Annotated in this window: 36 protein-coding genes, 1 tRNA gene and 1 pseudogene; 22 read left to right on the forward strand and 16 right to left on the reverse strand. The window is 37.7% G+C overall.

Translation table 11 applies throughout. The annotated features are described in order from the left end of the window. Positions 1-213, forward strand: a pseudogene (locus B5440_RS15920) (transposase); the annotation flags it as partial. 153 nt (positions 214-366) lie between these two features. On the opposite strand, the gene B5440_RS14405 reads toward B5440_RS15920, so the two are convergent. Beyond that, complete coding sequence (locus B5440_RS14405; protein WP_070054647.1) at positions 367-1,053, reverse strand: zinc metallopeptidase; 687 nt, start codon at positions 1,051-1,053, stop codon at positions 367-369. A gap of 308 nt (positions 1,054-1,361) precedes the next feature. On the opposite strand from B5440_RS14405, the gene pyrH reads away from it, so the two are divergent. From pyrH to B5440_RS14445, 8 genes are all read left to right on the forward strand, one after another. Next, a complete protein-coding gene (gene pyrH / locus B5440_RS14410) occupies positions 1,362-2,069 on the forward strand; it encodes a UMP kinase (protein WP_057482579.1) in 708 nt (235 codons plus the stop codon). A 31-nt stretch (positions 2,070-2,100) separates the two neighbouring features. Next, on the forward strand, positions 2,101-2,655 hold the full coding sequence (frr, locus tag B5440_RS14415) for a ribosome recycling factor (protein ID WP_070054648.1): 555 nt from the start codon (positions 2,101-2,103) through the stop codon (positions 2,653-2,655). A gap of 36 nt (positions 2,656-2,691) precedes the next feature. Beyond that, positions 2,692-5,304, forward strand: coding sequence for a DUF5686 family protein (locus B5440_RS14420; RefSeq protein WP_232756024.1), 2,613 nt, complete (start codon positions 2,692-2,694; stop codon positions 5,302-5,304). A 78-nt stretch (positions 5,305-5,382) separates the two neighbouring features. Further along, positions 5,383-7,797 (forward strand): efflux RND transporter permease subunit, encoded by a 2,415-nt coding sequence (locus tag B5440_RS14425; protein WP_070054649.1) that lies wholly within the window; start codon positions 5,383-5,385, stop codon positions 7,795-7,797. Positions 7,798-7,863: 66 nt separating this feature from the next. Beyond that, positions 7,864-9,306 carry an asparagine--tRNA ligase gene (gene asnS / locus B5440_RS14430; RefSeq protein ID WP_070054650.1) on the forward strand — a complete coding sequence of 481 codons (1,443 nt, stop codon included), beginning with the start codon at positions 7,864-7,866 and terminating at the stop codon, positions 9,304-9,306. A gap of 209 nt (positions 9,307-9,515) precedes the next feature. Then, entirely contained in the window at positions 9,516-10,385 is an 870-nt protein-coding gene (locus B5440_RS14435; protein ID WP_070054651.1) for an RluA family pseudouridine synthase, read from the forward strand. A 172-nt stretch (positions 10,386-10,557) separates the two neighbouring features. Further along, positions 10,558-12,024 carry an RNA polymerase factor sigma-54 gene (gene rpoN / locus B5440_RS14440; RefSeq protein WP_070054652.1) on the forward strand — a complete coding sequence of 489 codons (1,467 nt, stop codon included), beginning with the start codon at positions 10,558-10,560 and terminating at the stop codon, positions 12,022-12,024. Then, complete coding sequence (locus B5440_RS14445; protein WP_070054653.1) at positions 12,024-12,629, forward strand: hypothetical protein; 606 nt, start codon at positions 12,024-12,026, stop codon at positions 12,627-12,629. Before rpoN ends, B5440_RS14445 begins: the two co-directional genes overlap by 1 nt. Here the strand turns inward: B5440_RS14445 and B5440_RS14450 are convergent. The 9 genes from B5440_RS14450 to B5440_RS14490 all read right to left on the reverse strand — a co-directional run bounded on the left by B5440_RS14450 (position 12,624) and on the right by B5440_RS14490 (position 19,058). Continuing rightward, positions 12,624-13,352: a porin family protein gene (locus B5440_RS14450; protein ID WP_070054654.1), complete on the reverse strand. Its 729-nt coding sequence runs from the start codon at positions 13,350-13,352 to the stop codon at positions 12,624-12,626. The genes B5440_RS14445 and B5440_RS14450 overlap by 6 nt on opposite strands. 105 nt (positions 13,353-13,457) lie before the next feature. Continuing rightward, entirely contained in the window at positions 13,458-13,940 is a 483-nt protein-coding gene (locus B5440_RS14455; protein WP_070054655.1) for an ExbD/TolR family protein, read from the reverse strand. A gap of 35 nt (positions 13,941-13,975) precedes the next feature. Then, positions 13,976-14,587: an ExbD/TolR family protein gene (locus B5440_RS14460; protein ID WP_070054656.1), complete on the reverse strand. Its 612-nt coding sequence runs from the start codon at positions 14,585-14,587 to the stop codon at positions 13,976-13,978. A 4-nt stretch (positions 14,588-14,591) separates the two neighbouring features. Continuing rightward, positions 14,592-15,029 (reverse strand): hypothetical protein, encoded by a 438-nt coding sequence (locus tag B5440_RS14465; protein WP_070054657.1) that lies wholly within the window; start codon positions 15,027-15,029, stop codon positions 14,592-14,594. A gap of 14 nt (positions 15,030-15,043) precedes the next feature. Then, complete coding sequence (locus B5440_RS14470) at positions 15,044-15,847, reverse strand: MotA/TolQ/ExbB proton channel family protein (protein WP_070054658.1); 804 nt, start codon at positions 15,845-15,847, stop codon at positions 15,044-15,046. 78 nt (positions 15,848-15,925) lie between these two features. Beyond that, positions 15,926-16,013, reverse strand: a tRNA-Ser gene (locus B5440_RS14475). 72 nt (positions 16,014-16,085) lie between these two features. Then, positions 16,086-17,114 (reverse strand): asparaginase, encoded by a 1,029-nt coding sequence (locus B5440_RS14480; RefSeq protein WP_070054659.1) that lies wholly within the window; start codon positions 17,112-17,114, stop codon positions 16,086-16,088. After that, positions 17,098-18,240: a 1-acyl-sn-glycerol-3-phosphate acyltransferase gene (locus B5440_RS14485; RefSeq protein ID WP_070054660.1), complete on the reverse strand. Its 1,143-nt coding sequence runs from the start codon at positions 18,238-18,240 to the stop codon at positions 17,098-17,100. Before B5440_RS14485 ends, B5440_RS14480 begins: the two co-directional genes overlap by 17 nt. A 50-nt stretch (positions 18,241-18,290) precedes the next feature. Beyond that, positions 18,291-19,058, reverse strand: coding sequence for a TatD family hydrolase (locus B5440_RS14490; RefSeq protein WP_070054661.1), 768 nt, complete (start codon positions 19,056-19,058; stop codon positions 18,291-18,293). Between the two features lie 52 nt (positions 19,059-19,110). On the opposite strand from B5440_RS14490, the gene B5440_RS14495 reads away from it, so the two are divergent. Continuing rightward, positions 19,111-19,548: a retropepsin-like aspartic protease gene (locus B5440_RS14495; RefSeq protein WP_070054662.1), complete on the forward strand. Its 438-nt coding sequence runs from the start codon at positions 19,111-19,113 to the stop codon at positions 19,546-19,548. A 350-nt stretch (positions 19,549-19,898) separates the two neighbouring features. Here the strand turns inward: B5440_RS14495 and odhB are convergent, their stop codons facing one another. The 3 genes from odhB to B5440_RS14510 form a co-directional block, all read right to left on the reverse strand. Beyond that, positions 19,899-21,188 carry a 2-oxoglutarate dehydrogenase complex dihydrolipoyllysine-residue succinyltransferase gene (odhB, locus tag B5440_RS14500; protein ID WP_070054663.1) on the reverse strand — a complete coding sequence of 430 codons (1,290 nt, stop codon included), beginning with the start codon at positions 21,186-21,188 and terminating at the stop codon, positions 19,899-19,901. A gap of 63 nt (positions 21,189-21,251) precedes the next feature. Beyond that, positions 21,252-24,020, reverse strand: coding sequence for a 2-oxoglutarate dehydrogenase E1 component (locus B5440_RS14505; protein WP_070054664.1), 2,769 nt, complete (start codon positions 24,018-24,020; stop codon positions 21,252-21,254). A 216-nt stretch (positions 24,021-24,236) separates the two neighbouring features. Continuing rightward, positions 24,237-25,211, reverse strand: a complete 975-nt coding sequence (locus B5440_RS14510; RefSeq protein ID WP_070054678.1) for a polyprenyl synthetase family protein — start codon at positions 25,209-25,211, stop codon at positions 24,237-24,239. Positions 25,212-25,354: 143 nt separating this feature from the next. Between B5440_RS14510 and B5440_RS14515 the strand changes: the two genes are divergently transcribed. The 5 genes from B5440_RS14515 to B5440_RS14535 all read left to right on the forward strand — a co-directional run bounded on the left by B5440_RS14515 (position 25,355) and on the right by B5440_RS14535 (position 32,654). After that, a complete protein-coding gene (locus B5440_RS14515) occupies positions 25,355-25,972 on the forward strand; it encodes a TetR/AcrR family transcriptional regulator (RefSeq protein WP_070054665.1) in 618 nt (205 codons plus the stop codon). Then, the gene (locus tag B5440_RS14520) at positions 25,962-27,317 is read left to right on the forward strand and encodes a TolC family protein (protein ID WP_070054666.1); all 1,356 of its coding nucleotides are present in this window, start codon (positions 25,962-25,964) and stop codon (positions 27,315-27,317) included. Before B5440_RS14515 ends, B5440_RS14520 begins: the two co-directional genes overlap by 11 nt. A 22-nt stretch (positions 27,318-27,339) precedes the next feature. Next, on the forward strand, positions 27,340-28,515 hold the full coding sequence (locus B5440_RS14525; RefSeq protein ID WP_070054679.1) for an efflux RND transporter periplasmic adaptor subunit: 1,176 nt from the start codon (positions 27,340-27,342) through the stop codon (positions 28,513-28,515). A gap of 6 nt (positions 28,516-28,521) precedes the next feature. Further along, positions 28,522-31,995 carry an efflux RND transporter permease subunit gene (locus B5440_RS14530; protein WP_070054667.1) on the forward strand — a complete coding sequence of 1,158 codons (3,474 nt, stop codon included), beginning with the start codon at positions 28,522-28,524 and terminating at the stop codon, positions 31,993-31,995. 194 nt (positions 31,996-32,189) lie between these two features. Then, positions 32,190-32,654 carry a cupin domain-containing protein gene (locus B5440_RS14535; protein ID WP_070054668.1) on the forward strand — a complete coding sequence of 155 codons (465 nt, stop codon included), beginning with the start codon at positions 32,190-32,192 and terminating at the stop codon, positions 32,652-32,654. Between the two features lie 70 nt (positions 32,655-32,724). Here B5440_RS14535 and B5440_RS14540 read toward each other — a convergent pair whose 3' ends face one another. Further along, positions 32,725-33,084: a toxin-antitoxin system YwqK family antitoxin gene (locus tag B5440_RS14540; protein ID WP_070054669.1), complete on the reverse strand. Its 360-nt coding sequence runs from the start codon at positions 33,082-33,084 to the stop codon at positions 32,725-32,727. Between the two features lie 309 nt (positions 33,085-33,393). Between B5440_RS14540 and aspS the strand changes: the two genes are divergently transcribed. From aspS to B5440_RS14560, 4 genes are all read left to right on the forward strand, one after another. Then, a complete protein-coding gene (gene aspS, locus B5440_RS14545) occupies positions 33,394-35,139 on the forward strand; it encodes an aspartate--tRNA ligase (RefSeq protein ID WP_070054670.1) in 1,746 nt (581 codons plus the stop codon). Between the two features lie 148 nt (positions 35,140-35,287). After that, positions 35,288-37,078, forward strand: coding sequence for a chloride channel protein (locus B5440_RS14550; RefSeq protein WP_070054671.1), 1,791 nt, complete (start codon positions 35,288-35,290; stop codon positions 37,076-37,078). Positions 37,079-37,082: 4 nt separating this feature from the next. Beyond that, positions 37,083-37,322 (forward strand): hypothetical protein, encoded by a 240-nt coding sequence (locus B5440_RS14555; RefSeq protein WP_070054672.1) that lies wholly within the window; start codon positions 37,083-37,085, stop codon positions 37,320-37,322. Between the two features lie 105 nt (positions 37,323-37,427). Then, positions 37,428-37,622 carry a cold-shock protein gene (locus B5440_RS14560; RefSeq protein ID WP_037318850.1) on the forward strand — a complete coding sequence of 65 codons (195 nt, stop codon included), beginning with the start codon at positions 37,428-37,430 and terminating at the stop codon, positions 37,620-37,622. Between the two features lie 222 nt (positions 37,623-37,844). Here the strand turns inward: B5440_RS14560 and B5440_RS14565 are convergent, their stop codons facing one another. Further along, the gene (locus B5440_RS14565; protein ID WP_070054673.1) at positions 37,845-38,804 is read right to left on the reverse strand and encodes an NAD-dependent epimerase/dehydratase family protein; all 960 of its coding nucleotides are present in this window, start codon (positions 38,802-38,804) and stop codon (positions 37,845-37,847) included. Between the two features lie 166 nt (positions 38,805-38,970). Here B5440_RS14565 and B5440_RS14570 point away from each other — a divergent pair, with 166 nt between their 5' ends. The 3 genes from B5440_RS14570 (at position 38,971) to B5440_RS14580 (ending at position 42,297) form a co-directional block, all read left to right on the forward strand. Beyond that, positions 38,971-39,534 (forward strand): hypothetical protein, encoded by a 564-nt coding sequence (locus B5440_RS14570; RefSeq protein ID WP_070054674.1) that lies wholly within the window; start codon positions 38,971-38,973, stop codon positions 39,532-39,534. 63 nt (positions 39,535-39,597) lie between these two features. Continuing rightward, entirely contained in the window at positions 39,598-40,080 is a 483-nt protein-coding gene (locus B5440_RS14575; RefSeq protein WP_070054675.1) for a nuclear transport factor 2 family protein, read from the forward strand. A 147-nt stretch (positions 40,081-40,227) separates the two neighbouring features. Continuing rightward, complete coding sequence (locus tag B5440_RS14580; protein ID WP_070054676.1) at positions 40,228-42,297, forward strand: M13 family metallopeptidase; 2,070 nt, start codon at positions 40,228-40,230, stop codon at positions 42,295-42,297. A gap of 139 nt (positions 42,298-42,436) precedes the next feature. On the opposite strand, the gene B5440_RS14585 is transcribed toward B5440_RS14580, so the two are convergent. Continuing rightward, positions 42,437-42,660 (reverse strand): transposase (locus B5440_RS14585; RefSeq protein ID WP_143533306.1); only part of this gene is annotated, 224 nt, incomplete at its 5' end.

A 42,660-nucleotide genomic window follows, 5' to 3' on the forward strand; every position in this document is an offset into this window, starting at 1 on the left:
ATCCGTCTCAAAGAAAAAGCTAGGAACCTACTATTAAGTGAAGCGGGAATAGCACATCGTAAACGTCGGTGCTGAGATGTGGAAGCCGTTTTTGGGAATATCAAGCAAAACATGGGCTTCAAGCGATTTATGCTTCGGGGAATGGAGAAAGTAACTACTGAAATAGGGTTAATCGCTATGGCGCACAACTTAAGAAAATTCAGTATAGCATAGGAAGGGGGCTTCCTTCCTTTTTTATCATTAAGAATATCTACAAAAGAAGAAGCGCTTCTCTCACAAAAACTTTTATCAATAAAAAAGGCCATCTAAATACTTTTTAGACGGCCTCTTTCTTTTATAAAATTTTCCGAAGAAATATTTTCAATATTAATCTCTTCCCATATAAATACTAAGAAAGTAAAGCAAAGTTGCTAAAGAACCAACTGCGGCAACCACATAAGTTCTTGCGGCCCATTTTAAGGAGTCTTCGGCAGCTTCGTGTTCCTGGCCCGAAACCATATTTTCGTTTTCTAACCAGGCCAAAGCGCGTTTACTGGCATCGTATTCTACAGGTAATGTTATAAAACTAAACAAAGTTCCCATCCCGAACATAATAATTCCTAATAGCAACACGGTGCTTCCAATAGCAGTTGTAGCCATAAGGATCAATCCACCAAAGATCACCCATTGGGAAAATCTTGAAGCTACGCTTACTACCGGCACTAACTGGCTTCTCATAGTTAACCAGCTATAGGCATTCGCATGCTGAATAGCGTGACCGGTTTCGTGGGTTGCTACAGCTGCAGCAGCCGCGTTTCTTTGACTATAAACACCTTCGGAAAGGTTAATGGTCTTTTTTTGCGGGTTATAATGGTCGGTCAACTTTCCGGGAGTAGAAATAACTTTTACATCATTAATATTGTTATCGCGCAACATTTTTTCGGCAAGTTCCTTTCCACTCATTCCATTTTGCAAATGCACTTTAGAGTATTTTTTAAACTTACTCTTCAGTTTATTGCTCACATACATACTCACTATAAAAATGAGCCCGGCAATTATATAATATCCTAACATAGTTTATCAATTTTTATTAATTCAAATGTAGCAAAAACCTCGCCATTTCAATTCATAAACTCTGGCTGACATTCTGAAAAAATCCTCACATAATTTTAACTGAATTCAAACTTTTTCTTTATTAAATTACCTTGTGGCAAATCCATTAGTCATTAAATGGATTTTTTTGATTTCGAGGCAAGCCTCCGAGCATTTAAATCTCGATTATCGAGTAAAAAAATTAGTAATTAGCGGAAGATTGATTGTGAATATGTTATTTTTCAATTTAAGATATTACCTATATTTGCACCAATCACTACAAAAAGACTATGCAGTACAAAAGAATACTTTTAAAATTATCGGGAGAAGCATTAATGGGACAGCGCCAATATGGCATAGATCCCGATCGGTTGGCAGAATATGCCGAAGAGATTAAACAAGTAACCGATAAAGGAATAGAAGTAGCCATAGTTATTGGTGGCGGAAACATCTTTAGAGGTGTTGCCGGGGCCAGCAAAGGAATGGATCGCGTGCAGGGCGACCATATGGGAATGCTTGCAACGGTTATTAACGGACTGGCTTTACAAAGCGCCCTGGAAGATGCCGATGTACAAACCAGGTTACAATCTGCCGTAAAAATAAATGAAGTAGCCGAACCTTTTATTAGAAGAAAAGCTATTCGCCATTTAGAAAAAGGCCGCGTGGTGATCTTTGGAGGTGGAACCGGAAATCCTTATTTCACAACAGATTCTGCTGCGGTTTTAAGAGCTATTGAAATTCACGCCGATGTTATCTTAAAAGGAACCCGCGTAGATGGAATTTACAATGCCGATCCTGAAAAAGACAAGCAAGCGACAAAGTTCGATTTTATTTCTTTTGACGATGTGATTAGAAAAGGTCTAAAAGTAATGGATACCACTGCTTTTACCCTAAGCCAGGAAAACGAGCTGCCAATTATTGTTTTTGATATGAATACCCCCGGAAACCTTCTAAAAGTAGTTACCGGCGAAAGAATAGGAACAAAAGTTAATTTATAAAGTTTTATTACGCTCAACTAATATTTTAAAAATGGAAGACGAAATTGAATTTATTATAGACACCGCCAAAGAAAATATGGAAAAGGCGATTGATCACTTAAAGAAACAATTGCAAAACATTAGGGCGGGTAAAGCCAACCCGGCAATGCTTGGTAGTGTAATGGTAGAATATTATGGAGCTCAAACTCCGCTTCAACAGGTTGCCAATGTGAATACACCAGATGCCCGAACTATTTCTATTCAGCCCTTTGAGAAAAGCCTGATTAAAGATATTGAAAAAGGAATTATGCTGGCAAACCTTGGTTTTAATCCAATGAACAACGGTGAGAGTGTAATTATAAACGTACCACCTCTAACTGAAGAGCGCCGTAAACAACTTACAAAACAAGCAAAAGCCGAAGCGGAAGATGCTAAAATTGGAGTAAGAAATGATCGAAAATCAGCCAACAACGAATTGAAGAAACTTGATATTTCTGAAGATTTACTTAGAGATGCTGAAAATGAGGTTCAGGAATTAACCGATGCTCATATTACCCGCATTGACGCTATCCTTGAAAACAAGGAAAAAGAAATTATGACTATATAATAGAAAGTCATTTTCTCTTGTTATTTTAGAGGCTGTTTGAAGAATTTTAAAATCGTCATCCTGAACTGGTTTCAGGAGCTAAACTGGAAACTGAATACTCCCGAAATGTCGGGACAGCTTGACGACAATAAGTTTTTCAAACAGCCTCCTTTATTTAAAGGCTTCATCAAAATTGTTCAAAATCCAGAAAAACCTATGCGTTATCCGTTCTTGCTTCTTTTTCTGCTTTTTTCAGGCATTAGCTTTGCCCAGCAAGAACTTCAAGGAAGGATTATCAATGAACAAACCGGCGAGCCCCTCGCCTACGCGAAAATAGAATACGAAGATGAAGAAACACTAAGTAAAATAGACGGTAGTTTTTCTCTCACCCTCACAAAAGACAAAACTGAACTTACTTTTTCCTATATAGGTTTTGAACCTCAAAATTTCACAGTTTCAAAAGAGGTAGAATACATAAGGGTTAAATTAACGCCAAAGATTGAAGCGCTTAAGCCTGTAACTATTTCTTCTGAAAAAAATAAAGCCGAAGGCATTATTAAAAAAGCCATTGCGCTTAAACCGCAAAACGATCCTGAAAAAAGATTAAAAAATTTCAACTTTAAAAACTATAATAAGTTTATAATAGATAACGAAGCCAGTAGGCTCGAAATGCAGAGTGACAGTACTAATTTTGAATTAAGCACTGTTATTAATTCTGGAGCCAGCTATTTTTCTGAAAAAATATCCAAGTTTTATTTTTCTCAAAAACAAGGTTTAAAAGAAGAGGTTCTGGCTTTAAAAAATGCGGGATTTGAAAAACCCGTTTATGAGATCCTTTCGCTTTCTGTGAATCCGTTTTCACTTTATCACAAAGATTTTCGCATTTTCGAAACCGATTATGCCGGGCCGCTCCAAAAATCGGCTTTTAAAAATTACGATTTTAAAATTCTAGATACCACTTCTACTTCCCGACCGGCTTATGTGATCTACTTTAAACCCAAAAGGCAACGCGCAGTCGCAGGTTTAGAAGGAATACTTTATTTAGACATCCAATCTTACGCAATTCAGCAGGCAAAAGCACAACTTTTAGGGGCGGTAAAACTGGAAATAGACCAGGAATATCAATACTTCCCCGAAGAAAAATTATGGTTCCCCAAAACGCAAAAAACAACAATCCGCCCGGGAAATGGCGGCAAATCTATTTCAGTCTTTGGAGGAATGATCTCTTCCGGAACGCTACAAAAGAAAGAATCAATTCTTAATAATATTCTCGCTCCGGGAAAGACAGATCCTAATTTATATTTAACCACCACGAGCACCAACTTTGATATTCAACTGAATTCTGAGGAGAGCTTGAATACTTCTGCCGAAATTGTGGTAATACCCGAAGCAAATTCTCGTTTGGAAGATTTTTGGCAGAAAAATAGAACCGAAGCCTTAAGCAATCAAAATAAAATTACCCAGGAGCGAGCCGAGCGGCTTATAAAAGAAAAAGAAATTGAAGAGCAAATCAACTTTAAAAATTCCATTTCTTCTGGATATTATCCTGTTGGTTTTTGGGATTTTTCACTGGGAAAATTCTTTAAATTCAATAATTACGAAGGGATTAGGTTAGGCTTTGGCGGGAAGACCAATAAGCAAATTTCAGATGATTTCAGTATAAATGGATATTTGGTGTATGGTACAAAAGATGAAGTTTTTAAATACAATTTAGGCACTTCAATTTATCTTAATAAAGCTACCGAAACCGATCTTAAATTCAATTATACCCGGGATATTGTTGAAACCGGAAGCTTCCATTATTTACAGGGGAAAAACGAATTTTCTATTGTAGAACCACGCTTTGTAAATATTAATTTCTTTTATGAACATCGCACCATAAGTAGTGGCTTAACGCATAGATTTGGTTCAGATTTTAAAACTGAGCTTCGGTTTTCTAAAAGTGATATTAGTCAAACCCGGGATTATAGTTTTCTTTTAAACGGCCAGGAATTTTCTGAATACACCCTTTCAGAAGCTACATTTTCTTTTTTATGGCGACCATTTGCCAAATTTTTAAAGACACCAAATGCTACCAAATTAATCGAAAAAGGTTATCCCAAGTTTACCGGACAGGTCACGAAAGGGATTTCCGGAGTGTTTGGTGGTGATTTTGATTACACCAAATTTGGACTTTTGGTAGAACACGAAATAAAACGACTTAACCAATCCAGAACCGAAATCATTTTGGAAGGCAATTATGCTACAGGCGAAGTTCCGCTTACGCATTTATTTCATTCTCTACCCAACAGTCCCGGTCGGGATGGTATTCTCAGCAGGTTTTCCGTAGCAGGAAGACGCAGTTTTGAAACCATGTATTACAATGAATTTTTTAGTGATAAGCAAGCGATATTACATATTAAGCATCAATTAAGACCTATAAACATTCACCGGTTAGTTCAGCCCGAACTGGTTTTTATCTCGCGTCACGTCATTGGAGACATCAGTAATCCTGAACAGCATAGTATTCCTTTTAAAAGTTTAATAGAAGGTTATCACGAATTCGGAATAGAATTACAAAAGATAATTTTAGGTTTTGGTCTGGGAGCTGCCTATCGCTACGGACCTTACAGTTTGCCTACCTTTGATGAAAATTTCGCCTTGAAATTTACTTTTCATTTAGATATTTAAACCAGCGCTACTTTAATCGCTTAAAGCCTGATAAATAGGCTTCCTTTTTATACCTTTGCGCTCGCTTAAACCCTTCCCATGGCCAAGATTTTTAGTTTCGGATTCTGGAACTCGATTGCGCGATTAATTTTGCGTAATAGGATAATTATACTTCTACTTATTGTTGCCACTACTGTGTTTTTTTCTACCCAGTGGAAAAATATGCGCTTTTCTTATACAGAAGCTAACCTGTTACCAGACGATCACGAAGATAATATTGCCTATAACGAGTTTTTAGACAAATTTGGAGAAGAGGGAAATGTTGTGCTTCTGGGAGTTAAAGACTCCACGCTTTTTCAACCTGAAAACTTCCAGGCCTGGAAAGAACTTACCAAAAAACTAGAGGCATATCCTGCAGTAGAGTATGCAATTTCTGTTAGTAACCTTCAACAGCTAAAAAAGTTTGAAGATCCCAGCCGGTTTGAAATGGTTCCTTTTATTTCTGAAGAAAATCCTACTAAAGAAGAACTTCAGCAATATCAAGACGAGCTTTATAACCAATTACCTTTTTACGAAAACCTGGTTTATAGTTCTCATTCTAATACGGTACAGTCGGCGATCTATATGAATAAGGAAATTGTAAACTCTAAAGCACGTAAAACCTTTGTTTTAGAAGAGTTACAGCCACTAATCGTCAATTTTGAAGAAAAAACAGGCATAGATGTAAAAGTTTCCGGGATGCCTTATATAAGAACATTAAATGCCCAAAATATTATTGACGAAATTGGGCTTTTTATTCTTGCAGCACTTGCGGTTACCTCACTCATTTTCTTTTTCTTTTTTAGATCTATTCGAGCAACTATTATTTCAATGATCACGGTTTGCATTGGCGTGATGTGGGCCTTTGGAGTAATTGGTTTACTGCATTACGAGATTACAGTGCTTACGGCCCTTATTCCGCCGCTTATCATTGTAATAGGAATTCCCAATTGTATTTTCCTGATAAATAAATACCAACAGGAAATAAAAAAACACGGCAACCAGGCAAAATCCTTACAACGGGTTATCACTAAAGTGGGAAATGCCACCTTAATGACTAATATTACTACGGCTTCCGGTTTTGCAACATTTATACTTACCGAGAGTACTCTATTAAAGGAATTTGGTATTGTGGCTTCCATTAATATCGTCGCCATATTTATTCTAAGCTTATTGATAATTCCTATTATCTATAGCTATATGAATTTACCTAAACACAAACACCTTAAACACCTTAATAAGCGCTGGATAGGTGGTTTTGTGAACTGGATGGAACAAATGGTAAGGCATCATCGCATTAGCATTTATATAATTTCAATTATGCTCCTGGTAGCGAGTATAATTGGAATTTATACCATAAAAATATCAGGAAGCTTACTGGAAGATATGCCAGAAAAAGCAGAGTTTTTTCAGGATATAAAATTCTTTGAAGAAGAGTTTGACGGCGTGATGCCTTTAGAAATTCTGGTAGATACAAAACGGAAAAACGGCGTACTAAAATCGGCTACGCTTAAGCGAATGGAAGAATTGCAAAACCATCTTGCCGAAATCCCGGAGTTCTCTCAACCTATTTCGGTAACACGACTTGTAAAATATTCTAAACAGGCTTTCTATAACGGCGAGGCTAAATATTATCAATTACCAAGTTCCCAGGAACAAAATTTCATTATGCCTTACGCTAAAGGCTTTTCTTCAAACGAAAACTTATTGAGCTCTTATGTAGATAGTACCGGGAGATACGCCCGGATCACCACCTATATGAAAGATGTGGGAACCGACAAAATGGAGGACTTAGAAGAAGACCTTTGGCCAAAGATCAATAAAATCTTTCCTGAAGAACGCTACGAGGTTTCCATGACTGGAAAGGCTCTTATTTTCCAGAAAGGAACTAACTATTTGGTAAAGAATCTTGTGATCTCCCTTTCCCTGGCCATTTTATTAATAGCTCTGCTTATGGCCTGGATGTTTAGATCTTTCAGGATGATAATTGTATCTCTTGTTCCCAATTTATTGCCCCTGTTAGTAACAGCGGGAATGATGGGCTTTTTAGGGGTTCCAATAAAACCTTCTACGATCCTTGTGTTTAGTATCGCTTTCGGAATTTCGGTAGATGATACGATTCACTTTTTAGCGAAATACAGGCAGGAACTAAAAGCCAATAATTGGAAAATTAAACGTTCGGTTTATGCGGCTTTACGAGAAACCGGCGTGAGCATGTTCTATACCTCAATCGTGCTGTTTTTCGGGTTTTCAGTATTTATGATCAGTAGTTTTGGCGGAACTGTAGCTCTTGGCGGACTCGTTTCGGCAACCTTACTTTTCGCAATGCTTGCTAATTTATTATTGTTACCATCTTTATTGCTTTCCCTGGAAAAGAATATTGCTAATAAGGAAACTTTAAAGGAGCCGGCAATGAAAATTATAGATACCGATGAGGATGAAGCTGAAATTGAAAAAGAAGAATCTAAAAATTAATAAAACCGGCTTGCTTTGCAGGCTGAAGCGGAAAAATTATATTTGTTTTTTTAAAATCTTACATAAATGATACAAGCAAAAATTGCTATAATATTAGACAGCAATCAATTCCTACAGGAATTTGAGGTGAACGGCTGGGTACGTTCTTTTAGGAGCAATCGCTTTATTGCCTTAAACGATGGTTCAACCATCAACAACCTGCAATGTGTAATAGATTTTGAAAATTTTGACCAGGACGAACTAAAACGAATCACCGTTGGCTCGGCGATTTCGGTAAAAGGTACGCTGGTTGAAAGCCAGGGGAATCAACAACGAGTTGAAATTGAAGTAAAAGAATTTAAAATTCTTGGAGATGCGAATCCGGAAGAGGTAAAACTTACCATTCTTTCACCAAAACGCCATAGTCTTGAAAAGCTTAGAGAGCAGGCTCATTTAAGAGTACGCACCAATACTTTTGGCGCCATAATGCGTGTACGTTCTAAACTGTCTTTTGCTGTGCACAGTTATTTTCAGCAAAATAACTTCCACTATGTAAACACTCCAATTATTACCGGAAGTGATGCCGAAGGAGCTGGCGAAATGTTTAGGGTGAGTGCTTTAGATATGGAAAACCCACCAAAGAAGGAAGATGGCAGCATCGATTTTAGTCAAGATTTCTTCGGAAAAGAAACCAATTTAACCGTTTCAGGACAATTGGAAGGAGAAGCCTACGCTATGGGACTTGGGCAGATCTATACCTTCGGACCAACTTTTAGAGCTGAAAATTCCAATACTTCGCGTCATTTAGCTGAATTCTGGATGATAGAGCCAGAAGTTGCTTTCTGCGACCTTGATGGCAACATGGATTTAGCCGAAGATTTTATAAAATATGTATTGAAATATATTCTAGAAAACTGCAAGGACGACCTTGAATTTTTAGACAAGCGTTTCAAAACTGAGGAGGAAGCCAAGCCAAAAGCAGACCGCAGTGTTATGGGCTTAATGGAAAAACTTCACTTCGTAATAGATAACAATTTTAAGCGAGTAAGTTATACCGAGGCTATCGAGATTCTTAAAAATTGTAAACCGAACAAGAAGAAAAAATTCAATTATATCATTGAAGAATGGGGTGCCGATCTGCAAAGCGAACACGAACGCTTTTTAGTTGAAAAACACTTTAAATGCCCGGTAATTTTATTCGATTATCCAGCAAATATCAAGGCTTTCTATATGCGTCTTAATGAAGATGGCAACACCGTAAGAGCTATGGACATTCTTTTCCCGGGAATTGGGGAAATTGTGGGTGGCTCGCAACGAGAAGAGCGCTTAGATGTACTTAAAAGCAAAATGAAGGAGTTAGATATAGACGAAAAAGAATTGTGGTGGTACCTTGACACCCGTAAGTTTGGAACCTGTGTTCACAGTGGTTTCGGACTTGGGTTTGAAAGACTGGTACAATTCGTAACCGGAATGGGAAATATACGAGACGTAATTCCTTTCCCAAGAACTCCACAAAACGCCGAGTTTTAAGATATTTTAAAACCTCACAAGCTTTCAAAACTTGTGAGGTTTTTTATTCCTGTCTACGTCATCCTGAATTTATTTCAGGGTTTGCTCCGAAATTTATTCGGAGATCAAATTTGATTAAAAATTTATACCATGTTAGAAGCTGAAACAAGTTCAGCTTGACGAAACCTAGAATCTTAGAAAGCTTTTAGTTTATAATAACCACCTGACCATTGAAAATCAAAGAAACCCATATTGTTCCCGCTATCCCAGAAAAGATCAGGTTGCAGGAATATGCGGTTGCCATCTTTGTTTCTCTTCCCACCAAAAGTTCGCTTAAAAAAGCTTTAAAAAAAGAGCTTATTCTTTTAGATGGTCAACCGGCAAAAACTTCAGACTGGATTAAAGAAGGCCAAACAATAGAACTTCTTGAACCTGAAAAACCGAACAAGAAAGTTTTCACCTTAAAACTGGAGATTATTTTTGAAGATGATTATCTCGCACTTATTTATAAACCCGCAGGGATTCCTACCAGCGGCAATTACTTTAAAACTATAACCAACGCGCTTCCATTTAATTTAAAACCATCCAATCAAAAAGATGCATTACCTGCTCCTTTGCCTGTACATAGATTAGATAATCCAACTTCAGGAATACTATTAATTGCAAAAAGTAAAGCTGCCCAGGTGGCTTTAAATAGACTTTTTGAAGAAAAGAAGATCATAAAAAGTTATCACGCTTTAGTTTTCGGAACTATCCTGGATTCCTTTATTTCATATAACCCGATTGAAGAAAAATATGCAGAAACACAGATTGAAGTTATAGAACATTTTCAGTTTAAAAATGAGAAATTAAGCCTGGTAAAAGCATTTCCCAGAACAGGCAGAACGCATCAAATTAGAATTCATTTAGCTGAAAATGGGAATCCAATTGTAGGTGATAAACTATACGGCAAAACTTCAGAAAACATAAAAAAAGGCGGCCTGTTTTTAGCGGCTACGGGTCTGGAATTCATTCATCCTGAGACTAAAGAGATTATGAATTTTGAGCTGGAGCTTCCTAAGAAATTTAGAGAAATTAAGAATTCAGCTAAGGATACTTAACAAAATTTTACCACAATCATTTACTGTGCCAAAGGCTGCATAGCTTTGTTTTGCCTATTTTTGTAGTAAACCATCCCGATATTTTTCGGGAGTACTAAATGAGACAACAAAGCTTTCAACCCAGCGTTGAATAAACTAAATCTCACTTAGTAAGTAAAGCAAAATAAGTTTTATGCTTAAACAGCAACTAAATCTCAAATTATCCCAGAAGCTTTCTCCGCAGCAAATACAGCTGATGAAGCTTATACAACTTCCTACGCAAGCTTTTGAGCAGCGTATAAAACAGGAGCTAGAGGAAAATCCGGCGCTGGAAGATGGTAAGTTGGAGACCAAGGATGAATATGAAGAATATGAAGACGATTATAATGAAAGAGATCGGGAAGACGAAGGAACTGAATCTATTGAAGCCGAAATTGATGTTGATGAATATTTAAGTGACGACGAGGTGCCTAATTACAGGTTACAAGCCAATAATTATAGCCCAGACGATGATGAAAAAAGTGTTCCTTATGCTGCAGGAACTTCATTTACCCAATATTTAACCACACAATTAAGCACTCTTAGGTTTGATGAAACCGAAGAAAAAATAGCTGCATTCCTTGTGGGAAGTGTAGATGAGAGTGGTTACCTGAGAAGGGAATTGCAAGATGTTGTAGATGACCTGGCTTTCACTCAAAATATTTATACCGATGAAGATTCGGTAGAGAAAGTATTAAAAAAGGTTCAGGAACTGGATCCGGCGGGTGTAGGAGCAAGATCTCTTCAGGAATGCCTACTTATTCAATTAAGACGAAAAGAGCCCACAAAGGCTGTAGAATTAGCCGAGGATATCCTGGATCGCTCTTTTGACCAATTCAGCAAAAAGCATTACACCAAAATAATTTCCAGGCACGATATTTCTGAGGATGAACTTCGGGAAGCCATAGATGTCATTGAACATCTAAACCCAAAACCAGGTGGTTCTTATTCAGGAAATACAAGAATGGTAGAGCACGTCATTCCAGATTTTACCATAAAAATTGTAGATGGAGATTTAGAATTAAGCCTAAACGGAAGAAACGCTCCGCAAATGCACGTTTCCCGTGATTATAGCGATATGCTAAAAGGTTATAAGGAATCTAAAGAAAAAACGAAAGCCCAGAAAGATGCGGTTATGTTTATAAAACAGAAACTGGATGCCGCAAAATGGTTTATAGAAGCCATACAACAAAGGCAGCAAACCTTGATGGTGACCATGAGTTCTATTATGAACTACCAGAAAGAATATTTTCTTACCGGGGACGAGCGCTATCTTAGACCAATGATCTTAAAGGATATTGCAGATGAAATAGAAATGGACGTTTCTACGGTTTCCCGTGTAGCGAACAGTAAATATGTGGACACGCCTTACGGAACCAAACTCATTAAAGAATTCTTCTCTGAATCTATGAAAAACGATCAGGGTGAAGATGTTTCTACACGTGAGATAAAAAAGATCCTGGAAATGTCTATAGAGGAAGAAGACAAGCGAAAACCTCTTACCGATGAGAAACTCGCAAAAGTTTTAAAAGACAAAGGTTACCCTATTGCGCGCCGAACAGTGGCAAAATATAGAGAGCAATTAGACATTTCGGTTGCCAGGCTTCGAAAAGAGATTTAATGAGATTCCTTTTAAAAAGCGCTTCATTTATTTTTCATCCGCTATGGCTACCGCTGGCGGGTAGTTTTTTGTATTTTATTTTTACACCTAGATTCTTTCCCGAAGGTGTTGTGCAAGCAAAATTACTGGCTATTGCCATACTTACTATCTTTATTCCTGTAGTCTTTTATTTTTTACTGAAAAACCTCGGAAAAGCACAATCTGTCTTTTTAGTTGACGTAAAAGAACGAAAATGGCCGCTGATCTTTTATACTATTTTAATCACCATGGTGTTAAACCAGATTTTAAATGCCTACAATTATGCCGCCCTCTATTACTATTTTACCGGAATTCTTTTCGCTACAATAGTGGCCTTTGTGCTGGTGGTATTTAAACTCAAAGCCAGTTTACATATGATGGGCTTAGGTGGTCTTTTGGTGTTTCTAATCGGGATAAGTCTCAATTTTAAAATTGATCTTACCTATACGATTAGCTTCTTGATCCTCGCGCTTGGTTTAACCGCTTCTTCGAGGATCTATTATAAAGCTCATAGCATTAACGAACTGGTACTTGGTCTTGCCTGTGGAATGATAACTCAAGTTCTGGTTTTAAACCTTTGGCTATAAAATATAGAACATAAGCCCCGCTCTAAATACAGAAACATCTATGGTCTCGCCATTTAACTGAGCATCTGGAAATAGGGAATTTAAACTATAATAGAGATGGAAGTTGAAAGTATTAAAGCCGAATGTAAAGGTTGCCCCCATCCGGAAACGATCTAATTCGGGAACCTCGGTTTGAACAACCTGATTACCGGGCTGTACAAAATTACTTTTAAAATGATAGATATAACCAAATCTTAATCCGGTATAAATTCTCCAGAACTTATAAGTTTCAGCCGTAGAAGTTCGCCAGCGGAATTCTAAAGGCGCCTCAATCAGTTGTGTAGAAAACCTGTTGGTACTATAATCTATATCATTAGTTAATTCCCTAAAAATGCTTTCTCCGGCTTCATCTTCGCCAATAAAAAGATTTTGGCTATAGCTATTTAAAGACCAGCCTAAACCAACTGCTATAGCAATATTTCGACGTTTATTAAGCGGGAAATCTCTCGTAAATCCTGCGTGAAGACCTCCCGAGAAACCTGATTGTGAAATAGCATCGGGTTTATTGCTTATCAGGTTAAAAGTTAAACCCACATAAAACTGATCTTCGCGATACAAACTATCAATTACCGAAGGCACAGAGTCGGGAATGCTTTGAAGCCCGACCTCTTCTTCAGTCTGGGCGCAAAGAGGAAGACTAAAAATAACAAATAAGCAAATAAAGATTTTAAGTAATTTATTCATTTTAAACCACAGGTATATTGAGTTTAAAGATAAAAAAACATCCTGCCAAATATTTAAATTCAGACAGGATGTTTATACAGTTTTGAAAAAATGACCTATTGGTCCTTATTGCATATTTTGTAATGCATCACCTTCTTTGGTTGTATAGTTGATTTTAAGAGCTTCAGCTTTTCTCAATTCTTGTTTGATATCTGAAACTAATCCCATATTTGTTTCTTCATCTACCTTAAGGGCAGTTGTAAGATATGGAATCAACTCTTCTCGCTTAGTTTCTCTTTCAGAAAAGATAAACTGTTGTACTTCACCAACACTGGCAAATTTATCGTTCAGCTGAATCCTTGCTTCCTTACCAAAAGTTTGTTGGTATCTTGGGCTAGGTTTTCCAGCATAGATATACATAACGAGATCTTTTTTATCCAGTTTTTCAACCTGATCGGCGTATGGTAGTTTATTTTGTACCATTAACGTATTTTGGCGCATAACGGTAACAACCATAAAGAAGAACAATAACATAAATACAATATCTGGTAAAGATGCTGTACTAATAGCTGGTTGCCCTTCGCTTTTTTTCTTTTTGAATTTAGACATAATTGAGTCTTAAATTTAAGTTTTAGATTAGGTTATTAACTCGTTGGTTCGGCTTCAGAAAGCTTTTGAGGAATCATATCTTTAATCAATTCAATTCTCTCCTTCAGCGTTTCTTTAGCACCTTCACTTGTACGCGAGTCGTTATACTTAGCTTCCATCGCTGTAAAGCTTGTACCGAACAAACGTTGCGCTTCTCTATCTCTAAGTTGGTTATAAGCCGCTACAAGTTCATTTTGCACCGCGATATAAGTTCCATACTCAGTTCCCCGGTTATTTACCAAAGAGATAATAGCTTTTTGTGGGTTTACAGAAGAATTAGCATCTCCTGGTCCCTGGCAGAAATCACAAGCTTCATCGCCTGTTCCCCCACCATTATCGATAAATTCTACTGCGGCTTGTCGCAATTCCTCTATCTCCATCTCCTCATCTTCTACAAGTAACTGGTTATTACTGTTAACCAATACCTGGAAGATATTTCTTTCTTTAATTACCGGTGGATCCTGCTCTTCTGGCTGCCATGGGGGTAGTTTCCTACTAATCCCACTATCTGTCTCAATGGTTGTGGTTACCAAAAAGAAGATTAGTAGCAAGAAAGCAATATCGGCCATCGAACCGGCATTAACTTCTGGTGCTTCTCTTCTTGCCATAATTTTACTTCGTTAATTTTTTAACTCCGGAAATAACCATTGCTAAAATTGCAATTCCTGCAAGAATGTAAAAAGTTACCAAACCTGCACTTATCCAATGCGCTGCACTAGCCGAAAGTATGTCTCCGTCCTTAAGCGTCATTTGAGATCCGTCAGTTACAAGGTAAGCTATTATAATAACCGCCAGGAATGCTCCAACAGCAATTAGCGTGTTTTTTATATTTCCTTTAAACAGGCCTTTTATCACAAAGACTAGAACCAAAGCAATCACAATTGCCAATACTAAATATGCAACATACATAAATGGATTGAGCAAACTGGTTTGCAAATCGGCCGAGGCCTCTATAGCATCACCGTCTTCCGCTAAGATCCTTCCAAGAAGGATAAGACCTATAACGCCTATAACGATGGATACATATTTTAATATTTTATGTAAAGTCATAATTTAATCTGGTCTTAGATTCTTTTTTTGTTTTTGTAAGCTACCAACATATCGATAAGAGTGATAGATGCATCTTCCATATCGTTTACAATACTATCTATCTTAGCGATAATGTAGTTGTAAAAAATTTGAAGGATAATAGCTACGATCAAACCAAATACGGTGGTAAGAAGTGCCACTTTAATACCTCCGGCAACAAGAGAGGGTTGCATATCACCAGCTGCTTCAATTCTATCGAAGGCGGTAATCATACCAATTACAGTACCCATGAAACCAAGCATAGGAGCAATTGCGATAAATAAAGATAACCAGGAAACGTTTTTCTCTAATTGTCCCATTTGTACACCACCGTAAGCTACAACAGCTTTTTCTGCAGCGTCAATACTTTCGTCTGCACGATCCAGACCCTGGTAGTAGATAGAAGCAACAGGTCCTTTTGTATTTCTACAAACTTCCTTAGCAGATTCTACACCACCACTATTTAATGCATCTTCTACGTTTCTAGCTAATTTCTTAGTGTTTGTAGTAGAAAGATTTAAAAAGATAATTCTCTCAATGGCAACAGCCAAACCAAGAATTAAACATAAAAGAACAATCCCCATAAATGCAGGACCACCTTCTATAAAACGTTTTTTAAGTTCCTGATGAAAACCAAGAGTTTCTTCCTCTGCCTCATCTGCGGCAGCTGCAGCCTCTTCATCCTGTACAAAATTTACAATTGTTCCAGGCAATGTGTTAACATCATTGGCCGCATTTAGGTTTCCGGCTCCTAGCACCATCACCGCGGCGATTACCAAAATAGAAAATAATCTTTTCATTACTGTTTGTCTTAATTTAATTAGTTAAAGGGTTAAAGATATAAAAATAAATTTTTAATAAAAATATAATAATTATTGCAGAGAGGAAGGGATTCGAACCCTCGATACGCTTGTGGCGTATACACACTTTCCAGGCGTGCGCCTTCGACCACTCGGCCACCTCTCTTTATTAACGTTTTCTAAACGGTGCGCCAAATAACGAAAAAAAATATAGTCCGTCAAGCATCTGCCGTTAATTTTATGACATTTCCCCTCTCAGGGAAGTTTCAAAGATAGTTTTAAAAACTTTTGGTGACAATTCTTTACCCAAAAGGTACATTAATTTTGCCACCGCAGCTTCAGTACTTATATCTTTTCCTGAAACCACTCCTATTTTTTTTAGCTGCACACTTGTTTCATATTGCCCCATTACCACGCTGCCACCTATACATTGCGTTATATTCACTACAAATAATCCTTCTAAAATCTTTCTTTTCAGAATATCCAGGAACCAATCGTCACTAGGCGCATTACCGCTTCCGTAAGTCTCTAGCACCACTCCTTTCAATCCAGGTTTGGAAAGCATATATTCAACAGTTGCCGCATTTATCCCGGGAAATATCTTTAAAATCAATACTTCATTACTAAATCCTGTATGTAATTTTGTTTTCTGTCTTCGGTTGGGACGCCAAAGTGCATTATGATTTACCGATAGATATACTCCAGATTCGGCTAAAGGCGGATAATTTAACGAAGCAAAAGCTTGAAAATGCTCAGCATTAATCTTTGTGGTCCTGTTAGCTCTATATAATTTATACTCAAAATAAAGTCCTACTTCAGAAATTACCGGTTTTCCATTTTTTTGTAAACCTGCAATCTGGATACTGGTAATAAGGTTTTCTTTAGCATCTGTTCTAAGGTCACCAATAGGTAATTGAGATCCTGTAAAAATAACTGGTTTGGTTAAATTCTCAAACATAAAACTCAGGGCCGAAGCGGTATAAGACATAGTATCACTGCCGTGCAATACCACGAAACCATCGTAAGTTTCAAAACTATCATTTATAGTATGTGCCACCTTTACCCAACATTCCACATTCATATTAGAGGAATCTATAGGATCGTCAAAACTTAGCGTATCAATTTCGTGTTCCAGGATCTTTAGCTCCGGAATATTCTGTAGTAATTCATCAAAATTAAAAGCTTTTAGGGCACCTGTATCATAATCTTTGATCATCCCAATAGTCCCGCCGGTATAAATAAGCAGGATCTTAGCTCTTTTCTTCATAAAGTGCTTCTTTATTAATTACCGGGTTTGCATACATTAACAAATAACTATTTAGCTCCAGGGGATTTTTCACATCTACCCTTCGGCTAAGGCGACGTTCAAACTGCCTTTTTTCCTTATCGGAATATTTACCGGCATAAGTTTCTGAATTTTTCAGCAAATCGAATGCGATATAATTGGCCGGCCATAATTTGTAACTCTTATAAATATGCTCGTCTATTTTTGAAGCCACCGCTTTTAACTGGGCATTTAAAGAAGTATGTTCTTTCTCAATTTCATCAAAAACTTCTTTCCCTAATACTTCTCCGGCATTAATATGAATACGCCCTTTGTTCCCCATTGCACCCTGCATAATAGAGTTAAAATCTTCGTTAGCAGATTTCACATACTCTTCTTTCATTCTTTTAGCAAGAATTTCAGGCATTTTCAGAATATCTGTAGGATCAAATTCATAGGAAATCGCTACCGGAACAATTTTAAGTTCGGTAAAATATTCAGCCAGGCTTTTTTTACCTTTGGCCATTCCAAGCATTTTTAATACACCTTGCTGCGTATAATCGCTTCCATCTTTAGTTCTACCTTCTCTTTGCGCCATCCAAACCGAACGACCATCTTCCAGAAGCAATTTTTTAATATACTCTGAAAGCACCATAGAACTCTTCAACATTTCACGAGGGCTAATTCCACGTTTTACCAGGAAATTCCTGTTTAAACGGGACAAAGCCATGAGAAAAGGTTTCTGTACCAAATTATCACCAATAGCCGAAGCCGTCATGATAAGATCCTGCTCATACAGTGTGGTATTTAACAAGCAAGTGTCGAGAATAATATCCCGATGATTGGAGATATAAAAATAAGGCTTGTCGCTATCTAATTTATCAAAACCATCGTAGGTAAGTCCTTCGGTACTTTTTTCAATAACTTTTAATACCGAATTATAGATCACCTTGGTTTGAAAATCTCTAATAGAATGGCATTCCTCTAATATGGCTGCAATTTCTTCTGAATCCTTATCGGGAAAAGTGAATTGCAAAAGGGTTTTCACCATAGGGTGTCTCATGAACTCTGCCAGGGCAGGTTGCACCTCATCATCTTTATAAAACCTTATGTCTTCGAATTCTTTCACGCAAAATTATGTTAGCTAGGCAAATGAACAAATTTTAATTTTAACCTCCTTTATATCCCAAATATATCTTTTGAATTTTGGGTGGTTACCTCTGCGATTTCAGCCAGTGGTTTTTGATAGATCTCAGAAATTTTTTCAGCTACCTTTAATAGGTATTCCGGTTGATTTCTTTTTCCGCGGAAAGGCGATGGTGATAAATAAGGTCCATCGGTCTCCAGAACAATTTCTTTTAAAGGAATTTCATTCAGAAATTTATCTATTTTTCCGTTTTTGAACGTTACTACGCCACCAATCCCGAGTTTCAGGTTATAAGAAAGCGCTCTTTTGGCCTGTTCGAGGTTTCCGGTAAAACAGTGAAAAATCCCAAAAAGATCGTCACTTTTTTCTTCTTCTAAAATCTCAAAAATCTCATCAAAAGCTTTCCTGCAATGAATTACAATGGGAAGTTTATGCTTTTTTGCAAGTTTAATTTGTCTTCTAAAAGCTTCCTGCTGAATTTCTAAAGTGCTTTTATCCCAATGCAAATCTATCCCAATTTCTCCTACGGCGTAAAACCTGCGTTGCCCAAATTGCTCTTCTACATGTTTTAATTCCTCTTCAAAATTCTCCTGAACTTGAGTTGGATGCAAGCCCATCATTAGAAAAACATTCTCGGGATAACGGGCTTCCAGATCATACATAGCCTGGGTAGTTTCAGAATCTATGGCCGGAAGAAAAAATCTTTCAATATTCTGCTTAAAGGCATTTTCTATAAGCTCATCCCTGTCATCTTCATAATCTTCACTGTAAAGATGTATATGTGTATCGGTTAAAATCATAAAAGCAAAAATAATTTATTTTGAAGACCTATCTTTGTGAAAAACACAAAGAATGTCATCTTTAAAGAAATTGCTTAAAGAAAAAGGATTTAAGCGCATAAAATTAAAATATACCAAAACCCAGCATCTAGAACTGGTAGCGAAAATTAATAATATTGAAGGAAACTTTATCCTTGATACCGGTGCTTCAAGCACTTGTGTAGGTCTTGAAGCTGTAGAACACTTTAAGCTTCTTGCCGAAGACAGTGATATTAAAGCGGCCGGCGCAGGAGCAACTAACATGCTTACGCAAATTGCTCAAAAGAATCGGATAGAAATTAAAGGCTGGAAAAAGAAAAAAGTAGACCTTGTACTCTTTGATCTAAGACACGTAAACGAAGCCCTTATAAACCACGAAGCTGAAAAGGTCCACGGGATAATTGGCGCCGACCTTCTAAAGAAAGGAAAAGCTGTTATAGATTACAAAGCGCCCGCACTTTACTTAAAATAAGTTTTTGGAAAGGGGAATTATCCCCTTGACTTGCCACTGCATACTACCTAAGTTTGAGGTATTAATGTTAGTAGAATGCCTGGTGTGTCAAAAAATAAAACTCAAAACAGTTTCCTTTATATCTTATTGGGAATCTTTGTGGTATGCGTTTTATTTTTAAACATTCTGAATTTATTATTATTTTAATCCCTCCAGAGGGTTTAATTCCTTGAGGCTTACCTCGAAATTTCAAAAATTTTTCTCCAATTCATACCTCGTGGGCTTGCCCCGAGGTTCTTGATTTTGCTATTTGTGGTATCAAAAAAAGGCAGCCAATTGGCTGCCTTTTTTGTTTTATGATCATCGATTATCTAAAGCTCAAGCGCTCTTTTCACATCGTTATCCATCAATAATTCTTCTGGGTTTTCTATAGCTTCCTTAATAGCTACAAGGAAACCTACAGATTCTTTTCCATCAATAATTCTGTGGTCATAAGAAAGGGCTACATACATAATAGGACGAATCTCTACGTGACCATCTATAGCCACTGGACGTTCTACAATATTGTGCATCCCTAAAATTGCACTTTGTGGAGGATTAATAATTGGAGTAGAAAGCATAGAGCCAAATACCCCGCCATTTGTAATGGTAAAGGTACCTCCAGTCATTTCATCTACGGTAATTTTTCCGTCACGGGCTTTTAAAGCAAGGCGTTTTACCTCATCTTCAACACCTCTAAAACTAAGATTTTCAGCATTTCTAATTACCGGCACCATCAAACCTTTTGGTCCAGAAACTGCGATACTGATATCCTGATAATCAAATGTTACCTGGTGATCACCATCTATCATAGAGTTAACTCCCGGGTACTGTTCTAGCGCTCGCACTACTGCAAGGGTAAAGAAAGACATAAAGCCTAAACTTACCCCGTGTTTCTCTTTAAATTCCTCTTTGTATTTTTTTCTAAGGTTAAAGATAGGCTGCATATCTACTTCATTAAAAGTAGTAAGCATCGCGGTATCATTTTTAACTGAAACTAAACGAGAAGCCACTTTTCTACGAAGCATAGACATTTTCTTCTTAGACTCGCCACGTTTTCCTTTACCCGGGCTACCCATAGAAGCTTTAGCCTGTACCGCATCTTCTTTAGTGATACGACCATCTTTTCCGCTTCCTTCTACATCTTTTTTATCAATTCCTTTCTCATCAAGAATCTTTTTAGCTGCAGGAGATGGACTTCCTTTTGCGTAAGAATCCTGTTTTTGAGAAGGAGTTGAAGATTTTGAAGGTTCTTCGGTTTTAGAATCCGCTTTATCCTTATCTTCTTTCTCTTTTTTATCTGAAGATTCATCTTTAGAATCTTCTTCAGAGTCTTCTTTTTTATCTTTAGATTCTTTTTTATCATCACCTCCACCCGGCTTTTCAGCTTCGGTATCGATAAGACAAACCACTTCACCTACGGCCACGGCATCACCTTCTTCGGCTTTAAGCGTAATAATTCCGCTAGCTTCAGCTGGAAGTTCCAGGGTAGCTTTGTCGCTATCCACTTCGGCAATTGCCTGATCTTTTTCTACGTAGTCACCATCTTCAACTAACCACTCGGCTATTTCAACTTCGGTTATAGATTCCCCCGGAGAAGGAACTTTCATTTCTAAGGCCATGATCTTTGTTTTTATTTAAAGTTTCCGCCAGGCGAAAACATTGGATTCGTTATTTATAATTTATTAATTCTCTACTGTTTTGTCAAAAACACTTGCAATCACTTTTTCGTGACGTTTCTTAAATCTTACAGAACTTCCGGCAGCCGGAGAACCATAGAATTTTCTGCTACAAACTCTAAAGTTTTTAGCTTCATCAAAATGCAATAACATATGCCCGTAAGCTCCCATATTTCTGGGTTCTTCCTGAGCCCAAACTACATCATCTGCATTCTTATATTTCTTGATCGCTTTTTTCATTTTTTCAACAGGCAGCGGGAATAATTGCTCTACACGTACTAACGCCACATCGTTACGATCATTTTCTTCTTTAAATTCCAATAGATCGTAGTAAAACTTACCGGTACAGAATACCAGCGTCTTTACATCTTTAGCCTTCGCTTCTGGATCGTCTAGCAATGGCTGGAAACTTCCTTCAGCAAAATCTTCTTTAGTTGAAATTACTTTAGAATGTCTTAATAAACTTTTTGGTGTAAAGATTACCAAAGGTTTTCTAAACCCGGCTTTCATCTGCCGGCGTAAGATATGAAACATATTGGCTGGTGTGGTAACATCTGCCACATACATATTATCTTTAGCGCAAAGCTGAAGAAAACGCTCCATTCTTGCCGAAGAGTGCTCTGCCCCCTGACCTTCATACCCGTGAGGTAAGAAAAGCACTAATCCGTTTTGTAATTTCCACTTATCTTCTGCCGCAGAAATATACTGATCTATCATTATTTGCGCACCATTTACGAAGTCCCCAAACTGGGCTTCCCAAATGACTAAGGTTTTAGGACTCGCCATTGCGTAACCATAATCAAACCCCATTACACCATATTCTGAAAGCGGAGAGTTATAAACGAAGAAATCGCCTTCCCTGCCTTCTATATTGTTATGAAGAATTATTTCTTCTTCACTCTCTTCTACTTTTACAATAGCGTGGCGGTGAGAAAAAGTTCCTCTCTCACTATCCTGGCCGCTAATTCTAATATTAAAGCCTTCCTTCATTAAGGAACCATAAGCAAGATGCTCGGCCATAGCCCAATCCAGCTTATTATCTTCAAAGTAAAGTTTATTACGAAGGTCTATAATCTTTTTCACCTTACGCATAAATTTTTTATCCTCGGGCAATTTAGAGATCGCTTCAGCCACCTTATCAAGATCTTTTATCTTGTAGGTGGTATCGAAATCCTTCATCATTTCCTCTTCCCGAACATTCTCAAAACCTTCCCACTCATCGTACATGAACGGGGTGATCTTAGTGGTTTTTTCTTTTCGGGAATCTTCTAAATTCTCCTCCAGATCTGCTTTATATTCTTCTTCAAGTTTAGTAAGGTAATCGTTGTCAATTATATTAGCCGATTTAAGCTTTTCAGCATAGATATCCATTGCATTTTGATGCTTGGAAATAGCCTTATATAACTTTGGCTGGGTAAATTTAGGTTCATCGCCTTCATTATGCCCGTATTTCCTGTAACCTAATAAATCTATAAACACATCACGCTTGAATTTCATTCTAAAATCCAAAGCAAATAAAATCGCGTGAACCACGGCTTCAGCATCATCTGCATTTACGTGTAATACCGGAGAAAGGGTTACCTTCCCTACATCGGTACAATACGTTGAGGAACGACCATCAAGATAATTGGTGGTAAATCCAATTTGGTTATTCACCACAATATGAATGGTTCCGCCGGTTTGATAACCTTCCAGCTGCGCCATTTGTACCAATTCGTAAACCACTCCCTGTCCTGCAATGGCTGCATCACCGTGTACAAGTATAGGAAGCACTTTCATATTATCGCCATCGTAATGCCTGTCTTGCTTGGCTCTTGTAATACCTTCTACAACAGGACCTACCGCTTCAAGATGTGAAGGGTTAGGTGCTATATTTATATTTATTCCTTTCCCGCTATCTGTAAGCCGACAGCAAGTCCAGCCCAGGTGATATTTAACATCTCCGTCAAAAATATCCTGCTCGTAATCCTTTCCGTCAAATTCACTAAAAATATCTTTAGCACTCTTACCAAAGATATTGGTAAGCGTATTTAGACGCCCCCGGTGAGCCATACCCATTACGAAGTCTTTTACTCCATAATCGGCTGCTTTTTCTATAAGGGCATCTAAGGCCGGGATTAAACTTTCTCCACCTTCCAGTGAAAAACGTTTTTGCCCAACATATTTTCTATGTAAAAATGATTCAAAAGAAACAGCCTGATTTAATTTCTTCAGGATCTTCTTTTTCTCATCATCACTAAAGTTAGGATGATTCTCATTCTTATTTAATTTATCCTGAATCCATTGAATTTCTTCCGGCTTACGAATAAACATATATTCGATCCCGATAGATTCACAATAAACTTTTTCAAGATGTGCTATTATATCTTTAAGACTGCTTGGGCCAATACCCAGCATATCACCTGCATTAAACTGTGTATCCAGGTCGCTTTTTTCCAGTCCAAAATTCTCGATATCTAAGGTTGGTCGGTATTTACGACGTTCCCTAACCGGGTTTGTTTTAGTGAACAAGTGCCCGCGAGTTCGGTAACCGTCTATAAGGCGTATTACTTTGAATTCCTTAATTACATGTTCGGGAATTTCTCCCTCCTGAAAGTTTACAGGAGCTTCTTCCATTGTTTCTGCAGAAACACCGTTTTGTTGCATTCCAAAGTCAAAACCTTGAAAAAAAGCCCTCCAACTGGGCTCTACACTATCGGGGTACTGGAGATATTGGTCGTATAATTCGGCGAAATATGCCGTATGTGCAGCATTTAGAAATGAAAATCTATCCATAAGTTGAAACTAATGTTTCTTTTGAGTATAAAACAAAGCAAAAATACAATTTTTAGAAAAAACAGCCTGCAGTAAACTATATATTTATCTTATGAATTATAAGAAGTTTAACATAGTAAAAACTTCAGGAAGTGGCTAAAAATGTGTATTGGTTGCAAATCTAACAGGTGTAAGCCCCTAAATATTAAGAATTTCTCAATCTGAAATCGCTAAAATCTAGACCGTACGATTCATTAGCATTTCACCAAATTGCCTTAAAGGACGCTTTTTCTCTTCAGAAATATCAATTTCATCCAGTACCTTAAAAGCTTTTTCAGTGTATTTTTCTATTTCACGTTGGGTTAAAGCTGCGGCCCCACTATTTTCAAAAAGCGTCTTTACAGCTTCAATTTTTCCGGAAGTTTCAGCAGGATTAATGGTGTATAAATGCTCTAATTGTTGTGCTTCACTTTTTCCCGAAGCCTCCAGGGATTTTAAGTAGAGAAAAGTCTTTTTGTTTTCAATAATATCCCCACCGAGTTGTTTCCCAAAAGTCTCAGGATCACCAAAAGCATCCAGGTAATCGTCCTGCAGCTGAAAGGCAATTCCTAATAAACGTCCAAATTCATAGACTGCTTCTTTACATTGTGTAGAAGTATTAGCCACAATAGCTCCCATTTGCAATGAAGCCCCTACAAGCACCGCGGTCTTGTATTCTATCATTTTAAGGTAATCTTCTATGGCTACGTCGTCACGGGTTTCAAAATCTATATCGTATTGCTGACCTTCGCAAACCTGCATGGCGGTTTTGGTAAATAATCTCGCCAGTTCTTTAAAGGTATCACCATCATAATTTTCAAAAAGCTGGTAGGCATTTATCAGCATGGCGTCACCAGATAATATTCCGGTATTAATATCCCAGCGCTCGTGCACGGTTTCCTTTCCGCGGCGTAAAGGCGCATCATCCATAATATCATCATGAACCAAAGAAAAATTATGAAAAATCTCTATGGCAAGGGCAGCATCTAAAGCTTTCTTGTAATCGGCTTCAAAAATTTCAGTAGACATCAACACTAAAACCGGTCTTAGACGTTTCCCGCCCAGGCTAAGAATATAGCGCATAGGTTCATAAAGATTTTCAGGCTCTTTTACCTGTACTTTAAGATCTAAATATTCCTGAAAAGCTTCTCTATATTGAGAATTAGACTTCATACCAAAAAATTTTCCGGCTAAAATACATAATTGAAGGTATTTCAAATTCTTTAAACAAGTTAAATTATCTTAAACCTTGGAAACTTTTCTTGTTTTATAAGTTTCCCTGACTTAGTTTTGCACCGAATTTTAATGAAGATGAAGTGAAAGAAGCAATTCAAAATACAGCCACCAACCTTTTTTTAAGACTGGGCTTTAAAAGTGTAACCATGGATGATATTGCAGAAGAAATGGGCATATCTAAAAAAACCATCTATGCACATTACAGCACCAAATCTAAGCTTATTGAAGGAAGCGTTTGGCAATTAATGGAAGAGATAAATACAGGAATAGAATCTTTGCGTGCCCAAAAACTAAATCCCATAGTAGAAAATTTTGAGGTTAAAGTATATGTGCAACGCATGCTTAAGAATGAAAAGACATCACCCCAATTTCAGCTTAAGAAATACTACCCAAAGATCTACAACACCATTAGCGACAAGAAATTTGAAATTGCCCAGCGCTCTATAATTGAAAACCTGGAACGCGGCATTAGAAGCGGACATTACCGCTCTAACCTTTCAATTTCTTTTGTAAGCAGGCTTCATTTTGCCGGTATGCTAGGAGTTAAAGACAAACGCCTATTTCCTGAAGAAGAATATAGCAATAATAAACTCATGGATTATTTATTAGAATATCACTTGAGAGCAATTTGCACCCCAAAAGGACTGGAAGTTTTAGAAGATTTATTAATTAAGAATAAAGAACAAAATGAAATTTAGATATCTGTTAATTTTACTGATTTCCATAAGCAGTATAGCCCAGGAAACTCCTCAAGATTACAGTTTTTCTATGGAGGAAGCTATCAAATTTGGGCTGGAGAACAATTACTCCTCGGTAAATGCGCAAAAAGATATTGAGATTGCGCTCAAGCAAAAATGGGAGATTATTGCCCAGGGCTTACCACAGGTAAGCGCAACGGCAGATTATCAAAATTACCTTAAGCAGCCGGTTACCTTACTTCCTGCTGAAATTACGGGCGGCGAACCCGGCACCTTTACTCCCGTAACTTTTGGAACAGAACAAAATGTAAACGCCACAGCCACCTGGAACCAGCTAATTTTTGATGGTTCTTATATAGTAGGTATCCAGTCGGCCAGAACTTTGCTCCAGATTTCTGAGAATGCAAAAACTAAAACCGATCTCGAAATAAAAAAAGCTGTTATTAATGCCTACGGAAATGTTTTGCTGGCGGAAGAAAATGTAGCTATCCTTCAGAAAAACGTAGAAAACGTACAGCAGAATTACGACGAAACCAACGAGATCTATAAAAACGGGCTTGCCGAACAGGAAGATGTAGAACAGCTTGAAATCACTTTACTTAACTTAAAAAACAATTTAAGCCGAAGCAAACGTATGCGCGATATCGCTTACGAAATGTTCAATTTAACGCTCGGCATTCCGGTAGAAATTCCCGTTAGCCTAACCGAAGAACTGGACAACCTGGCAATGGAATATTTTGACCTGGAACTCTTACAAAAGGAAATTGCGGTAGAAGAAAATATAGATTACCGTATTGCTGCAAACACGGCAGAATCTCATGAAATTGAAGTAAAACTGGAGAAATCTAAAGCTCTCCCTTCTTTAACCGGTTTTTTAAATTATGGGGTGCAGGGCTTCAGCCAGGAATTCACTTTTCTTAATGAAGACCAGGAATATTTTGGTCAGTCTATTTTAGGCGTAAGCTTAAATATCCCAATTTTCAGCAGCGGTATGCGAAGCTCCAGGACGCAGCAAAAACAAATTGCCTATGAACAGGCGATGGTAGAACTGGAACAAACTGAAAATGAAATAAAACGCCAAATTAATTCGGCTAAAAGCGATTATGAGTTTAGCCTCGAAAATTATCAGAATCAAAAGAAAAACCTTGAACTCGCAGAAAGGATAGAGAACAAGAATCAAATCAAGTTTTTTGAAGGAATTGCCAGCAGTTTTGAGCTAAGTGAAGCCCAACGGCAACTTTACCAGGCACAACAAGACTTTTTACAATCTATGCTTGACGTAATAACTGCTAAAGTAGAATTAGAAAACCTGTTGGACACTAGAAAATATAACAATGAAGATTAAATACACCCATCAAATAACAACAATGAAAAAGTTAGCTGTTTTATTAAGTATTCCGCTGTTATTGCTTTCGTGTGGAAATAATGAGGAAGGAAAATCTATAGAAGAACTTATAGAGAGCGAAAACCTCCCGGAAATTAGAGCCAGAAAGACAGAATTAAGCAAAGAGCAAAGCGACCTTACTCAAAAGCTGGATAAACTGGATCAGGCTATAGATCGATTAGACAAAACCAGACGTTTAGATTTGGTAATGATCCAGGAGATCAATGACACCTTATTTAAGCATTATGCCGAAGTGCAGGGTGATGTAGCAACAGATGAAAACATTGTAGTTTACGCCGAATTTTCTGGAATCCTCCAAGACTTGCGCGTAAAAGAAGGAGAGCGAGTAAACAAAGGAGAGGTGCTTGCTAAAATTGATGATGGTGGACTTTCAAGCGAATTAGCTCAATTAGAAACTCAGGCTACCCTGGCAAAAACCACTTTTGAGCGTCAAAAGCGTTTATGGGAACAAAATATTGGATCTGAGATGCAATACTTAGAAGCCAAAACCAATTACGAGTCTATGCAGAATTCTGTAAACAGGTTAAAATCTCAATTGGACAAAACTATTGTAAGAGCACCTTTTAGCGGAATTATAGATGAAATACTTACCGAAGAAGGAGAAGTAGTAAACCCAGGGCAAAGTCAGTTAGTTCGCTTAGTGAGTTTAAAAAATATGTATGTAGAAGCTGACGTGCCAGAAGGTTATTTGAACAAAATAAATAAGGGTACCGAAGTACTTGTAGAAATTAGCTCTTTAGGCCGTGAATTTGAAGGAGAGGTGAAAAGAGTAAGCAACACTATTAATCCTAACAACCGTTCTTTCAGCATTCAGGTTGCGGTACCTAATGAAAACGGAATGCTTAAACCTAACCAAATTGCTACCCTTAAACTCAATGATTATACCGCAGAAAACGCTGTAATTATTCCTGAGAATGCTTTGCTTAAAAACGCACAGGGTGAAAGTGTTGTGTTTATTCTTCAGGAAAAAGAAGAAGGAGAAGACAATATAGGAATTGCGAAAAGGCAAATAGTAAAAACGGGGTATACCTATAATAATAAAATAGAAATAACCAGCGGGCTGGAAACCGGAGAAACACTGATCGTAGAAGGTGCTAAAAACCTTAGAGATGGTCAGGAAGTTAAAATAAGAAACTAAGCTACAATGAATTTAGATAAAGAATTTAAGCTTTCGTCCTGGGCTATCAATAATAAAATGACGGTATATGTAATTATCGCCATTATTATGATTGGTGGGCTCATGTCTTACTACAATATGCCAAGGGAAACTTTTCCTGAGGTTGTAGAGACAAAGATCTACGTTAGCTCTATTAACCCGGGAAACTCGGCCGAAGATGTCGAGAAGTTCATCACCGAACCCCTGGAAGAAGAGTTTAACGATGTTGCCGGTGTAAAAGAAATTTCTTCTTCTACGTTTCAGGATTATTCCCTGGTAATTGTAGAATTTGAAGAAGATGTTGAAATTGAAAGTGCCAAAACAAAAGTAAAGGACAAGGTAGATATGGTGAAAGCCGAAACCACCTGGCCTACTTTAGATAATGGCGCTAAGGTTGAACCCAATGTATTCGACCTTAATATTTCAGAAGAACAACCTATTCTAAACATCAACTTAACGGGAGATTATACCGTTCAGCAATTAAAGGAATATGCCGAATATCTTCAGGAGCGCATCGAGCTGCTTCCGCAGATAAAAGAAGCGAGTATTCGTGGTGCTGAAGAAATGGAAGTTGAGATCGCGGTAGATATCTATAAGATGACGGCTTCTAAAGTTAGCTTCTCAGATATTGTAAACGCGGTTAGTGCAGAAAACCGAACAATATCAGGGGGAAATGTGATTACTAGCGGAGTTCAGAAAAACATAAGAATTGTTGGAGAAATTGAAGATCCTAAAGAACTTCAAAACGTTGTGGTGAAAACCGATGGCGGTAATATTTTCCTTAAAGATATTGCGGATATTAATTTCAGGGAAAAAGATGCTACCACTTTTGCCCGTGAATATGGCAAGCCTGTAGTGATGCTGGACGTCAAAAAACGTGCCGGTAAGAATATGATCGAGGCTGTAGACCAGATCAAAGAAATTGTAAAAAAAGAACAGGAAGAATATCTTCCTGAAAGCCTTGGAGTAAGCATTACTAACGATCTTTCTACCAACACCAAAAGCCAGGTAGATGATCTGGTGAATAACATAATTTTTGGGGTGATCCTGGTGGTATTAGTCTTAATGTTCTTCCTTGGCTTTAGGAACGCATTATTCGTAGGGATCGCAATCCCTCTTTCTATGTTTCTTTCATACATCATCCTATCCAGTATGGGATACACCCTAAACACTATGGTGCTTTTTGCCCTGGTAATGGGTCTTGGGATGCTTGTAGATAATGGAATTGTTGTAGTAGAAAACGTCTATACATTAATGGACGAAGGGATGCCTAGAAAACAGGCTGCCAAGCAAGGTTTAGGCGAAATTGCCTGGCCAATTATAGCTTCCACAGCAACTACTTTAGCTGCATTTTTCCCGCTGGGACTCTGGCCGGGAATTATAGGAAGTTTCATGGTAATTTTCCCAATTACACTTTCTATAGTATTAGGTTCTTCACTTTTTGTAGCCTTGATCATCAACTCAATGCTTACTTCTCAGTTTATGAAAACAGAGGAAGGCGAATTCACCAGGAAAAAACTTATTAGAATAAGTTCTATTCTGGCAGGTTTTGGAGCTTTATTGCTCATAGTAGGGTTTGTAATTGATGCCGGGATACTAAGAGCCTTTGGAAATATATTACTTCTGGCGGCTATCCTGCTTTGGGCTTACAAATATTTTATTTCAAAAGGTGTAGATTACTTTCAATATACTGCGCTTAAATGGATGGAGAATATTTACGAAAAAACACTTAAGTTCTCACTGCGCGGAAAGAAAGCCTATTTAGTTTTCTTCGGAACTCTACTCTTGCTATTCCTCTCTTTTGTATTGATTGGGCTGGTACAACCAAAAGTTTTGTTTTTCCCTGAAAATGAACCCAACCAGGTAATTACTTATATTGAATACCCACAGGGAACCGATATTCATAAAACCAACGCGCTTACTAAAAAAGTAGAGCAACGCATCTTTGAAGCTATAGAGCAATATGAAGATGAAAACGGTTATAATTTTATGGTAGAGTCGGCAATTTCCCAGGTTGGTGAAGGTGCTGGAAATCCTCAAACCGATGGCGGCCAGCAAAATGAAATGCCACATAAAGCCAAGGTTACACTTTCTATGCGCGAATTCACCGAAAGACGTGGCGTGAGCAGTAGCGAAGTTTTATCTGAAGTCCGGGAAGCCGTACAGGGATTTCCAGGCGCTTCTATTGTAGTTGAAAAAGATGCGGCCGGCCCACCAACAGGTTATCCTATAAATATGGAACTGAAAGGTGAGGACTACGAGCAGATGCTACAAGAAGCCGAAGACCTGCGATCTTATGTAAATGATCTTAGTATCGCGGGAATTGAAGAGCTTAAAATAGATGTAAACAAATCTAAACCGGAATTAAGCGTAGAAGTAGACCGAAGAAAAGCAGGACAACTGGGAGTTTCTACCTCGCAGGTAGGTCAAACTTTGCGTAGAGCGATCTACGGGGAAGAGGTTTCTACCTATAAAGATGGCGACGATGATTATGAAATAAACGTGAGGTTTGCTGATGAATATCGCTATAATGAAAACGTATTATTTAATCAGCCTATTACGTTTAAAGACCAGAACACTGGTGAAATAATTCAGGTGCCAATTTCATCTTTGGTTACTACAGAATCTTCCTCTTCTTTTAGTTCTATTAAAAGGAAAGATCTAAAAAGGGTAATCACTCTCTACTCCAACGTGCTTCAGGGTTACAATGGTAATGAGATTGTAGGCCAGTTAAAAACAGCACTTAGAAGTTACGATCTTCCAAAAGATATTACTTTAGAGTTTACCGGAGAACAGGAAGAACAGGAAGAAAATATGGCTTTCCTATTAAAAGCTTTATTAATCGCTATGGGCGGTATCCTGCTTATTCTTGTTGCTCAATTTAATTCCCTGTCAAAACCAATTATTATTGTTATGGCAGTAGTATTGAGCCTTGTGGGAGTATTCCTCGGTTTGATCATTTTTCAGATGGATTTCATTATTATTATGACGATGATGGGAATTATCTCTCTGGCTGGAATCGTGGTAAACAACGCCATTGTTCTTATTGATTACACCCAAATCCTTATAGACCGTAAAAAGCGAGAGCTTAATATAGATGAAGATGAATTGCTTACTCGAGCCCAGTATTTTGATTGTATTGTTAGAGGTGGAAAATCGAGGTTAAGACCAGTATTGCTTACAGCGATTACTACTGTTCTTGGTTTAATTCCACTAGCAGTAGGATTAAATATAGATTTCTTTAGCCTATTTATAGACTACGATCCAAAAGTATTTATTGGTGGAGACAACGTGATCTTCTGGGGGCCATTGGCCTGGACGGTGATCTTCGGGTTGGTGTTTGCTACCTTCCTTACGTTAGTTGTAGTTCCGGTGATGTTTTACCTGGTAAATCGAGCCAAGGTTAAAACCGCCGATAAACGCAAAGAACGAAAACAAAGAAAGCTGGAAGCAAGAGCTTAAAAATTGATAACCCCGAAGCAGTAACTTCGGGGTTTTTTATTGATCTTATTTAACCCCAGCAGCTCTGAAATTTAATAACCTCTGCTAAAAATTTAATATTTACAGGAATTCACCCATTCCATTTTCCAGTTAATTGAAGTAGCTTAAAATTGAACATTTAATTTAAAGTATTTCACTAATTAAAATCGGAAATTATGAAGATCAAAAAACAGTTAATTGAAATAAAGAGTTTTTACTTCTTACTGATGTTCTTTATTTCTTGCGGAATCTTTGCACAGGAAACAACTGAAAATTCAGTTTCATTTACAGAAAATGATTCGAATTTGGAGTGGGGTCCCTGCCCCGATTTTATGCCTGAAGGATGTAATATTGCTGTGTTACACGGAAACCCGGCTGAAAAAAATACAGATATCTTCTTTAAAGTTCCTGCTAATGCATCCATACCGAATCACACCCATACTTCTCCCGAGAGGATGATTCTTGTCTCTGGGGAAATGGAAGTTACTTACGAAGGAGAGCAACCGCAGACTTTAAAAGAAGGCACGTATGCCTATGGCCCAGCCAATAAACCTCACTCTGCTAAATGTGGCGATTCACCCTGCGTTCTATTTATCGCTTTTGAAGATCCAGTAGACGCAATGCCGGTAGAGAAAGATTAAAGTCGATGACTTTGAAACAAAAAAGGCCGTCTTTTCAGACAGCCTTTAATTTTATATAGAAAATCAGCTTTTAATTATCAGCTAAAGTACCATCACTTTTCCAGGTATTTACCCCGGCGATCTGGTTATTATCGTAATCTACTTCAGTTAATTTATCTGAAGACCAAAAGAACCATTTTCCGGTTTTTTCCCCTTCTGTATAGTTAGCCATACTTTGCTTTTTTCCTTCAGCATCATAAGCTATCCATTCGCCATGAAGCTTTCCATCCTTGTAAGTTCCCATTTGTTTTACAGAACCATCTTCATAATAGAAAGTTCCTTTTATAAGATCTCCCTCTTTTTCAAATTTTGGTTCCGGACTTTCTTGCGCCATAGCAGCTGCTCCAACAGTGAAAATGGCAGCCATCAATATGTTTTTTATCTTTTTCATAGTCTTTTTCTTTAAACTTTACTTTACAAATATAGCTAAATGTTTACTTTAAAGCAACAATCACGTAACATTAAATTAACATTGAAATACTAAAAAACTGATAAACAGAAAATTAAACCCCTATTTTCGGCTTAACAAAGGCAATATTTTTCAGAAAATCTTATCCATATCTAAAAAGTTCATATAGAGAATTTAACTCTAAAACTATGAGTGGATAAATCTCACTTAGCATGTATTTTCTAAGGTTATCTTATCGCGAAACCCAATTGAACTTCTTACTTTTGCGCTACTTAAAATTTCAGGAATATTATGTATAGAAGTCATACCTGCGGGGAATTAAATGCAGCTTCAATTGGCCAGGAAGTAAAACTTTCAGGCTGGGTTCAAAAAATAAGAGATAAAGGATTTATGGTTTGGGTAGATTTACGTGATCGTTACGGTATCACCCAGCTTATTTTTGATGAAGAGCGTTCTTCAACAGAACTTATGGAGAAAGCTCAAAAACTTGGTCGCGAATTTGTTATTAAGGTTAGCGGAAAAGTAATTGAGCGGGAATCTAAAAATACAAATATTCCAACCGGTGAAATTGAGGTTTTGGTGACCGAAGTTACTATTCTAAACACCTCGCTTATCCCTCCTTTCACTATTGAAGATGAAACCGATGGTGGCGAAGATCTTAGAATGAAATACCGCTACCTTGATATTAGACGAAATCCGGTAAAAAATAAGCTGAAATTTCGCCATAAAGTTGGGATGGAAGTTAGAAACTATCTTTCTAATCAGGATTTTATTGAAGTGGAAACTCCGTATTTAATAAAATCTACTCCTGAAGGTGCCCGCGATTTTGTGGTACCAAGCAGAATGAACGAAGGTCAGTTTTACGCCCTACCACAATCGCCACAAACCTTTAAGCAATTGCTTATGGTTGGCGGAATGGATAAATATTTCCAGATCGTAAAATGTTTTAGGGATGAAGACCTTAGAGCAGACAGGCAGCCGGAATTCACGCAAATTGACTGCGAAATGGCTTTTGTTGAGCAAGAAGATATCCTGAATATTTTTGAAGGTTTAACACGGCATTTATTGAAAGAGATCAACGGTGTGGACGTTTCTGAATTCCCAAGAATGAGCTACGCTGAAGCGATGAAAAAATACGGAAACGACAAACCCGATATTAGATTTGGGATGGAGTTTGCCGAATTAAACGATTTGGCCAAAAATAAAGGTTTCAATGTTTTCGATCAGCAGGAATTAGTTGTGGGAATTGCGGTTCCGGGAGCAGCTTCTTTCACCAGAAAAGAAATAGACAAACTAATATCCTGGGTTAAAAGACCACAGGTTGGCGCCAACGGACTCGTATGGGCAAAATATAACGAAGATGGAACTTTAAAGTCTTCAGTAGATAAATTTTATTCAAAAGAAGATCTAAAAACCTGGGCTGAAGCTACCAATGCGAAACCCGGAGATCTTATTTTAGTAATGGCCGGTGATGCTGATAAAACCAGAACACAACTAAGCGCATTAAGAATGCATTTGGGTAATGAGCTTGGTCTTAGAAAAGCTGATGAATTCGCACCGCTTTGGGTGGTAGATTTCCCATTATTAGAATGGGATGAAGAGACCCAACGTTTTCATGCGATGCACCATCCGTTTACTTCGCCTAAAAAGGAAGATTTTGCTTTACTGGAGTCTAAACCGGGTGAAGTTCGCGCCAATGCCTACGATCTGGTTTTAAATGGTAACGAAATTGGTGGTGGTTCCATAAGAATTCACGATAAAGAAACCCAGGCTAAAATGTTCGATTATCTTGGTTTCACTCCAGAAGAAGCTAAAGCACAATTCGGCTTTTTAATGGATGCCTTTCAATATGGAGCACCACCACACGGTGGGATCGCTTTCGGTTTTGATAGGTTGGTAGCCATTTTGGGCGGACAGGAAAGCATTAGAGATTTTATAGCATTTCCTAAAAATAACAACGGTCGGGATGTAATGATAGACGCACCTGCAAAACTTGACGAAGCTCAACTTAAAGAGCTTCATCTTCAGGTAAAATAGCTTAAAGCGAGCCTAGAGGCATTCAGGTAAAATATTTTTTTCCAGGCAAGCCTCGGAGCATTTAATCTCGATTCTCGAGTAAAATTATAATTGATTAAAAAATCCCGGAATCAAATCGGGATTTTTTATCTTCACTTAAAATTTTTGAGTGAGTAGTAAAGTTACAGCACTTCTAACCCGATTTTCTGATTGGAGCACAAGAAACCTTAGTCACCAGCAATTTCTAATGGTTCTAAGTTCTATCATTGGTTTCCTGGCAGGTCTTGTAGCCGTAGGCATCAAAAATTTTACACATTATATTCAACGTTTACTGGAAGACGAATTTATTGTTAATTATCACAATGCTTTCTATTTTATTTTTCCAGTTATAGGTATTGCTCTTACCGTTTTCCTCATAAAATATATTATTAAGAAAGATATTGGAAACGGTATTCCCACCGTATTATATGCTATTTCCAAAAGACAGGGAATTATGCGTAAGTTTCAATCTTACGCCTCTCTAATTACTGCACCATTAACCGTTGGGTTTGGAGGATCTGTAGGTTTAGAGGCGCCAACAGTGGCCACGGGGGCATCTATAAGTTCTAATTTATCGCGATTGTTCAAAATGAACCAGGCCACACGCACGCTCTTAATAGGTTGTGCTGCTGCAGGTGCGATGTCTTCATTATTTAAAGCTCCAATTGCTGCCATCATTTTCGCTATTGAAATATTTAGTCTGGATCTTACGCTGGTTTCTATGATTCCGTTGTTAATTGCCTCGGTTTCTGCAATCCTTACCTCCTACTTCTTTTTTGGTAATGATATTATTTTACACTATCAATTAAGCGATCAGTTTGATATTTCTGAAGTTCCATTTTATGCGTTGTTAGGTGTATTGGCTGCACTTTGCTCAATTTACTTCGGAAAAGTTTACTTTAAATTCGCTGAATTATTTCGGAAAATAAAATCTGGGTTTTTCAGGCTAATTGCAGGCGGACTTGGGCTGGGAATTCTAATATTTTTCATTCCTCCACTCTATGGTGAAGGTTATGATGTGATTAATAATTTGCTACAGGAAAATTATTTGTTTGCACTGCAAACAAATCTTTTTGACGCCTATCTGGATAATATATGGGTGGTGATTCTTCTCCTGGCAGGGCTGGTAGTTTTTAAAGTAATCGCGACTTCATTAACCCTGGGTGCAGGTGGAGTTGGAGGTATTTTTGCTCCGGTTTTATATATGGGAAGCGCGATGGGACACTGTTTTGCATTGATTATCAATAACCTAGGACTACTAAATAATCCTATTTCGGTGAGTAATTTCACTTTGGTGGGTATGGCTGGGGTTATGGCAGGAATAATGCACGCACCACTTACGGCAATCTTCCTTATCGCTGAACTTACCGGCGGCTACGAGCTTTTTGTTCCCTTAATGATTACCGCTGCAATATCTTTTGTGGTTACCAGCAGGTTTCAGCCACATTCTGTTTATACCATGGAACTTGCTCAACGCGGAGAGTTGCTTACTCATAATAAGGATCAGGCGGTTTTAACGCTGCTGAATATTCAGCAGATAATTGAAAAAAACTTTGTAACCCTGAATATTGATATGAAACTTGGCGACGTGATTCACGAGGGGGTGATAAAATCTTCACGAAATCTTTTTCCTGTTATCGACGAAAACCGTAAATTCCTTGGGATCATCTTATTAGATGATATACGACCTATAATGTTTGATCAGAAAATGTATAACGAAGTAAAAGTAAGCGATATAATGCAGCGGGCTCCTGAAATAATAGATCTAAGAAAAGACCGGCCAAGAGAAATAATGACCAAGTTTCAGGAAACCAATGCCTGGAATTTACCAGTGGTAGAAGATGGAAAATATGTGGGGTTTATTTCAAAATCTAAACTTCTCACCGCCTACCGTCAAAAATTAATAGAAGTAACCGTTTAATACTATGAATACCGTTTTAAAAATCTTAGGAATATTAATACTAATTGCCATTGGAGTAGGGTTTTATTACCGCACTTTTGAGGATGTTTTGCTGGGAGACCAGATAATTGGGCTTGCTGTTTTGGCCAGTGCATTTATTTTAATGCCTATTTTCCTCTACACGAGATGGAAAGGAAAACGGCTCAAAGACTACACTCTCACTAAAGAGAACATGGATAAGATGCGAGACAAAGGCATAGATTAAATTCCTGTTTTAGAATACTTTCAAAAGAAAATTAATATTCTTGCATTGTCTTCAATAATATTGTACTAACTTTGTCCTTTATTAATTATTTATTTTATTATTACAATGGAAGGTACAGTTAAATTTTTCAATGAATCAAAAGGATACGGATTCATTACCAACGACGAAACAGGAAGAGACATCTTCGTACACATTACTGGTTTAGATGGCGAGAGCTTGAACGAAGGTGATAAAGTTGAGTACGTTGAAGTAGAAGGAAGAAAAGGAGTTAACGCTGCTGAAGTACGCGTTATAGAATAATATATATTATCCTATTTCAAGAACTTTAAAGCCGCTATTTATAGCGGCTTTTTTTATGCCTTATATTTGCTGGTTTAACCCTTGTTTTCGAGCATTCCCATAAACTTTTCTAGAGGTATTGATAAAGTGCGGCACACTTCTTTGGCCTAGAATTCCAGCCATTTCGCCTAATGCCTATTTTTTAAAAAAACTTTTAGAAGGCAAGTCTAGACTATCGAGTACTTATTTCGTGGTTTTCAATTGCTCAGAAACTCCGGCAAGCATTTCTTTAACCAGGCTTTGCATGTCAAAATCGTGTTTCCATTGCCAGTCTACCCGAGCTTGCGAATCATCTATGCTGGAAGGCCAGGAATCGGCTATTTTTTGTCTAAAATCTGGTTCGTAGGAGATCTTGAATTCTGGAATTTCCTTCTGAATAGCCTCGGCAAGAACCTTTGGGGTAAAACTCAAAGCCGAAAGATTATAAGAAGATCGCACCTTTATTTTTTCTGAAGGAGCCTCCATAATATCTACGGTAGCTTTAATCGCATCGTCCATATACATCATAGGCAAACCGGTGTCCTCGGCTAAAAATGAAGTATAGGCTTTATTCTTAAGCGCTTCGTGAAAGATTTCTATCGCGTAATCTGTAGTACCGCCACCGGGAAGGGTTTTATAGCTTATTATGCCGGGATAACGCAAACTTCTTACATCTACCCCATATTTATCGTGAAAATATTCACACCATCTTTCCCCGGTTTGCTTACTAATCCCGTAAACCGTAGAAGGTTCCATAATAGTAGTTTGTGGGGTATCGTTTTTAGGAGTGGTAGGACCAAAAACTGCAATACTGGAAGGCCAGAATACTTTTTCAATCTTTTTATCCTTTGCAAAATTTAGAATATGAAAAAGGGAATCCATATTAAGGTTCCAGGCTTTCATTGGGGCTTTTTCCGCCGTAGCGCTTAACATCGCGGCCATCAGGTAAACTTCGCTAATATTATATTGGTCTATTAAAGCTTCAATTCGAGTAGCATCAGTTGCATCAGCTGCTTCAAACGGGCCAGAACTCATAAGTTCTTCGCTTCCTTCTCTTATATCACTTGCTACCACCTGATCATTTCCGTAGAGATCGCGCAATTTCAGCGTTAACTCGGTTCCAATTTGTCCGCAAGCTCCAATAATTAAAATTTTCCCGGCCATAATATTGATTTTTCCGCAAATATATTTATTTACGTAGAAGTATTCGCAACGAAACTCCCGAAACCTTTCTCTTTATTAGAAATCTTTTATCTCTTTAGTATCTCTTTAGCTTTCAAGACAGGAATTTTATGAAAACTGAAGTATTTTAGATTAACTTTGTGTTTATATGAAAAAACTGGTTTTTATATCATTTATTTTCCTTTGGTCTTGTGGTGAAAAATCATCAAATAAAGACATTTACAGTACTCAACTAGATTCAATAGCCCTACAACAGCCTATAAAAACCACGAATCAGGAAGTGGTTTTACTTCCCGAAGCTAGAAAGCAAGCCATACAATGGCTGTCTTATATTGCTGCGCAAAATGAAGTTGACCAGTTAAAAAATTACAACCTACGGCAAACCATAGAAAGTTCCAGGCCTATTTCCCAGGTAATGGAATCGCTTGCCTCAAGTATTCCGGATTCTTTGAGTTCTAATGCGGTAAGGGCACGCGCCAATGTTTTGGCTACAAAAGCAAAGGTTTTAGATCAGCTTTCTCACCGCAGGCAACTAGATGCCGATGCAATTACCGAGGTTGCCGGTGAAATTCCGATGGAATTCAACAATTTTAAGATTCAACTCAACGAACTCTTCCTGAAAACCCTGGAAGATTTTGAAGAGGAACTGGATGAGTTTAAAGCAGAAAGAGACACTATTTCTACAGCTACAGATTCTATTTCTGCACTGTAAGTCTTCACTAACAAACCGCAAGTTTATGAAAATTTACTATCTTGAATTATATAAATATTCAGGATGAAAAAAATAGCAATCTTCATTTTTTTACTTTTCAGTTTAACAATTTCCGCACAGGAAAAAACCAATATAGATCAAGTGCTAACACAATGGCACAAAGCAGCATCGGAAGCCAATTTTGAAGAATACTTCGATTTAATGACCGAAGAAGGAGTGTTTATAGGCACCGATGCTACCGAAAATTGGCAAAACAAAGATTTTAGAGAATTTTCCAAACCCTATTTTGACCGCGGAAAAGCCTGGAATTTTAAGACTTTAGAGCGAAATATTTATACCGAAGAAAATAGCAATATTGCGTGGTTTGATGAATTGCTGGCAACCCAAATGGGAATTTGCCGTGGCTCTGGAGTACTTCAAAAAACTGAAGATGGCTGGAAAATTGCTCATTATGTACTCTCCATAACTATCCCGAACGAAAATGTAGAAGAAGCTACTGCGCTTAAAAAAACCTTTGACCAAAAGCTTATAGATTCCCTTGAATAATAGCTAACCTAATATTTTCCTATAGAATCAGCCAAACCGGTTTATCTCAAAGAAAAAATTCAATAAGATTAGCCTTAAATAATTTTCAGCTAAATAATCATCTTTTTAGTACTTTAGCGGGAAATTTCATAATAATTTAAACCACACATGAAAAAAATAACCAAAGTAATGTTCCTATCGGTTTTGGGAGCTGCTACACTAAGCAGTTGTCAGGATAACGAAAAAGAACAAACTGAAAAAGAAGAAGTTCACGGTATTAACCTGGCTTATATGGATACTACCGTTGCGCCCCAGGACGACTTTTTTAAATATGTAAATGGAAAATGGGTAGATTCTACCGAAATCCCTTCAGATCAAACTACCTGGGGAAGTTTTATGGAGCTTCGTGAACGAACCGATGAAGATGCCATGGCTTTGTTGGAAAGTGCCTCTAAAAACGACAGTCTAGATCCTTCCAGCGATCAGGCTAAAGCGGTTTATCTTTATAATACGATTATGGATACCGTTGCCAGAAATGAAAAAGGTGTAGAACCGGTAAAACCATATTTGGCAAAAGTAGAAGCTATAAGCAACAAGGAAGATTTACAGGATTTCCTAACTGAAATGCAACAATACGGCGGCGCCGGATTTTTCTCTTTCGGAGTACGTTCAGATGCTAAAAATAGTAATATGAACGCAGCTTACCTTTATCCTTCAGGATTAGGTTTACCAGATCGTGATTACTACGTTGCCGATGATGCCGATTCTAAAGAAAAAAGAGAGAAATATAAGCAGCATATTACCAGAATGCTTCAATATATAGACTATTCTGAAGAAGAAGCAACTGATGCAGCAGAACGAATTTTAGCTTTTGAAACCAGCCTTGCAGAACCAAGATTGGACAAAGTAGAACGCCGTGATGCCCGTAAAACTTACAATCCAAAAACAGTAGCCGAGCTTCAAAATATGGTTCCAGCTTTTGAGTGGAATACTTACTTTGAAGAAATTGGAGCAAAAAATTTAGATACCATAATCGTTTCTCAGCCTGGATATATGAAATCCCTTCAGGATGTAATTGCTAAAAATTCTGTTGAAGACTGGAAAGACTATTTAAAGTGGAGCATCTTTAATGATGCAGCAGGAGCACTTTCTACAGAAATTGAAACTGCAAACTGGGAATTCTATAGCAAAACCCTAAGAGGAGCACAAGAGCAACGACCTCGTGACGAGCGCGCTTTACAAATGGTAAACGGAACACTTGGAGAGGCTTTAGGTAAACTTTATGTAGGCGAACATTTCCCTGCTGAAGCTAAAGAAAAAGCCCAGGAAATGATTTCTAACCTAATTAAAGCTTACGAAAACAGGATAGATAACCTAAGCTGGATGGGCGAAGAGACCAAGAAAAAAGCTAAAGAAAAGCTGGGAACCACAACTATTAAAGTAGGTTATCCAGATGAATGGAAAGATTATAGCGACCTTGAAATTGTAAATGTTGAAAACGGTGGTTCTTTTTTCCAAAATATGATGAACTCCAGTAAATGGAGAGTTGCCGATAATATGGCAGATCTTGGTCAACCGGTAGATAAGAGCGAATGGTTTATGCCACCACAAACCGTAAATGCTTATTACAACCCAAGCTATAATGAAATTGTATTCCCTGCAGCTATTCTTCAGCCACCATTTTACGATTATAAAGCTGATGCCGCTGTAAATTACGGTGGAATTGGAGCTGTAATTGGGCACGAAATCTCTCACGGATTTGATGATAGTGGTTCTCGTTTTGATGCTGAAGGAAACCTGAATAACTGGTGGACAGACGAAGACCTTAAACAATTTGAAACACTTGGAAAAGACCTTGCAGATCAATATAGTAACATTGAAGTATTGGATAGCGTTTATATAAACGGACAATTTACTTTAGGTGAAAATATTGGAGATCTTGGTGGAGTTAATGCTGCTTACGATGGTTTACAAATTCACCTGGAAGAACACGGAGATCCCGGAAAGATTGATGGGTACACTCCAGAGCAACGTTTCTTCCTTTCATGGGCAACCGTTTGGAGAACCAAAATGCGTGATGAAGCCCTGAAAAACAAGATCAAGACAGATCCTCACTCTCCAGGAATGTACCGTGCTTATGTTCCATTGCAAAATATAGATGCCTTTTATACTGCTTTTGATATTGAAAAAGGAGATAAAATGTATATAGCACCAGAAGATCGAGTTAAGATCTGGTAAACTATAATTCAAAATTAAGGGAAGGAGGCCGTCTAAAAAGTATTTAGATGGCCTTTTTTATTGATAAAAGTTTTTGTGAGAGAAGCGCTTCTTCTTTTGTAGATATTCTTAATGATAAAAAAGGAAGGAAGCCCCCTTCCTATGCTATACTGAATTTTCTTAAGTTGTGCGCCATAGCGATTAACCCTATTTCAGTAGTTACTTTCTCCATTCCCCGAAGCATAAATCGCTTGAAGCCCATGTTTTGCTTGATATTCCCAAAAACGGCTTCCACATCCCAGCACCGACGTTTACGATGTGCTATTCCCGCTTCACTTAATAGTAGGTTCCTAGCTTTTTCTTTGAGACGGATCAGGTTATGAT

Source organism: Salegentibacter salarius (assembly GCF_900168265.1).
Lineage (GTDB): Bacteria > Bacteroidota > Bacteroidia > Flavobacteriales > Flavobacteriaceae > Salegentibacter > Salegentibacter salarius.

What these genes read in the sequence shown, in the direction of transcription:
- B5440_RS14405 (WP_070054647.1), bottom strand. Translation starts at nt 1,053, where the DNA reads ATGTTAGGATATTATATAATTGCCGGGCTCATTTTTATAGTGAGTATG.
- pyrH (WP_057482579.1), top strand. Translation starts at nt 1,362, where the DNA reads ATGCAGTACAAAAGAATACTTTTAAAATTATCGGGAGAAGCATTAATG.
- frr (WP_070054648.1), top strand. Translation starts at nt 2,101, where the DNA reads ATGGAAGACGAAATTGAATTTATTATAGACACCGCCAAAGAAAATATG.
- B5440_RS14425 (WP_070054649.1), top strand. Translation starts at nt 5,383, where the DNA reads ATGGCCAAGATTTTTAGTTTCGGATTCTGGAACTCGATTGCGCGATTA.
- asnS (WP_070054650.1), top strand. Translation starts at nt 7,864, where the DNA reads ATGATACAAGCAAAAATTGCTATAATATTAGACAGCAATCAATTCCTA.
- rpoN (WP_070054652.1), top strand. Translation starts at nt 10,558, where the DNA reads ATGCTTAAACAGCAACTAAATCTCAAATTATCCCAGAAGCTTTCTCCG.
- B5440_RS14445 (WP_070054653.1), top strand. Translation starts at nt 12,024, where the DNA reads ATGAGATTCCTTTTAAAAAGCGCTTCATTTATTTTTCATCCGCTATGG.
- B5440_RS14450 (WP_070054654.1), bottom strand. Translation starts at nt 13,352, where the DNA reads ATGAATAAATTACTTAAAATCTTTATTTGCTTATTTGTTATTTTTAGT.
- B5440_RS14455 (WP_070054655.1), bottom strand. Translation starts at nt 13,940, where the DNA reads ATGTCTAAATTCAAAAAGAAAAAAAGCGAAGGGCAACCAGCTATTAGT.
- B5440_RS14460 (WP_070054656.1), bottom strand. Translation starts at nt 14,587, where the DNA reads ATGGCAAGAAGAGAAGCACCAGAAGTTAATGCCGGTTCGATGGCCGAT.
- B5440_RS14465 (WP_070054657.1), bottom strand. Translation starts at nt 15,029, where the DNA reads ATGACTTTACATAAAATATTAAAATATGTATCCATCGTTATAGGCGTT.
- B5440_RS14470 (WP_070054658.1), bottom strand. Translation starts at nt 15,847, where the DNA reads ATGAAAAGATTATTTTCTATTTTGGTAATCGCCGCGGTGATGGTGCTA.
- B5440_RS14480 (WP_070054659.1), bottom strand. Translation starts at nt 17,114, where the DNA reads ATGAAGAAAAGAGCTAAGATCCTGCTTATTTATACCGGCGGGACTATT.
- B5440_RS14490 (WP_070054661.1), bottom strand. Translation starts at nt 19,058, where the DNA reads ATGATTTTAACCGATACACATATACATCTTTACAGTGAAGATTATGAA.
- B5440_RS14495 (WP_070054662.1), top strand. Translation starts at nt 19,111, where the DNA reads ATGTCATCTTTAAAGAAATTGCTTAAAGAAAAAGGATTTAAGCGCATA.
- odhB (WP_070054663.1), bottom strand. Translation starts at nt 21,188, where the DNA reads ATGGCCTTAGAAATGAAAGTTCCTTCTCCGGGGGAATCTATAACCGAA.
- B5440_RS14505 (WP_070054664.1), bottom strand. Translation starts at nt 24,020, where the DNA reads ATGGATAGATTTTCATTTCTAAATGCTGCACATACGGCATATTTCGCC.
- B5440_RS14510 (WP_070054678.1), bottom strand. Translation starts at nt 25,211, where the DNA reads ATGAAGTCTAATTCTCAATATAGAGAAGCTTTTCAGGAATATTTAGAT.
- B5440_RS14520 (WP_070054666.1), top strand. Translation starts at nt 25,962, where the DNA reads ATGAAATTTAGATATCTGTTAATTTTACTGATTTCCATAAGCAGTATA.
- B5440_RS14525 (WP_070054679.1), top strand. Translation starts at nt 27,340, where the DNA reads ATGAAAAAGTTAGCTGTTTTATTAAGTATTCCGCTGTTATTGCTTTCG.
- B5440_RS14530 (WP_070054667.1), top strand. Translation starts at nt 28,522, where the DNA reads ATGAATTTAGATAAAGAATTTAAGCTTTCGTCCTGGGCTATCAATAAT.
- B5440_RS14535 (WP_070054668.1), top strand. Translation starts at nt 32,190, where the DNA reads ATGAAGATCAAAAAACAGTTAATTGAAATAAAGAGTTTTTACTTCTTA.
- B5440_RS14540 (WP_070054669.1), bottom strand. Translation starts at nt 33,084, where the DNA reads ATGAAAAAGATAAAAAACATATTGATGGCTGCCATTTTCACTGTTGGA.
- aspS (WP_070054670.1), top strand. Translation starts at nt 33,394, where the DNA reads ATGTATAGAAGTCATACCTGCGGGGAATTAAATGCAGCTTCAATTGGC.
- B5440_RS14555 (WP_070054672.1), top strand. Translation starts at nt 37,083, where the DNA reads ATGAATACCGTTTTAAAAATCTTAGGAATATTAATACTAATTGCCATT.
- B5440_RS14560 (WP_037318850.1), top strand. Translation starts at nt 37,428, where the DNA reads ATGGAAGGTACAGTTAAATTTTTCAATGAATCAAAAGGATACGGATTC.
- B5440_RS14565 (WP_070054673.1), bottom strand. Translation starts at nt 38,804, where the DNA reads ATGGCCGGGAAAATTTTAATTATTGGAGCTTGCGGACAAATTGGAACC.
- B5440_RS14570 (WP_070054674.1), top strand. Translation starts at nt 38,971, where the DNA reads ATGAAAAAACTGGTTTTTATATCATTTATTTTCCTTTGGTCTTGTGGT.
- B5440_RS14575 (WP_070054675.1), top strand. Translation starts at nt 39,598, where the DNA reads ATGAAAAAAATAGCAATCTTCATTTTTTTACTTTTCAGTTTAACAATT.
- B5440_RS14580 (WP_070054676.1), top strand. Translation starts at nt 40,228, where the DNA reads ATGAAAAAAATAACCAAAGTAATGTTCCTATCGGTTTTGGGAGCTGCT.